The sequence below is a fragment of the Pseudomonas sp. ZL2 genome (assembly GCF_054788455.1).
Genome location: NZ_JBGOGX010000026.1, coordinates 1 through 56,219, shown reverse-complemented (window position 1 = coordinate 56,219; position 56,219 = coordinate 1). Strand labels below are relative to the sequence as shown.

51 protein-coding genes and 1 pseudogene (1 of these 52 running past the window's edge) are annotated in these 56,219 nt (G+C 63.5%); 21 read left to right on the top strand and 31 right to left on the bottom strand.

Features of this window, described 5'->3' with window-relative positions; all coding sequences use genetic code 11:
- The 3 genes from ABM562_RS17685 to ABM562_RS17675 all read left to right on the top strand — a co-directional run.
- Positions 1 to 710, top strand: the 3' portion of a protein-coding gene (locus ABM562_RS17685) for an aldolase (RefSeq protein ID WP_346617184.1). 73 nt of this gene lie to the left of the window's left edge; the window shows 710 of its 783 coding nt (coding positions 74–783); the start codon falls outside the window, past its left edge; it ends in the stop codon at positions 708 to 710.
- A 36-nt stretch (positions 711 to 746) separates the two neighbouring features.
- Positions 747 to 1,631: a dihydrodipicolinate synthase family protein gene (locus ABM562_RS17680; protein WP_115086413.1), complete on the top strand. Its 885-nt coding sequence runs from the start codon at positions 747 to 749 to the stop codon at positions 1,629 to 1,631.
- Positions 1,632 to 1,792: 161 nt separating this feature from the next.
- Positions 1,793 to 3,322, top strand: coding sequence for a catalase (locus ABM562_RS17675; protein ID WP_258579182.1), 1,530 nt, complete (start codon positions 1,793 to 1,795; stop codon positions 3,320 to 3,322).
- Here the strand turns inward: ABM562_RS17675 and ABM562_RS17670 are convergent.
- Positions 3,291 to 4,322 (bottom strand): AraC family transcriptional regulator, encoded by a 1,032-nt coding sequence (locus tag ABM562_RS17670; protein ID WP_134062398.1) that lies wholly within the window; start codon positions 4,320 to 4,322, stop codon positions 3,291 to 3,293. The genes ABM562_RS17675 and ABM562_RS17670 overlap by 32 nt on opposite strands.
- A 170-nt stretch (positions 4,323 to 4,492) precedes the next feature.
- Between ABM562_RS17670 and ABM562_RS17665 the strand changes: the two genes are divergently transcribed.
- From ABM562_RS17665 to ABM562_RS17655, 3 genes are read left to right on the top strand one after another with little or no spacing between them, the layout of a single operon-like run.
- The gene (locus ABM562_RS17665; RefSeq protein ID WP_045198067.1) at positions 4,493 to 5,677 is read left to right on the top strand and encodes an acetyl-CoA C-acyltransferase family protein; all 1,185 of its coding nucleotides are present in this window, start codon (positions 4,493 to 4,495) and stop codon (positions 5,675 to 5,677) included.
- A gap of 14 nt (positions 5,678 to 5,691) precedes the next feature.
- Positions 5,692 to 6,540, top strand: coding sequence for a 3-hydroxybutyryl-CoA dehydrogenase (locus ABM562_RS17660; RefSeq protein WP_115086410.1), 849 nt, complete (start codon positions 5,692 to 5,694; stop codon positions 6,538 to 6,540).
- Positions 6,541 to 6,551: 11 nt separating this feature from the next.
- Positions 6,552 to 7,145, top strand: coding sequence for a TetR/AcrR family transcriptional regulator (locus ABM562_RS17655; protein ID WP_115086409.1), 594 nt, complete (start codon positions 6,552 to 6,554; stop codon positions 7,143 to 7,145).
- Position 7,146: 1 nt separating this feature from the next.
- Here ABM562_RS17655 and ABM562_RS17650 read toward each other — a convergent pair whose 3' ends face one another.
- The 7 genes from ABM562_RS17650 to ABM562_RS17620 form a co-directional block, all read right to left on the bottom strand.
- A complete protein-coding gene (locus ABM562_RS17650; protein WP_460422815.1) occupies positions 7,147 to 7,728 on the bottom strand; it encodes a DUF2931 family protein in 582 nt (193 codons plus the stop codon).
- Between the two features lie 37 nt (positions 7,729 to 7,765).
- Complete coding sequence (locus ABM562_RS17645) at positions 7,766 to 9,535, bottom strand: PAAR domain-containing protein (protein ID WP_460422797.1); 1,770 nt, start codon at positions 9,533 to 9,535, stop codon at positions 7,766 to 7,768.
- 106 nt (positions 9,536 to 9,641) lie between these two features.
- Complete coding sequence (locus ABM562_RS17640) at positions 9,642 to 10,019, bottom strand: response regulator (protein ID WP_115086406.1); 378 nt, start codon at positions 10,017 to 10,019, stop codon at positions 9,642 to 9,644.
- Positions 10,020 to 10,090: 71 nt separating this feature from the next.
- Positions 10,091 to 11,299 (bottom strand): hybrid sensor histidine kinase/response regulator, encoded by a 1,209-nt coding sequence (locus tag ABM562_RS17635; protein ID WP_115086405.1) that lies wholly within the window; start codon positions 11,297 to 11,299, stop codon positions 10,091 to 10,093.
- The gene (locus ABM562_RS17630) at positions 11,293 to 11,868 is read right to left on the bottom strand and encodes a chemotaxis protein CheB (RefSeq protein ID WP_460422795.1); all 576 of its coding nucleotides are present in this window, start codon (positions 11,866 to 11,868) and stop codon (positions 11,293 to 11,295) included. The genes ABM562_RS17635 and ABM562_RS17630 overlap by 7 nt, the downstream gene beginning before the upstream one ends.
- On the bottom strand, positions 11,865 to 12,686 hold the full coding sequence (locus tag ABM562_RS17625; RefSeq protein ID WP_115086403.1) for a CheR family methyltransferase: 822 nt from the start codon (positions 12,684 to 12,686) through the stop codon (positions 11,865 to 11,867). Before ABM562_RS17625 ends, ABM562_RS17630 begins: the two co-directional genes overlap by 4 nt.
- A complete protein-coding gene (locus ABM562_RS17620; RefSeq protein WP_460422793.1) occupies positions 12,683 to 16,171 on the bottom strand; it encodes a response regulator in 3,489 nt (1,162 codons plus the stop codon). The genes ABM562_RS17625 and ABM562_RS17620 overlap by 4 nt, the downstream gene beginning before the upstream one ends.
- Positions 16,172 to 16,467: 296 nt before the next feature.
- Here ABM562_RS17620 and ABM562_RS17615 point away from each other — a divergent pair, with 296 nt between their 5' ends.
- Both ABM562_RS17615 and ABM562_RS17610 read left to right on the top strand, forming a co-directional pair.
- Entirely contained in the window at positions 16,468 to 16,833 is a 366-nt protein-coding gene (locus ABM562_RS17615; RefSeq protein WP_346617179.1) for a response regulator, read from the top strand.
- A 66-nt stretch (positions 16,834 to 16,899) separates the two neighbouring features.
- Positions 16,900 to 18,219, top strand: a complete 1,320-nt coding sequence (locus ABM562_RS17610) for a glycosyltransferase (RefSeq protein ID WP_460422791.1) — start codon at positions 16,900 to 16,902, stop codon at positions 18,217 to 18,219.
- Here ABM562_RS17610 and cobF read toward each other — a convergent pair.
- Complete coding sequence (gene cobF, locus ABM562_RS17605) at positions 18,185 to 18,934, bottom strand: precorrin-6A synthase (deacetylating) (RefSeq protein WP_115086399.1); 750 nt, start codon at positions 18,932 to 18,934, stop codon at positions 18,185 to 18,187. The genes ABM562_RS17610 and cobF overlap by 35 nt on opposite strands.
- 72 nt (positions 18,935 to 19,006) lie before the next feature.
- Complete coding sequence (locus ABM562_RS17600; RefSeq protein WP_460422789.1) at positions 19,007 to 20,296, bottom strand: OprD family porin; 1,290 nt, start codon at positions 20,294 to 20,296, stop codon at positions 19,007 to 19,009.
- A 365-nt stretch (positions 20,297 to 20,661) separates the two neighbouring features.
- Between ABM562_RS17600 and ABM562_RS17595 the strand changes: the two genes are divergently transcribed.
- The gene (locus ABM562_RS17595; protein ID WP_115086397.1) at positions 20,662 to 21,021 is read left to right on the top strand and encodes a histone-like nucleoid-structuring protein, MvaT/MvaU family; all 360 of its coding nucleotides are present in this window, start codon (positions 20,662 to 20,664) and stop codon (positions 21,019 to 21,021) included.
- A 216-nt stretch (positions 21,022 to 21,237) separates the two neighbouring features.
- The gene (gloA, locus tag ABM562_RS17590) at positions 21,238 to 21,759 is read left to right on the top strand and encodes a lactoylglutathione lyase (protein ID WP_115086396.1); all 522 of its coding nucleotides are present in this window, start codon (positions 21,238 to 21,240) and stop codon (positions 21,757 to 21,759) included.
- A gap of 155 nt (positions 21,760 to 21,914) precedes the next feature.
- Here gloA and ABM562_RS17585 read toward each other — a convergent pair whose 3' ends face one another.
- Positions 21,915 to 23,327 carry a purine-cytosine permease family protein gene (locus ABM562_RS17585; RefSeq protein WP_346617176.1) on the bottom strand — a complete coding sequence of 471 codons (1,413 nt, stop codon included), beginning with the start codon at positions 23,325 to 23,327 and terminating at the stop codon, positions 21,915 to 21,917.
- Positions 23,328 to 23,652: 325 nt separating this feature from the next.
- Here ABM562_RS17585 and ABM562_RS17580 point away from each other — a divergent pair, with 325 nt between their 5' ends.
- The 3 genes from ABM562_RS17580 (at position 23,653) to ABM562_RS17570 (ending at position 25,630) form a co-directional block, all read left to right on the top strand.
- Positions 23,653 to 24,138, top strand: coding sequence for a flavin reductase family protein (locus ABM562_RS17580; RefSeq protein ID WP_115086394.1), 486 nt, complete (start codon positions 23,653 to 23,655; stop codon positions 24,136 to 24,138).
- A 94-nt stretch (positions 24,139 to 24,232) separates the two neighbouring features.
- On the top strand, positions 24,233 to 25,276 hold the full coding sequence (locus tag ABM562_RS17575; RefSeq protein WP_115086393.1) for an LLM class flavin-dependent oxidoreductase: 1,044 nt from the start codon (positions 24,233 to 24,235) through the stop codon (positions 25,274 to 25,276).
- A 105-nt stretch (positions 25,277 to 25,381) separates the two neighbouring features.
- Entirely contained in the window at positions 25,382 to 25,630 is a 249-nt protein-coding gene (locus ABM562_RS17570) for a hypothetical protein (RefSeq protein WP_115086392.1), read from the top strand.
- A 16-nt stretch (positions 25,631 to 25,646) separates the two neighbouring features.
- On the opposite strand, the gene ABM562_RS17565 is transcribed toward ABM562_RS17570, so the two are convergent.
- Positions 25,647 to 25,862, bottom strand: a complete 216-nt coding sequence (locus ABM562_RS17565; RefSeq protein ID WP_258579178.1) for a DUF3079 domain-containing protein — start codon at positions 25,860 to 25,862, stop codon at positions 25,647 to 25,649.
- Positions 25,863 to 26,036: 174 nt separating this feature from the next.
- Here ABM562_RS17565 and ABM562_RS17560 point away from each other — a divergent pair, with 174 nt between their 5' ends.
- Genes ABM562_RS17560 through ABM562_RS17545 form a run of 4 tightly spaced genes read left to right on the top strand, consistent with a single transcriptional unit; the run spans position 26,037 to position 29,130 of the window.
- Positions 26,037 to 26,567 carry an iron transporter gene (locus ABM562_RS17560; RefSeq protein ID WP_115086390.1) on the top strand — a complete coding sequence of 177 codons (531 nt, stop codon included), beginning with the start codon at positions 26,037 to 26,039 and terminating at the stop codon, positions 26,565 to 26,567.
- Positions 26,568 to 26,888, top strand: a complete 321-nt coding sequence (locus ABM562_RS17555) for a cupredoxin domain-containing protein (RefSeq protein WP_115086389.1) — start codon at positions 26,568 to 26,570, stop codon at positions 26,886 to 26,888.
- A 20-nt stretch (positions 26,889 to 26,908) separates the two neighbouring features.
- Positions 26,909 to 27,763, top strand: coding sequence for an FTR1 family iron permease (locus ABM562_RS17550; RefSeq protein WP_115086388.1), 855 nt, complete (start codon positions 26,909 to 26,911; stop codon positions 27,761 to 27,763).
- Positions 27,751 to 29,130, top strand: a complete 1,380-nt coding sequence (locus tag ABM562_RS17545; RefSeq protein WP_460422785.1) for a 4Fe-4S binding protein — start codon at positions 27,751 to 27,753, stop codon at positions 29,128 to 29,130. Before ABM562_RS17550 ends, ABM562_RS17545 begins: the two co-directional genes overlap by 13 nt.
- Here ABM562_RS17545 and ABM562_RS17540 read toward each other — a convergent pair.
- The 12 genes from ABM562_RS17540 to ABM562_RS17485 all read right to left on the bottom strand — a co-directional run bounded on the left by ABM562_RS17540 (position 29,127) and on the right by ABM562_RS17485 (position 45,278).
- Positions 29,127 to 30,746, bottom strand: coding sequence for a methyl-accepting chemotaxis protein (locus ABM562_RS17540; RefSeq protein WP_460422783.1), 1,620 nt, complete (start codon positions 30,744 to 30,746; stop codon positions 29,127 to 29,129). The genes ABM562_RS17545 and ABM562_RS17540 overlap by 4 nt on opposite strands.
- 12 nt (positions 30,747 to 30,758) lie before the next feature.
- Entirely contained in the window at positions 30,759 to 31,454 is a 696-nt protein-coding gene (locus ABM562_RS17535) for an anaerobic ribonucleoside-triphosphate reductase activating protein (protein ID WP_346617955.1), read from the bottom strand.
- Positions 31,451 to 31,618 (bottom strand): anaerobic ribonucleoside-triphosphate reductase, encoded by a 168-nt coding sequence (gene nrdD, locus ABM562_RS17530; RefSeq protein ID WP_115086384.1) that lies wholly within the window; start codon positions 31,616 to 31,618, stop codon positions 31,451 to 31,453. Before nrdD ends, ABM562_RS17535 begins: the two co-directional genes overlap by 4 nt.
- Before the next feature lie 34 nt (positions 31,619 to 31,652).
- On the bottom strand, positions 31,653 to 33,665 hold the full coding sequence (locus ABM562_RS17525; RefSeq protein ID WP_134062376.1) for a ribonucleoside triphosphate reductase: 2,013 nt from the start codon (positions 33,663 to 33,665) through the stop codon (positions 31,653 to 31,655).
- A gap of 180 nt (positions 33,666 to 33,845) precedes the next feature.
- A complete protein-coding gene (gene moaA, locus ABM562_RS17520; protein WP_460422781.1) occupies positions 33,846 to 34,838 on the bottom strand; it encodes a GTP 3',8-cyclase MoaA in 993 nt (330 codons plus the stop codon).
- A gap of 10 nt (positions 34,839 to 34,848) precedes the next feature.
- Positions 34,849 to 35,766 carry a peptidylprolyl isomerase gene (locus ABM562_RS17515; RefSeq protein WP_115086381.1) on the bottom strand — a complete coding sequence of 306 codons (918 nt, stop codon included), beginning with the start codon at positions 35,764 to 35,766 and terminating at the stop codon, positions 34,849 to 34,851.
- A gap of 10 nt (positions 35,767 to 35,776) precedes the next feature.
- Positions 35,777 to 36,457: a respiratory nitrate reductase subunit gamma gene (gene narI / locus ABM562_RS17510; protein ID WP_115086380.1), complete on the bottom strand. Its 681-nt coding sequence runs from the start codon at positions 36,455 to 36,457 to the stop codon at positions 35,777 to 35,779.
- On the bottom strand, positions 36,450 to 37,205 hold the full coding sequence (narJ, locus tag ABM562_RS17505) for a nitrate reductase molybdenum cofactor assembly chaperone (protein ID WP_134062372.1): 756 nt from the start codon (positions 37,203 to 37,205) through the stop codon (positions 36,450 to 36,452). Before narJ ends, narI begins: the two co-directional genes overlap by 8 nt.
- 2 nt (positions 37,206 to 37,207) lie before the next feature.
- Positions 37,208 to 38,746 carry a nitrate reductase subunit beta gene (gene narH, locus ABM562_RS17500; protein ID WP_038995541.1) on the bottom strand — a complete coding sequence of 513 codons (1,539 nt, stop codon included), beginning with the start codon at positions 38,744 to 38,746 and terminating at the stop codon, positions 37,208 to 37,210.
- A gap of 11 nt (positions 38,747 to 38,757) precedes the next feature.
- Complete coding sequence (locus ABM562_RS17495) at positions 38,758 to 42,525, bottom strand: nitrate reductase subunit alpha (protein WP_115086378.1); 3,768 nt, start codon at positions 42,523 to 42,525, stop codon at positions 38,758 to 38,760.
- A 73-nt stretch (positions 42,526 to 42,598) separates the two neighbouring features.
- Complete coding sequence (locus ABM562_RS17490; protein WP_115086377.1) at positions 42,599 to 43,996, bottom strand: NarK family nitrate/nitrite MFS transporter; 1,398 nt, start codon at positions 43,994 to 43,996, stop codon at positions 42,599 to 42,601.
- Positions 43,983 to 45,278, bottom strand: coding sequence for an MFS transporter (locus tag ABM562_RS17485; protein ID WP_115086376.1), 1,296 nt, complete (start codon positions 45,276 to 45,278; stop codon positions 43,983 to 43,985). The genes ABM562_RS17490 and ABM562_RS17485 overlap by 14 nt, the downstream gene beginning before the upstream one ends.
- 316 nt (positions 45,279 to 45,594) lie before the next feature.
- Here ABM562_RS17485 and ABM562_RS17480 point away from each other — a divergent pair, with 316 nt between their 5' ends.
- From ABM562_RS17480 to ABM562_RS17470, 3 genes are all read left to right on the top strand, one after another.
- Complete coding sequence (locus ABM562_RS17480; protein WP_115086375.1) at positions 45,595 to 47,397, top strand: HAMP domain-containing protein; 1,803 nt, start codon at positions 45,595 to 45,597, stop codon at positions 47,395 to 47,397.
- Positions 47,394 to 48,041 (top strand): two-component system response regulator NarL, encoded by a 648-nt coding sequence (narL, locus tag ABM562_RS17475; protein WP_115086374.1) that lies wholly within the window; start codon positions 47,394 to 47,396, stop codon positions 48,039 to 48,041. The genes ABM562_RS17480 and narL overlap by 4 nt, the downstream gene beginning before the upstream one ends.
- Before the next feature lie 95 nt (positions 48,042 to 48,136).
- Positions 48,137 to 48,814 carry a Crp/Fnr family transcriptional regulator gene (locus ABM562_RS17470; protein WP_115086373.1) on the top strand — a complete coding sequence of 226 codons (678 nt, stop codon included), beginning with the start codon at positions 48,137 to 48,139 and terminating at the stop codon, positions 48,812 to 48,814.
- A gap of 22 nt (positions 48,815 to 48,836) precedes the next feature.
- Here the strand turns inward: ABM562_RS17470 and ubiT are convergent, their stop codons facing one another.
- The 7 genes from ubiT to norR form a co-directional block, all read right to left on the bottom strand.
- A complete protein-coding gene (ubiT, locus tag ABM562_RS17465) occupies positions 48,837 to 49,307 on the bottom strand; it encodes a ubiquinone anaerobic biosynthesis accessory factor UbiT (RefSeq protein WP_115086372.1) in 471 nt (156 codons plus the stop codon).
- Positions 49,301 to 50,191: a U32 family peptidase gene (locus ABM562_RS17460; RefSeq protein ID WP_115086371.1), complete on the bottom strand. Its 891-nt coding sequence runs from the start codon at positions 50,189 to 50,191 to the stop codon at positions 49,301 to 49,303. The genes ubiT and ABM562_RS17460 overlap by 7 nt, the downstream gene beginning before the upstream one ends.
- 10 nt (positions 50,192 to 50,201) lie before the next feature.
- The gene (gene ubiU, locus ABM562_RS17455) at positions 50,202 to 51,197 is read right to left on the bottom strand and encodes a ubiquinone anaerobic biosynthesis protein UbiU (protein ID WP_115086370.1); all 996 of its coding nucleotides are present in this window, start codon (positions 51,195 to 51,197) and stop codon (positions 50,202 to 50,204) included.
- 133 nt (positions 51,198 to 51,330) lie between these two features.
- A complete protein-coding gene (locus ABM562_RS17450) occupies positions 51,331 to 52,566 on the bottom strand; it encodes a molybdopterin molybdotransferase MoeA (protein WP_460422775.1) in 1,236 nt (411 codons plus the stop codon).
- Positions 52,563 to 53,117 carry a molybdenum cofactor biosynthesis protein B gene (gene moaB / locus ABM562_RS17445; protein WP_115086368.1) on the bottom strand — a complete coding sequence of 185 codons (555 nt, stop codon included), beginning with the start codon at positions 53,115 to 53,117 and terminating at the stop codon, positions 52,563 to 52,565. The genes ABM562_RS17450 and moaB overlap by 4 nt, the downstream gene beginning before the upstream one ends.
- 90 nt (positions 53,118 to 53,207) lie before the next feature.
- Positions 53,208 to 53,855 (bottom strand): pyridoxamine 5'-phosphate oxidase, encoded by a 648-nt coding sequence (gene pdxH, locus ABM562_RS17440; protein ID WP_115086367.1) that lies wholly within the window; start codon positions 53,853 to 53,855, stop codon positions 53,208 to 53,210.
- 81 nt (positions 53,856 to 53,936) lie between these two features.
- Positions 53,937 to 55,457 carry a nitric oxide reductase transcriptional regulator NorR gene (gene norR, locus ABM562_RS17435; RefSeq protein ID WP_460422813.1) on the bottom strand — a complete coding sequence of 507 codons (1,521 nt, stop codon included), beginning with the start codon at positions 55,455 to 55,457 and terminating at the stop codon, positions 53,937 to 53,939.
- Between the two features lie 180 nt (positions 55,458 to 55,637).
- Between norR and ABM562_RS17430 the strand changes: the two are divergent.
- Positions 55,638 to 56,072, top strand: a pseudogene (locus ABM562_RS17430) (hemerythrin domain-containing protein); the annotation flags it as partial.
- Positions 56,073 to 56,219 lie beyond the last annotated feature (147 nt).

Genomic DNA, 56,219 nt, shown 5'->3' with positions numbered 1-56,219 from the left:
CCGATAATACGTGGACTGTGCGCGAAAAGCTGGCATTGACCTGCCGGATTCTGTTCGACAACGGCCACGACTCCGGCCTTGCCGGGCAAATCAGCGCCCGCGGTCCGCAACCGGGCACCTTCTACACCCAGCAACTGGGCCTGGGATTCGACGAAATCACTGCCAGCAACCTGTTGCTGGTCAACGAAGACCTGGAAGTGCTCGAAGGACAGGGCATGCCCAACCCGGCCAACCGCTTCCACAGCTGGGTGTACCGCGCGCGGCCGGATGTGAACTGCATCATCCACACCCACCCGACCCACGTCGCCGCCCTGTCGATGCTCGAAGTGCCGCTTGAGGTGTCGCACATGGACCTCTGCCCGCTGTACGACGATTGCGCGTTTCTCGAAGCCTGGCCCGGCGTGCCGGTGGGCAACGAAGAAGGCGAGATCATCAGTGCAGCCCTGGGCGACAAGCGCGCCATCCTGCTCTCGCACCACGGCCAGTTGTCGACCGGCGCCAGCATCGAGGAAGCCTGCGTGATTGCCCAGTTGATCGAGCGCGCCGCCAAGCTGCAACTGCTGGCCATGGCCGCCGGCAGCATCAAGCCGATTGCCCCTGAGCTGGGCCGTGAAGCCCATGACTGGATCTCCCGGCCCAAACGCCACAGCGCTGCCTTTAACTACTATGCGCGCCAGTGCCTGCGGGTGCATGGCGACTGCCTGAACTGATCCGAGCTTTTTTACTTACCTTGCGGAGTAGATTTCATGTCCAAGACTTTTCACGGCATCATCGGCTACACCATCACCCCGTTCAGTGCCGACGGCGAGCAGCTTGACCTCGACGCCCTCGGCCGCTCGATCGACCGCCTGATCGACGGCGGCGTGCATGCCATCGCCCCCCTCGGCAGCACCGGCGAAGGCGCCTACCTGAGCGACCTGGAATGGCAACAGGTGGCCGCGTTCAGCCTGCGCCACATTGCCGGGCGGGTACCGACCATCGTCAGCGTCTCCGACCTGACCACCGCCGGCGCCATTCGCCGTGCGCGCTTTGCCCAGGAACACGGCGCCGATGCGGTGATGGTGCTGCCGGCGGCCTACTGGAAGCTCACCGAAGCGGAGATTTTCGAGCACTACCGAGCGATTGGCGCCAGCATCAAGCTGCCGATCATGCTCTACAACAACCCGGCCACCAGCGGTACCGACATGTCGGTGGAGCTGATCCTGCGCATCGTGCGCGAGGTCGAGAACGTCACCATGGTCAAGGAGAGCACCGGCGACATCCAGCGCATGCACAAGCTGCAGTTGCTCGGCGAGGGCAAGGTACCGTTCTACAACGGTTGCAACCCGTTGGCCCTGGAGGCATTCGTGGCCGGCGCCAGCGGCTGGTGCACCGCCGCACCGAACCTGATCCCCACGCTGAACCAGCAGCTGTACCAGGCCGTGCAGGCCAACGACCTGAACGCGGCCAAGGCGGTGTTCTACCGTCAACTGCCACTGTTGGAGTTCATCCTCAAGGGTGGCCTGCCGGCAACCATCAAGGCCGGGCTGGGCATGACCGGTTTGCCGGTGGGTGAACCGCGGCGGCCGGTATTCGCCCTCGACACTGCAGGCCAGGCGCGCTTGCAGCAGTTGCTCAAGCAAATGCCGTAGCGGCGCTGCAGCAACCCGGCACTGAGGCAGTGTCGGGTCCCCCCCCATAGTCGCCAGCCAGTTAGGGAGAAGTCTGACGCCGCGTAATGAAAACCCATCTGGGTACACTGTCCCGTCGTTTCTATCATCGGCTGCTCCCCTTCCATGACAGGACAGTCATCATGAGCACCCGCAGTTTTTCAGGCTACACATTGGGCATACTCGCCTCGGCCGTGCTGATTGCCAGCAGCGCCCTCGCCGCTCCGCTGACCCGCGACAACGGCGCCCCGGTAGGCGACAACCAGAACTCGCAGACTGCCGGCGGCACTGGCCCCGCCCTGCTGCAGGATGTGCAGTTGATCCAGAAGCTTCAGCGCTTCGACCGCGAGCGCATACCTGAGCGTGTCGTTCATGCCCGCGGTACCGGTGCCCATGGCGAGTTCATCGCCTCCAGCGACATTTCCGAGCTGACCCGGGCCAAGGTGTTCACCCCGGGGGAGCGAACCCCGGTGTTCGTGCGCTTCTCTTCGGTGGTGCACGGCCTGCATTCACCAGAAACCCTGCGCGACCCGCGCGGTTTTGCCACCCGTTTTTACACCGCCGATGGCAACTGGGACCTGGTCGGCAACAACTTCCCGACCTTCTTCATCCGCGATGCGATCAAGTTCCCCGACATGGTCCACGCCTTCAAGCCCGACCCGCGCACCAACCTGGGCAACGACGCCCGGCGCTTCGACCTGCTCTCGCATATGCCCGAAGCCACCCGCACCCTGACCCTGCTCTACTCCAACGAAGGCACGCCACTGAGCTACCGGCACATGGACGGCAACAGTGTTCACGCCTACAAGTTCGTCAACAGGGATGGCGAAACCACCTACGTGAAGTTCCGCTGGAAAACCTTGCAAGGTCAGAAGAACCTCAACCCCGGCGAAGTGGCCAAGCTGCAGGGCCATGACTTCAGCCACATGACCACCGACCTGGTCAATTCCATCAACCGCGGCGACCATCCGAAGTGGGACCTGTATATCCAGACCCTCAAGCCCGAGCAACTGGCAGGTTTTGACTTCGATCCGCTGGACCCTACCAAGATCTGGCCAGGGGTACCTGAGCGCAAAGTCGGGCAGATGGTGCTCAAGCGCAATGTCGGCAACTACTTCCAGGAAACCGAACAGGTGGCGCTGGCGCCTTCGAACCTGATTCCGGGCATCGAGCCCTCGGAAGACCGCCTGCTACAGGGCCGGCTGTTCTCTTATGCCGACACCCAGATGTACCGGGTTGGCGCCAACGCCGCCGGCTTGCCGATCAACCAGCCCAGGGTCAAGGTCAACAACGGCAACCAGGATGGCGCCCTGAATGCGTCGCGCACGGTCGGCGGGGTCAATTACGAGCCCAGCCGCCTGATGCCGCGCCCGTCGACCGAGTCAGCGCGCTACAGCCCGTTGCCCTTGAGCGGCAGTACCCAGCAACAGGGCATCGAGCGTCAGCAGAACTTCAGGCAGGCTGGCGAGCTGTTCCGTTCTTACGACAGCAAAAACCGCCGCGACCTGATCAACAGCTTCGGCCAGTCGCTGGCCAGCAGCGATGACGAAAGCAAGCACACCATCCTCTCGTACCTGTACAAGGCCGACCCGGAGTATGGCAAGGGGGTGGCCAAGGTTGCCGGTGGCGACCTGGTCAGGGTCAAGCAACTGGCGGCGCAGCTGCAGGACTGAGCATGCGCTGGCGGTAACTGCCGGGGCTCTCGCCGGTCCACTTCTTGAACGCTCGGTGAAACGCACTGGGCTCCTGGAAACCGGTGTGCTCGGCGACTTCGGCAATACTCAGGTGCGTCTGGCGCAGGCATTCGAACGCCATGGCCCGGCGCACCTCGTCCTTGATCTGCTGGTACGAGCGGCCCTCACGCTCCAGTTGGCGGCGAAAGCTGCTGGGGCTCAGGCCCTGGCGTTCGGCCATGGCCAGCAGGGTCGGCCACTGGCCATACTGGCGGGCGCGCAGGTAGCGATACACCTGGGCCACCTGGCCATTCTGGTTGCGGTAGCGAATCACCAGCCATTGCGGGGCGCTGCGCAGGAAGGTCTTAAGCGCCGCCAGGTCCTGGACCACCGGCAAGCGCAGGTAATCGGCAGCAAACTCGATCTCGGTACGGCCACTGCCCAGTTGCACGTTGGCGCCCCACAGCAATGGGTCATCCTCCTGGGCCGGGCGCGTGTCGGCCAGCGCCGTGCGGTCGATCACGATGCGTCGCCCGGCCAGCCAGCACAGCAGGCTGATCACCAGGGCGAGGAAGGTTTCTTCGGCGTACACCCGGGTCAGCGGATCTTCGATGCCGGTGCGCAGGCTGATCACCGCGCGCCCGCCCTTGATCGTCAACTGCCCGCGAATATCGCGCAGGAACAGCGCAAAGTTGTTCAGGCACTGGCGCAGGGCCTTTTCCAGGGTCGGCTCCTGGATCAGCCCCCGGCAGATGAGGGCAAAGCTGCCCTGGGGCATGCCATGGCTGTCGAGGTTGAAGAACTCGTCGTTCAATGCTTCGATCAGCAGCAACCACAGTCGCGCAAACGCCGGCGCCGGTACGCGCGCAACGGACGACTCCAAGACCGCCTGATCGATACCGGCCTCGGCCAGCAACGCGGCCGCCCGCTCAGGCTGGGCGCGCAAAGCATGGAGCATGGTACGAACGAAATAAACGGCGACTGTATCGTTTTCCCGCATGGCGGTTTCCGCAAGGGTGTGGCAAAAAATACCAGTGTCACTGGACAGTTATGGCATAGGCCCGCGCGCAGGCTTTGCCTAGACTCAAAGCCAACCTGAAGGTGGCTGTGGGCAGCATTCTGGCAGACGCCGGCCCTGCCCCGCCACGCTTTCGCACACTGGAGTCGCTCATGAATACCCCGGACATCTATGTAGTCAGCGCCGTACGCTCGGCCATCGGCAGCTTCGGCGGCGCCCTCAAGGACCTGCCCCTGGCGGACCTGGCCAGCAGCGTGACCCGCGCCGCCATCGAACGCGCAGGCGTGGCGCCTGAGCAGATCGGCCATGTGGTCATGGGCAACGTAATCCCTACCGAGGCGCGCGACGCCTACCTGGCGCGGGTCGCGGCAATGAATGCCGGCATCCCCAAGGAGACCCCGGCATTCAACGTCAACCGCCTGTGCGGCTCGGGCCTGCAGGCCATCGTTTCGGCGGCGCAAAGCCTGCTGCTGGGCGACGCTGAAGCAGTCGTCGCCGCGGGCGCCGAATCCATGAGCCGCGGCCCTTACCTGCTGCCGCAAGCCCGCTGGGGCGCGCGCATGGGTGATCTGCAGGGTATCGACTACATGCTCGGCATCCTCCACGACCCCTTCGCCGGCTTCCATATGGGTATCACTGCCGAGAACGTTGCCGAACGCAATGGCATCACCCGGCAGATGCAGGACGAACTGGCCCTGACCAGCCAGCGCCGCGCTGCCCGCGCCATCGCCGAGGGCCGCTTCGCCAGCCAGATCGTGCCGATCGAGATTCCCAGCCGCAAAGGCCCGGTACGCTTCGAAGTCGATGAGCACGTGCGTGGCGAGGTGACTGCCGAGCAGTTGGCCGGCATGAAGGCTGTATTCAAGAAAGACGGCACGGTCACCGCCGGCAACGCCAGCGGCCTGAACGACGGCGCCGGTGCCCTGGTGCTGGCCACCGGTGACTTCGTCAAACGCCATAACCTGCAGCCCTTGGCCCGCCTGGTGGCCTACGCGCACGCTGGCGTCGAGCCGGAGCTGATGGGCCTGGGCCCGGTACCGGCGACCCGCAAGGTACTCGACAAGGCCGGCCTGAGCGTTGCCGACCTCGACGTGATCGAGTCCAACGAAGCCTTCGCCGCGCAAGCCTGCGCCGTCGCCGGTGAACTGGGCTTCGACCCGGAAAAGGTCAACCCCAACGGTTCGGGCATTTCCCTCGGCCACCCGGTCGGCGCCACCGGGGCGATCATCGCCACCAAGGCCATTCATGAACTGCAGCGCATCCAGGGCCGTTACGCCCTGGCAACCATGTGCATCGGCGGTGGCCAGGGTATCGCCATCGTCTTCGAACGCGTCTGAGCAAGGAGTACAAGGTGAGTATTGAGAATATTGCGGTGATCGGCGCTGGCACCATGGGCAACGGCATTGCCCAGGTGTGTGCGGTGGCCGGTTACCAGGTGACCCTGATCGATGTCTCCGACGCCGCCCTCGAGCGTGGTGTAGCCACCCTGCGCAAGAACCTCGAGCGTCAGGTCAGCAAGCAGACCCTGGCCGCTGAAGATGCCGAGGCCGCCGTGGCGCGCATCCGCACCAGCACCGACTACGCGCAACTGCAACAGGCCGAGCTGGTGATCGAGGCTGCCACCGAGAACCTCGACCTGAAGCTGCGCATCCTCAAGCAGATCGCCGCCAGCGTCAGCGACCAGTGCGTGATTGCCACCAACACTTCTTCGCTGTCGATCACCCAGTTGGGCGCGGCGGTCAGCCAGCCTGAGCGCTTCATTGGCGTGCACTTCTTCAACCCGGTGCCGATGATGGCCCTGGTCGAGATCATCCGCGGCCTGCAAACCAATGATGCCACCTACGCCAAGGCCCTGGCCCTGACCGAAAAGGTCGGCAAGACGCCGATCAGCGCCGGCAACCGCCCGGGCTTTGTGGTCAACCGCATTCTGGTGCCGATGATCAACGAAGCGATCTTCGTGCTCCAGGAAGGCCTGGCCAGCGCCGAAGACATCGACACCGGCATGCGCCTGGGCTGCAACCAGCCGATCGGCCCGCTGGCCCTGGCCGACCTGATCGGCCTGGACACCCTGCTGGCGATCATCGAGGCCTTCCACGAAGGCTACAACGACAGCAAATATCGCCCTGCTCCGCTGCTCAAGGAAATGGTTGCCGCCGGCTACCTGGGGCGCAAGAGCGGTCGCGGTTTCTTCACCTACTAGGGAGCCCTGCCATGGACGCCGCTTTGCGCTGTGCGAACTTTGAAGAGCGGCGTGACAAGGCCCTGGAACTGTTCGCCGAGAAGGGTTTCGGCCAGGTCAGCATGCGTGAACTGGCCGCCCACCTGGGGCTGACGGCAGGCTCCTTGTACCACCACTTTCCGAGCAAGCAGCACTTGCTGTTCGATCTGATCGAGGAGTTGTTCGAAGAGCTGCTTGCGACCCTTAACCCGGGGCGGCGCAGCCAGCAGCAGACCCTGGGCGAAGTGATTGCCGCCCACTGGAGCTTGCATGCTGAGCGGCCGTTGCAGTTTCGACTGGCCGAGCGTGACCTGTGTTGTTTGAGTATCGAGCAACAGGCGCGCATCGGCCAACTGCGTCACCAGTATGAAGGCGCCCTGCTGCGTCTGCTGGTGCCCAAGGCAACCCTGCGCGGCAAGGCATTGCAAGCCACCGCCCATGTCATCGCCAACCTGCTCAACAGCCTGCCCGGCTGGCTGCAAACCTCACAACTGCCCCAGGCCCAGGGCCTGGCGCTAATGGAAAGCATGCTCCTGGGCGGGATCGAGCGAACCCTGCGCGGTGAAAGCCTGAACTCGATGGCCTGAGTCACCAGGCGCCGTAGGGGATGCCATGGGTGTCGATGTAGGTTTGGGACTCGGGTTCCAGTGGTAGATAACTGTCGTCCGATGGCACGCTGCGACCGACTGCGCGTGTGATCTGGATGCGGTCCAGACAAACACCCCGTAGCCAGGCCTGGGCGATGCCGCCTGGGGCCAGGCCGATGGTAAGGTAGTTGCGATACTGAGCAACCACCTTGCCGTCCAATCGGCAATAGACCCTATCCGATGTCAACATGGTTTTGCGAGCGGATTCCGGTATCTCGATGATCACGTCGTAGGTTTTCATTTCAGCCAGCGACTGCCATCGAACACGGATCATCTTGGGCAGATTACTGCCGCTCATGTACTTCCCCGAGCCAACACCGGTACGTACAGACCAGCCATCCTCAGGTCTGTGCGAAAAGTCCATCCTGGCTCCCCCGCCCATTACCCTCCAGAATCCCCGATCGCGAACATCCAGAACATCAGCGGCCTCTATCCAGACGGCCATGTGGGTGGGCGCCACAAAACCCAGGTACCAGGCGTCATACGGCAGATGAGATACACCTCGTTTGGCACAACCGGTCATGATCAAGAAAACACAAAGTAGCGCTGTTCGAAGTCTTCTACTCATTGGGGTATACGCTACGTTTGCCGCTGTCATTGGGACGATGGATAAACATCACATCAGCACTATCTCTGATGGGATAGCCCGCTGGATTCCAATGTGCCGACAAGTGGATGTACTTGGTCCGAAGTAACTTCTCTTCCTCCCAAACAAGTTCAGGGCTGTTGGTGTCACCCACGGCATAAGCCATTAACTTGCGTGTTATCCCTTGTAGCTCGTCCGGAAGCACCCATGCCTTCTGCTCTCGAATCTCGTTGAACGGCACCCCTTCACGGATGGCCAACTCGCGCATGACGCGTAGATACGCAAGGGAAAGATCCGCCAGCACCTCCCGCTCACAGCGTAGGAACGCATACACCCGCTTCTGTGGAGAGATGTCACGATTGGGTAAAAACGGTAGGTCGATGGACCAGACAATGATGTCGACCTGTAAATTCAGCCCCTCCCAAACAAGCCGATTACGCAGGTAATCCTCCTGAACGTTCAGGTAAGCCTGGCTTCGCTCATCGGGCACGCCTCGCAACTCGGTACTGCTACGCGGACGCGTCAGCAGAACCTTCTCTCGCATCCGCGGCAAGTAACCTCCGCCCACGTCCGAGTGGGCGCCGGGGACGACAATGTCGTTATCTGTTCGTGTCAGCGGGAAGTTCTTGCGTCGCTCGTCTCGCGCCACCAACTGCACAACCTTTTTCGCACCGCCCGGCGCGAGTCGCATGTTGACACCGGAGTAGCGGGCATTAGCCGGGCTGAAATTCCCTTCAAGTACCGACACGATGGCCGCCACAGAATCAAACAAGCCAATAAAGTTGATGCCAAGGCTTCGGCGTGTGTTCCAATCAAACTGATCGCAAAACACCTCCATATGCCTGGGCCAGATTTGCGCCAGGTGACTTTTGCCACCCTTGGCCAAATCGTTGGCAAAGTGACGGGCTGCGGCCGCGCCTCGACTAAAGCCAAAAAGATCGAACTCCAGGCGAATGATGCGTGCCTGTGAAACGACACTAAGCCATGCTCTTATCTGGTCCAGTACTCTCTGATGGGCCTCTTCAGCACGAGCGACAACACCCCCGGAGTAACGTCCGGTTGCCTGACTTAACGCCGAGTCCTGTTGACCTGCGGTAGTGCCTATACCGTCGATGTAGACCTTGAGTACATCCCGGCGCCTGCCCTGCTGCTCTCCACCCAGCACCCGATCCTGATACAACTCATACAACCGCGCCACATTGGTCATATCATTGCCATAGCTGTTATCCGGCACATTCCCCTGCCCGTCATAGCCATACCTGGCGCAATGGCGACGCACTTCTTCGGCCTCTTCTTCCAGTTCTACATCCCGGGCAAAGCACTGGGCGACGGTGGCGCTGTTGGCCAGGTTGTTGCCCGTGCCATCAAAGAACACGCCGATGCGCAGGGTGACGCCATCGTCTACCTCGACTTCTTCCTCCTCTTCTTCGAGGGCAATTGCCGGCGGCAGCGATCGCCCGGTGGTGGTCAAGCCCATGCGCGCCCGCTGTTGGCTGGCGATCAGCGTGTGGCTGCCATAGGGGCAGGCGCAGCGCACCAGGTGACCTTCGCCGGCCACCGGTTGGCCGCTTACCTTGTAGGCCGGGTTGCCCTGGGCAATTTCGCCGGTACGCTGGCAGCGAGGGCAATAGACCGGGTCGCCCATGCGTGCGATGGGCCGACCGCCAAGCGGATGCTTTGCGCAGCCGCCGCGTACTTCACCACCGGTGCTGGTGGCGTCTCCTTTGCGAACGATAAAGCGCATGCGCCGATTCCCTGTGGCGACTCACAAGGATGTTATCGGACGCTTTTTGCACGGTGGGGAACATCAGCCACCCATGCTCGATGGCGTGGGAAGTGTCAGCAGGCTCCTAGCGCAATTGCTCCTGAATCTGGTCACGCAAGCTGTCCAGATCAAAGGGCTTGGCCAGGATCGGCGCCTTGAAGGCGATCGGGCTGCCTGATTCGCGGATTTCCGCCGGATAGCCGCTGATGAAAATCACCTTAAGGTCCGGGCGCATCTTGACCGCAGGTTCGGCGATCTGCACCCCGGAGATCCCTCCCGGCAAACGAAAATCGGTGACAATCAGGTCCAGGTGCGGCTTGCTTGCCAGAATCTTGAAGGCTTGCTCACCGTTCTCCGCCACCAGCACGTGGTAACCCTCACCCTTGAGGTAGTCCTCGAGAATCATGCGAATCACCGGTTCGTCTTCGACCACCAGTACTACGTCTTGCGCATCTTCACTCATGCCAATGCCTTGTTCTATAAATCGTTTGGTTACATCGCAGTATGACCCCGGCCTCATGCAGAGGTTGCCTGCTACCGGTCATTTTCTCGCAGTGACTGCGGCAACGGCAGACACACGGTAAAAGTCGCACCCTCGCCTTCGACGCTGTGCACGCTGATGCCGCCGCCATGGGCCAGGACGATCTGCTCGGAGATGTACAGGCCAAGGCCAAGGCCTGCACTGCTCTGGCTGGAAGCGACCCGTTCGAACTGCTGGAAGATCCGTTGCTGGTTGTGCTCGCTGATGCCGATGCCGTGGTCACGCACCTCGACACAGGCCATGCCGCCTTGCTCGAAGGTGCGCACCTGCACCGGGCTTTTCGCCCCGTAGCGCAGGGCATTGGTCAGCAGGTTGGCGACCACCTGTTCGATCCGAAACTCGTCCCAGACACCTGCCAGCGGCACGCCCGCCTCGAACTCGATGCGTGACTCGGCAGCCGCCGCCTGGGCTTCGAAGTTCTCGATCAAGCCGCCCACCAGTTGCCCCAGGTCGAACTGACTGGGGCGGATCGACAGCTTGCCGGTGCGGATCCGCGACACGTCGAGCATGTCCTCGATCAGGCGGATCAGGCTGTTGATCTGCCGCTCGTCGCGCTCGACCATGGCGCGCATCTTGTCCAGGGTAAAGGCATCGGCGTTGTCCTTGGCCAGGTGCAGCTTGCGCAGCTGGGTTTCCAGGATCAGGCCGTTCAGGGGCGTACGCACCTCATGGGAGACGATCGACATGAAGTCATCGCGCATGCGCACCGCGTGTTCCAGTTCGCGGCGGGTCACCTGCAACTGCGCCAGCAGCAGTTCCTGTTCTTCGCGGCTGCGTTCGAGAGCTTCCAGTTGCTGGCCGAGGGCCTTGCGCTGGCGAAACAGGTCGACGAACACCGCCACCTTGCTTTTCACCGCCAGGCTGTCCAGCGGCTTGTGCAGGAAGTCCACCGCGCCGCTTTCGTAGCCCTTGAAGGCGTAGTTCATCTCGCGCCCGGCGGCGCTGACAAAGACAATCGGGATATTCTTGGTCTTCTCGGTGCCGCGCATCAGCTCGGCCAGTTCGAAGCCGTTCATGCCGGGCATCTGCACGTCGAGGATAGCCAGGGCGAACTCGTGCTCGAGCAACAGTGCCAGGGCCTGGTCGGCGGACTGAGCCTGGTGCACCTCGCGGTCTTCGCCCTTGATCAACGCGTCCAGGGCCAGCAGGTTCTCCGGCAGGTCGTCGACGATCAGCAGTTTTGCATGGATGTGGCTTAGCATTCAGGGGCTTCCAGGCTGGCGAGCAATTGCCCGATGCCATTCAAAGGGAGTATGTAATCGGGCTGGTGCAGAGCCAGTGCCGCGCGCGGCATGGTCGACACTTGCGCCTCATGGGGGTCCTGGATAATGGTCCGGCCACCTTGGCGCTTGATCGATGCAAGGCCACGAGCACCGTCTTCATTGGCGCCGGTCAGTAGTACACCGAGCAAGCCCGGGCCATAGGCATCAGCCGCCGACTCGAACAGAACGTCGATCGAGGGCCGGGAAAAATGCACGCGCTCCTCCTGGCTCAGGGACAGGCTATGGTCGCGCTCCACTGACAGGTGGTAGCCGGGGCCCGCCACATAAATGGAGCCGGGCGCGATGTCTTCCTTGTCACGGGCTTCACGCACCGGACGCTTGAGCCTGCGGGCAAAGACCTCGGCCAGGTGGCTGTGGCGATCATCCGGCAGATGCAGCACGCACACCAGCGGAATGCGAAACGCCGGCGGCAAGGCCTGGAACACCGCAAGCAAGGCGCTGACGCCCCCCGCCGAGGCACCAAGGGTAATCGCCTGGACCCCCTTCATGATTTACGGTAGATCCGTTCGGGCTTGACCAGCGCCTCGAACTGGTCGGCATAGGCCGAGAAATCCAGGGTTTCCTTGCTGCCCAGGACCAGAAAACCGCGATGGCACAGCGACTCGTGGAACAGGCCGAAGGCACGGTCCTGCAGGGCCTTGTTGAAGTAGATCAGCACATTGCGGCAGGAGATCAACTGGGTTTCGGAGAATACGCTGTCGGTGGCCAGGCTGTGGTCGGCGAAGGTCACGTTGTCGCGCAGGCTGCTGTCGACGATGGCATTGCCATAGGCCGAGGTGTAGTAGTCGCTGAGCTCGCCGCGGCCCCCGGCCTTGCGGTAGTTCTCGGCATACAGGCGCATGTTCTGCATGCTGTAGATGCCCTGCTTGGCCTTCTCCAGGGAGCTGGGATTGATGTCGGTGGCGTAGATGATGGTGCGTTCCAGCAAGCCTTCTTCGCGCAGCAGGATGGCCATCGAATAGACCTCTTCGCCGGTACTGCAACCGGCGATCCAGATCTTGATCGAAGGCCAGGTGCGCAGCAGCGGCACCACTTCCTGGCGCACCGCGAGAAAGTGCTCGGGGTCGCGGAACATCTCGCTGACCGGGATGGTCAGGAACTGCAGCAACTGCATGAACATGCCCGGATCGTGCAACACCCGCTCCTGCAGGGCCGACACCGTCTTGCAGTCGAACTGGCGCAGTGCGTGCTGGATCCGGCGCTTGATCGAGGCGCCGGAGTAATCGCGAAAGTCATAGCTGTACTTGAGGTAGATCGCCTCGATCAGCAGCCGGATTTCAATGTCGGTGTTGCGTTCGATACTCAAATTCGCTCCAGTTGCGGCAGCCAGACACGGATCAGCGAGAACAGACGGTCAAGGTCGATGGGCTTGGCGAGATAGTCGTTGGCCCCGGCTTGCAGGCAACGCTCCTGGTCATCCTTCATCGCCTTGGCGGTGACGGCGATGATCGGCAGCTTGCGCCAGCGCGGGTCCTTGCGGATCAAACGGGTGGCCTCATAGCCGTCCATCTCCGGCATCATCACGTCCATCAGCACCAGGTCGATGTCCTCGTGCTGTTCCAGGCGCTCGATGGCTTCGCGGCCATTGCGCCCGATCTCGACGATCGCGCCCTTGTGTTCCAGGGCGCTGGTCAGGGCAAAGATGTTACGCACGTCGTCATCCACCAGCAGCAACTTGCGCCCCTCGAAGACCTTGTCGCGGCTGCGCGCGGTCTTGAGCATGCGCTGCCTTTCATGGGACAGCTTGGATTCGACTTTGTGCAGAAAAAGCGTGACTTCATCGAGCAGGCGCTCGGGTGAGCGCGCGCCCTTGATGATGATCGAGCGCGAGTACTTGAGCAGGTCGGCTTCTTCTTCGCGGGTCAGGTTGCGCCCGGTGTAGACGATCACCGGCGGGAACGCGCGGATGTCGTCGTCGGACATGCGCTTGAGCAGCTCGTTGCCAAGCATGTCCGGCAGTTTGAGGTCAATGATCATGCAGTCATAGATGTTCTCGCGCAGCAGGTCCAAGGCCTGCTGGGCCATGCCTACGGCGGTGATCTCGATGTCTTCGTCGCCGATCAGGCGGGCGATGCTTTCGCGCTGCAGGTCGTCATCCTCGACCAGCAGGATGTGCTTGAGCTTCTGGGTCAGCTTGGCCTCCAGGCGGGCGAACACCTGCTTGAGTTCCTCGCGGGTCGCCGGCTTGACCGCATAGCCGATGGCGCCCATGTGCAACGCCGCCTCGACCCGGTCCTCGACCGAGATCACATGCACCGGAATGTGCCGGGTGCTGGCCTGCTCCTTGAGCCGTTGCAGCACGGTCAGGCCGGAATGGTCCGGCAGGCGCATGTCCAGCAGCACCGCATCGGGAATGAAGCTTGCCGCCAGTTCGAAGCCTTCGTCGGCGGCCTGCGCGACGAGGCAGCTGTAGCCCAGCTCATGGGCCAGGTCGTAGAGGATGCGGGCGAAATTCGGCTCGTCCTCGATCACCAGGATGCAGCGGTTGCTGAAGGGTGCCTTGTCGCGGTCGTCGGCGAAGCTTGGCGTCTGGCGTGGCGCCGGTGCTGGCACCACTTCCGGCACGGGTGCTGCGACCACCAGCGCCGGCTGATGAACGATCGCCGCCGGGCGTTGCTCGACAATCGGCTCGTAGCGCTCCGGCAGGACCAGGCTGAACACGCTGCCCTTGCCCAGGCTGCTGTCGACGCTGATCTGGCCACCGAGCAACTGCGCCAGGTCGCGCGAGATCGACAAGCCCAGGCCAGTACCGCCATAACGACGGTTGGTGGTGCCATCGGCCTGATGGAAGGCCTCGAAGATGCTCTGCTGCTGGTCGGCAGCAATGCCGATGCCGCTGTCGCGCACCGAGAAGACGATACCGCTGCCCGCCTGCCAGCCAACGCTCAGGCTGACTTCGCCGCGCTCGGTGAACTTGACCGCATTGGACAGCAGGTTCTTGAGGATCTGTTCCAGGCGTTGGCGATCGGTATACAGGGTTGGCGGCACCTGCGCCTCGACCGAGACCTTGAAGCTCAGGTGCTTTTCGTCGGCCAGTGGTTCGAACAGGTTACGCAGGCCTTCGGCAAGACGCGCCACGTGGGTGGTTTCCGGGCGCACCTCGAGTTTGCCGGCCTCGACCTTGGCGATGTCGAGAATATCGTTGATCAGGTTGAGCAGGTCATTGCCCGCCGAATAGATCGACTCGGCAAACTTGACCTGCTCGCCGGTGAGGTTTTCTTCGGCGTTCTCGGCCAGCAGCTTGGCCAGGATCAGCGAACTGTTGAGCGGCGTGCGCAGCTCGTGGGACATGTTGGCAAGGAACTCGGACTTGTACTTGCTCGAGCGTTGCAAGTCTTCGGCGCGCTCCTGCAGCTCGACCTGGGCCTGGTTCAACTCGCTGTTCTTGCGGTCCAGGGCATCGCGCTGTTCGGCCAGGGCTTCGGTGCGCTCGGCCAGTTGCTCGTTGGTCTGCTCGAGTTCGGCCTGTTGGGTTTCCAGGTTGGCCTGGGACTCCTTGAGCACCCGCGACTGTTCTTCAAGCTCTTCGTTGGCGGTTTTCAGCTCTTCCTGCTGCACCTGCAACTCTTCGTTGAGCTGCTGGGTTTCGGCCAATACCTCCTGCAGGCGCTGACGGTAGCGGGCGCTTTCGATCGACGTCCCCATGTTGGCGGCCACCAGTTCCAGGAACTCGATATCGCGCTCATCCAGGGTGCGCAGGAACCCCAGCTCGACCACGCCGTTGATCTGCCCATCGTTGCTGGTCGGCATCACCAGCACGCTGCGAGGCAAGCCCTCGCCCAAGCCGCTGCTGACCTTGAAATAGTCGCCCGGCAGATCGTCCAGGCGCAGCAGGCGCTCCTGCATGACGGCCTGGGCCAGAATACCTTCCTGGCTGCCGACCACCCGGTCCAGCGCGGCCTGCTCGGCCGACAGCCCATAGGTGGCGACCCGGCGCAAGCCGCCGTGTTCGTCGCGGGCGTACAGGGCGCCCACGGCGCTGCCCAGGTAGACGGCAAAAAAGCGCAGGATATTGTTGCCGAGCATCGGCAGGGTCAACTGCCCCAACACCTGGCCGGCCAGTTCGGTCTGCCCGGTGCGCAGCCAGGCCTGGCGCTCCAGGCGCTGGTTGGCACGTTGCTGGGACTCAAGGCCGCTGGCATAGCTGCTGGACAACGCCAGCAGGTCGCGGCGGCCCAGGTAGGCCAGCAGGCCGCTGAGCAGGATGACAAACACCAGGTAGACGGAAATCGACACCACGGTGGTGGTATTCACCGTTTCGTTGCGCGCGACCCATAGCTGGTGCTCCATGGCAATGAAGGCGTCGAACTCCTTGCGGATCTCGTCGGTCAGGCGCTTGCCCCTTCCCGAGCCAATGGCCTCGCGAAAGTTGCCGTTGTCGCGGCGCAGGCTGATCATGGTGCTGGCAAAGGTGTTCCACTCTTCCTGCAGACCGAGCAGGCGCTCCAGGCGGTCAACCTGCTGCGGGTTGTCCGCCACCATCTGCTCCAGGCCCTTGATACCGGCAACCACCTGCGGCTTGGCCACCTCGTAGGGATCGAGAAAGCGTTCTTCGCCGGTGAGCAGGAAGCCGCGCATGCCGGTTTCCATGTCGATCGACAGCTTGACCGTCTCGTTGGCGTTGTTGATCACCCGATCGGTGTGCTCGACCCACTGGATGGCCGCCAGCAGGTAGCTGATGATGGTGACGAACACCACCGCACTGAGCAGTCCGACCCCCAGGGGCAGGCCGATGTTGCGGGTCAGCAGCTTGCGAAAGCTGCGCTGATCGATTGAGGCTGGTTGAATCATCTCAAGACGCCCGAGCAAAGGTAGCAAACGAAGGAGTGTGGCGGATTTTTCGAGTAATCGTTCTATTTTCCGTGGGAACGGCCATTCTGCCAGCCTTCCCTACTCCGAGTCTAAACGCCTTTGGCCATTCTGGCAGGGCATTTAGCCAGCATTTGAGAGGTGTCTTGCGCAAACGTTCCCTGCTTTTTCAATGACCGCTATGCTGTTCATTCGGGGGGCTTTTTTCAGCACAGAGGGAACTTCGGAGCGCACCCGGCTTACAGATAATGAACAGACTTTTGTACAGGAATCCCCCAATGTCCCAGACACCCCAGCCCCTGCTCGTCGTCGAAGATGACGCTATCGTGCGCATGCTGATGGTCGAGGTGCTTGAAGAGCTGGGCTATCAGGTGCTGCAGGCTGCCGATGCAGAAGCGGCGCTGAAGGTTTTGAAAGACACGCAACAATCCCTGGCCTTGCTGCTGACCGACGTCGGCCTGCCGGACATGAACGGCAAGGACCTGGCAGTAAAAGCCCGGGAGCTGCGTCCGGCGCTGCCGGTGCTGTTTGCCAGTGGCTATGGCGACAACCTCGATGTACCGGCCGACCTGCACCAGATCGCCAAGCCGTTCAGCATCGACCAGTTGCGTGACAAGGTGCAGGGTATTCTCCAGGCCTTTTAGGGATGAGTGGGGGTGGGAGCGCAGAATCTGCTTTAATACGCGCTTTTGCCAAGGTCCCCGATACCCATGTCCGCCCCTGCCCTCAACGTCCTGGTCATTGGCTACGTCTGGCCCGAGCCGCGCTCTTCGGCCGCCGGTTCGCACATGATGCAGATCCTTGAAAGCTTCGTGCAGTGCGGCTGGCGCATCACCTTCAGCAGCCCTGCAGCCATTGGCGAGCACAAGGCCGACCTGGCAAGCCTGGGTATCGCCGAGCAGGCCATCACCCTCAACGACAGCAGCTTCGACCGCTTTGTCGGCGAACTGGCCCCGGACGTCGTGCTGTTCGACCGTTTCATGATGGAAGAGCAGTTCGGCTGGCGTGTGGAAAAACACTGCCCCAACGCCCTGCGCGTGCTGGAAACCTCCGACCTGCAAAGCCTGCGCGATGCTCGCCAGCAACTGCTGCGCCGGCGCCTGATCGAGGGCCTGGACCCGAATGATTTTCGCGCGCTGTTCAACACCTCCGGCCCCGACCTCTATCGGCAGATGGCCAGCGCCGACCTGACCCTGCGCGAACTCGCCGCCATCTACCGCAGCGACCTGAGCCTGATGATCTCCGACGTCGAGATCGACCTGCTGCTCAACGGCTTCGGCGTGCCCGAGCACCTGCTGCACTGGTGCCCGCTGATGCTCGACGCGCCCAGCGAGCCGTTCAAACCGTTCGCCGAGCGCGCGCACTTCCTCAGCATCGGCAACTTCCGCCATGCGCCGAACTGGGACGCGGTGCTGTGGATGAAGAACAGCCTGTGGCCGATGATCCGTCGGCGCCTGCCGCAGGCGCAGTTGCACATCTACGGTGCCTACACCCCGCCCAAGGCCACGGCGCTGCACAAACCGGCCGAGGGCTTTCACATCATGAACTGGGCTGAAGATGCCCTGGAAGTGATGAGCAATGCGCGCATCTGCCTGGCCCCCCTGCGCTTTGGCGCCGGGATCAAGGGCAAGCTCACCGACGCCATGCAATGCGGCACGCCCAGCGTGACCACGCCGATCGGCGCCGAAGCCATGCACGGCGCCCTGCCCTGGCCCGGTGCGATCGCCGAGACCGCCGAAGGCCTGGCCGAAGCCGCGGCGACGCTATACAGCGACGAAGCGCGCTGGAACCAGGCGCAGCAGGACGCGCGCCGGCTGTTGAGCGCTCGCTACGACCGTCGCCAGCACGCCAACGCCTTGGTCGAACGCATCGAATACGCCCTGGCCGACCTCGACCAGCACCGCCTGTTCAACTTCACCGGCGCCATGCTCCGCCACCACCAGCACAAAAGCACCCAGTACATGGCCCAGTGGATCGAGGCCAAGAATCGCCTGGCTACAGCGGCCGACGCAGCAGATAAGTGTCCATGATCCAGCCCTTGCGCGCCCGTGCCTGTTCACGGGCGGCGAGGATCTGCGCCTTGACCTCGAGCAGCGGCCCGGCAATCAGGATCTGGTCCGCCGTGCCCAGGTAAGCGCCCCAATAGATGTGCAACTGCGGATCATCCAGCGCCGCGAAGGCGCACTGGCCATCGAGCATGACCACCAGGTTGTCGATGCGCGGCTGTTCGGCCAGACGCCGCCCGGGCAACACGGTCAGGGGCTCGCCAATACGGTTCAAGGCAATGCGGTGGCCGGCGGCCAGGGCCTGCACGCTGCTGATGCCGGGGATCACTTCAAGCGCCAGTGACACGCCTCGGGCCTGCACCAGATCGAGAATACGCAGGGTACTGTCGTACAGGGTCGGCTCGCCCCACAGCAGGAAAGCGCCACATTCACCGTCCGCCAGTTCGTTTTCGATCAGGCTGGCGTACAGCGCCGCACGCTGCTGGTGCCAGTCCTGCACTGCACCGACATAGTCGCTGGCCGCGCCATCGCGCAGCGGGTCATCGACCTGCACCAGGCGATACCCGGGTTGATCGATGTAACGTTCGAGAATGTTCTTGCGCAGTTGCAGCAACTCATCCTTGACCGCGCCCTTGTCGAGCACGAAGAACACCTGGGCACGGTTCAGCCCGTCGATGGCTTCAAGGGTGATCTGGCGCGGATTGCCCGGCCCGATACCAATCAACAGCAGTTGTTTCATTGCAAGTCGCTTCCATGGCCCGGCCAGCCCCTATAGTCGGCTGGCCGAAGCACAATGGCAACGTACTGTTGTTTAGAAGATCGAGAAGTTGTAGCTGACGATCACCCGGGTTTCGTCCATGTCGCGGGCATACTTCTCGTAGTTGCTGCGGTAGGTGGAGTTACGCAAGCGCACGCTGACATCCTTGAAGGTGCCGCCCTGGATCTGGTACTTGAGCTCGCTGTCGCGTTCCCACTCCTTGCCCTCGGCCAGGCTGCCCGGGACCTTGATATGGTCACCGTTGATGTAGCGGGTAAAGAAACTCAAGCCCGGTACACCCATGGCCTTGAAGTCGTAGTCGTAGCGCAGTTGCCAGGAGCGCTCCTGGGCTGCAGCGAAGTCGTTGACCTGGGCGTAGTTGACCAGGTACGGGTTGCTGCCATCCAGGTACGGCATGGCGTTCTCGCCATACATGCGCTGCCAGCCGGCGCTGACCTTGTGCCCACCCAGGCTATAACCGAGCATGCCGCTCAAGGCGCGGTGATCGATATCGCCGGCGCGCGCACGGCCGATGTCGTCGCTCTTGATCAGGCGCAGGTCGGCCGACAGGCTGCCGACGCTCAACGGCTGGCTGGCCATCAGGCCCAGGAAGTGCTGGCGGTAGATGTTCTCAAGTTTGGCCACCTGGTACTGCGCACTCAGGCGGTCATTGAACTTGTAGTCGACCCCGGCCATGTCGAAATGGTCGGCAGTGGTATTGCAGGCGTAGCGTTTGTTCTTGCAATGAACGCGGATGTCCTGACGGTCGGTTGAATCCCGCGCGGTGTACTTGTCCAGGCGGGCAACGGTGAACTTCAGGCCCTTGATTTCTTCGGAGGTCAGCAGCGTGCCCTGAAACATCGTCGGCAACAAACGCCCGTCGTTGTACTTGAGCAGCGGCATGTCCGGCATCATCGAGCCGACCTTGAGCACCGTCTGCGAATAACGCATCTTGCCGGCCACGCCCATCTTCGCGTACTGGTCTACCGAACCGCGCGGGTCATGTCCGCTGGACGGCAACAGACCACTGTTGCTGTCGGCCGGGCTGGAGTCGAGTTTGAAGCCGAGCATGCCCAGTGCATCAACACCAAATCCTACAGTGCCTTCGGTGTAGCCGGACTGCACATTGAGAATAAAGCCCTGGGCCCACTCTTCGCGTTTCGAGGCTCCCTGACTGGAACTGGTATGACCATCACGGAAGTCACGGTTGAAGTAGACGTTGCGTGCTTCGACTTTGGCGCTGCTGTCTTCAAGAAAACCAGCGGCTTGAGTCGATACAGCAGCAAACATCGCGAGCAGGCCGATAAGGCTGCGCCCGGGCGCGAGAGGGTATGGGGCAAACATGAGAAGCGAAATCCGAAAGAAAGGCAAAAAACAACCGGCGCCGGTCCCGGCGCCGACAATGCTCCCAGCGCCGATGGCAGTCGACGGTGACCGCCTATCATCTCGCAACCGCTCTAGACCGGCCCATTGGACCATGGTCTAAGGCGCCAGGCACAGTGTCGACTAGTTCTTTGGCCACGGTGTGGGGTTAATTAAGAAAGTTCCATAAGCGGTAATATAAAAGTTTAATGTTTACCCGCCTCGTACAGACTACTACACTCTTTATTAGTGCGATGTTGTACCCAACCCGGTGGCGGCTGCGTTATACAGAATGTTGCTGATCTTCACGCATGCCGGGCCACTGCAGACTTAAAGGAGTGATGACAGTGTCCAGACTTGCAGAGTTCCGCGCTGCCGAAAAGGCCCTTCAGGAACAAATGGCGCAATTGGAGGCGCTTAAAAAGGATGCCGGCCTGAAGCGCGAAATCGAGTTCGAAAAGAAACTTGTCGACCTGATGAAACACTACGACAAGGGCCTGCGCGATATTATCGCCATCCTCGATCCAAAAGCGTCCCACAAAGGCCCGGTCAGCGCGCCGAAACAGCGCCGCGCGCGGGTCGTAAAGGTCTATGAAAACCCGCACACCGGCGAGCTGATCGAGACCAAGGGCGGCAACCACCGGGGCCTGAAAGCCTGGAAGGAACAGTACGGCGCCAAGACAGTCGACAGCTGGTTGCGTAAGTGAAAAACACCTTCACACTTTTTTCACATCGACTGGCTCAGGATGAAGGCTGCTAACGGACTAGCGCCCCATACGCCCGCTTCGGCGGGCTTCTAATTCTTGCGCCCCGCCCTGTAAAGGCGGGGCGCAAATCGTTTGCGCAATCGCTTCAGTTCCGTATCATGACGCCCTGACTGTTTTGCTGGCAGCACTGTTGCCAGCCTCAAATGCGGAGAGCCCATGAGCCTGAACCATCTCGACACCCTCCCTGGTGTCACCGCGCAACCGGATGCCGCGACCCACAACTTCGTTTTCAACCACACCATGCTGCGGGTCAAGGACGTTGCCAAGTCCCTGGACTTCTACACCCGTGTGCTGGGCTTCAGCCTGGTAGAAAAACGCGACTTCCCGGAAGCCGAGTTCAGCCTGTACTTCCTCGCCCTGGTCGACAAGGCGCAAATCCCGGCTGACGCCGCCAAGCGCACCGAGTGGATGAAGTCGATCCCTGGCATCCTCGAACTGACCCACAACCACGGTACCGAGAACGACGCCGACTTTGCCTACCACAACGGCAACACCGACCCGCGTGGTTTCGGCCATATCTGCATCTCGGTGCCGGATATCCGTGCAGCCTGCGAGCGTTTCGAGCAACTGGGCGTCACCTTCCAGAAACGCCTGAGCGACGGCCGCATGAAGCACCTGGCGTTCATCAAGGACCCGGATGATTACTGGGTCGAGATCATTCAGCCGACCGCGTTCTGATCAAGGCCTTTCGATACTGTACTGGCCTCATCGCTGGCAAGCCAGCTCCCACAATGGATCTGTGTACGCCGGACTTGTGGGAGCTGGCCTTGCCGGCGATCGAGCGCGCAGAGGTCGCAATCCAGACAACACTTGATGTGCTGGCTGTACCGGCCTCATCGCGGGTCTAGCCCGCTCCTGCATTGGATCTGTACCAACTGACCCCGCCCCCGCGTCGCCAGGCAGTAATACAACGGGCACGTCACCAACAGCCCCACCAGCCACGACAAGTCCGCACCCTCCACCAGATTGGCATACGGCCCGACATACAGCGACGTATTGGCAAACGGCAGTTGCACCAGGATCCCACAGGCATAAGCGACGATCGCATGGGCATTGAAGCGCCCGTAGACGCCGCCATCGGCACGAAAGATCGAGGCAATGTCGTAGCTACCGCGCTTGATCAGGTAGAAGTCGATCAGGTTGATCGACGCCCAGGGCACCAGTACCAGCAACAGCGCCAGGATCAGGCCGATGAAATGACCAATGAAGTCCGCCGAGGCGCTCAACGCCACCAGGCAGCAGCCCAACAGAATCACACTGGCCAGCACCACACGCACCTTGATGCTCGGGGTCCAGCGGCTGGCAAAGGTCTGGATCGAGGTGACGATCGATAACACCGCGCCATACAGGTTAAGGGCGTTGTGGCTGATGATGTTGAGCAGGAACAGCACCATCAGGATCGGCCCCAACCAGCCGGTGGCCTGCTCCACCGCCGCCATCGCCTCGGTCCCCTCCGGCACCGCCAGTACGGCAACGACGCCAAAGCTGAACGACAGAATAGTGCCCAAGGTAGCGCCGAAATAGGTTGCCCAGAACGGCCGCGCAATACCCACTTCACGCGGCAGGTAGCGTGAATAGTCGGACACGTAGGGTGAAAAGCTGATCTGCCAGATCACCCCCAGCGACAAGGTCGCAACCCAGCCCGACAGGTTGAAGCCGCCACGGCTGAAGAAATCGGCCGGCAACTCCTGGGCGAAGATCATTGCAAAGCCCGCCAGCAACGCCGTACCCATCACCCAGGTACCGATGCGGTTGAGGCTATGGATGAATCGGTAGCCGATCACGCCAATGGCGGTGGCGCTGAGGGCGCCGATGATGATCGCCGCCGGCATCGGCACGCTCGGCGCAATGCCGTGGATCGACTTGCCGGCCAGGACGATGTTGGAAATAAAGAAGCCGACATAGATGATGGCGGCAAAGAACACGATCAGCAGCGCGCCATAACGGCCGAACTGACCACGGCTCTGGACCATCTGCGGAATGCCCATCTGCGGCCCTTGGGCCGAGGCCAGGGCAATGACAATACCTCCGAGCATATGGCCTAGGACAATGGCCAGCATTCCCCAGAACAAATTGAGATGGAACACCTGAACCACCATGGCCCCGGTGACAATCGGCAGCGGCGCAATGTTGGTGCTGAACCACAAGGTGAACAGATCGCGCGCCTGACCATGGCGCTCGGCGGGCGGTACGTAATCGACCGTATGGTTTTCGATCAACTGCTGTTGCGAAGACGGCTGGGACATGGGCAATAAGCTCGAAAGGTTCTGTTTTTATCTTTGTAGGAAACCGCTTGCGGAGCGCTCGAAACGAGCAACTTAGCTGCGCACCATATTATGGTATTCCATCTTTTTCACAAGACTGATCCGGCCGTTTTGCCTGCAACTGATCTGATTTTTTGCTCGCCCTCTTCCTTCCATATTCGCTCAAACCCCCGTATTTGCGGGCGCTTAAGGCAATGCTGGGCCGTTCGTCCCGACTGAAAATTCCACTTGCAAATTAGGTATTACGGTATACCATCAGACACATCAAACAAAAACGCGGACCACCGCTGCTTCCGAGGACCACGCCATGATCGACGCAACCGTCTACAAGAACGTCCTGGGCTCCTTCCCGTCCGGCGTTACGGTGATTACCACCCTGGACGACGACGGCCAGGTCGTCGGCCTGACCGCCAGCGCGTTCAGTTCGCTGTCCATGGACCCGCCGCTGGTACTGTTCTGCCCCAACTACAGCTCCGATTCCTACCCGGTGCTGATCCGCAACAAGCGCTTCGCCATCCACTTGCTGTCCGGCGCACAACAGGCCGAAGCCTATGCCTTTGCGCGCAAGGGCAAGGACAAGGCCCAGGGCATCGACTGGACCCTGAGCGCACTGGGCAATCCGTTGCTGGCCAACGCCACGGCAATCATCGAATGCGAGCTGTGGCGCGAATATGAAGGCGGCGACCACGCGATCATGGTCGGCGCAGTGAAAAACCTCATCGTCCCCGAGCAGGCCCCCAGCCCGCTGGTGTACTGCCGCGGCAAGATGGCCGAACTGCCAGCCTTGGCCTGAGCCCCGCTATTCTTACGACAGGCGCCAGGCGCAGGTCGAGAGTCATGCCGCCTGACTCGACAGGCGACCTACAACAAGATCCGAGGAATGCGTCATGAAATTTTCGTTGTTCGTACACATGGAACGTTGGGATGAACAGGTCAGCCACCGCCAGCTGTTCGAAGACCTCACCGAACTGACCCTGATGGCCGAAGACGGCGGTTTCAGCACCGTGTGGATCGGCGAACACCACGCCATGGAATACACCATCTCGCCCAGCCCGATGCCGCTGCTGGCCTACCTCGCGGCGCGCACCACGACCATCCACCTCGGTGCCGGGACCATCATTGCGCCGTTCTGGCACCCGCTACGGGTGGCCGGTGAATGCGCCCTGCTCGATGTGATCAGCAACGGCCGCATGGAAGTCGGCCTGGCCCGCGGCGCCTACCAGTTCGAGTTCGACCGCATGGCTGGGGGCATGCCCGCCTCCGAGGGCGGTCAGGCCCTGCGTGAGATGGTCCCGGTGATCCGTGCCTTGTGGCAAGGCGACTACGCCCACGACGGCGAGATCTGGAAGTTCCCCACCTCGACCTGCGTGCCCAAGCCGCTGCACAAGCCCATGCCGCCGATGTGGATCGCCGCGCGCGACCCGGACTCGCACAACTTCGCGGTCAAGAACGGCTGCAACGTGATGGTCACGCCGCTGATGAAAGGCGATGAAGAAGTCCTCGACCTTAAAAACAAGTTCGATGCGGCCCTGGCCAACAACCCCGAGGTACCGCGTCCGCAACTGATGGTGCTACGCCACACCCACGTGCATGCCGCGGATGACGCCGACGGCTGGAAAGTCGGCGCCCAGGCCATCTCGCGCTTCTACCGGACCTTCGATGCCTGGTTCGGCAACAAGCAGGTGCCGGAGAACGGCTTTTTGGCCCCCAGCCCGGAAGAGAAATTCAAGGAACGCCCGGAGTTCGAACTGGACAACATCCGCAAGAACACCATGATCGGCACCCCGGCAGAAATCATCGCGCGCATTCGTTACTACCAGCAACTGGGGGTCGACGAGTTCAGCTTCTGGTGCGACAACAGCCTGTCCCACGCCGAGAAGAAAAAGTCGCTGGCGCTGTTTATCAACGAAGTGGTGCCGGCGTTCCGCTGACCGTCACGTTCGTCGGCCCGGATCCAACCGGGCCGACGCTGTGGTATACCCGAAAAAGCAACCTGACTGATGCGCTTTCGATACCACAGCAGCGAGGTAAGGATGATGAAAACCCTTCAATGCGTGCATCGCAACCACACCATCACCGCAAGCGTCGAAACCCACCCGGGCATTCCCACGCCCTTCAACGCCGGATGCCTGATTACCGATCCCGAGGGCCACACCAGCCGGCGCTTGTCGCTGCCGGTGAAGATGGCCTACCTGGCCGACCTTGATAACGCCCAGCATGCATCACTGGCGCACGGCAAATGGCTGGTCGACCAGCAACTGGATAAGCGTCAACAGCTGTTTTGACTGAACAACCGTGCACCTATGTGGCCCCCTGATCCTGAGCGGGGCCCTGCTGCTCCGGCAACGCCAGCCCGTAATCACTTTGCTCGTTCCAGTCCTCACCGAACACTTCCGCCGGGTGCATGGTGCGGTCGGCGCCGTTACCGCAGGCCAGGGCGTTGGCCGCGCAGTAGCGGTCACAACCCCAGCAGATGCGCTCGGGGTGCTTGGGGCTGATGGGAAAAGGCTTGGCCATGAGATGCCTCGGACGGGCAATGGGCGAGCTTCCACGCTACTGCGCAGCTAAAGTCCTGCCCTTGATGCAGATCAAGGGTGCGGCCGGATCGCCGGTAAAATTGATAATAATCATTATTATTCGCGCAAAGGCTTCCTAGACTCGGGCTCCCACTGCCCAGCCCCGGAAGCCATCATGCGTACGCCCCTCTCGTTGTCACTCGCCTTGCTCCTGATCACCCCGCAGGCGTTCGCCAAGGAATACCCCATCGGCGAGCCGCAACTGTGCCCGGGCCTGGAAGTCGGCGCGGTGTACCTGCAGCCGATCGAAATGGCCCCGGCCGGGATGATGCGCGCGACCGTCGACTCCGATATCCACCTGGAAGCCGACGTGCGCGCCACTGAAAACAACCGCCAGGGCTTTCAGGAAGGCAGTTTCGTGCCCTACCTGAATGTCGCCTTCAGCCTGCAGAAACAGGGCAGCGACACACCCATCAGCGGTAACTTCCACGCCATGGTCGCCAACGACGGGCCGCACTATGGCGATAACGTCAAGCTGCAGGGGCCAGGCAAATACCAGTTGACCTTCACCCTGCTGCCGCCGGCCGGCCACGGCTCGCTCGGACGCCATACCGACAAGGAAACCGGCGTCGAACCCTGGTTCGAGCGCTGCGAACTGCACTACGAATTCGTTTATGCCGGGATCGGCAAGAAAGGCGGTTATTGAATGAAGGCCATGGCCCTGTTGCTCGCTTGTGCGGCCTTGCCGCTGAGCGCCGCGCCGCTGCCGAGTTTCGAGCTGATCCTGCGCGACGGCCACTTCACCCCTGCGCTGCTCGAGGTGCCGGCCGGTCAGCGTTTCAAGATCGTCCTGAAAAACCTCGGCGAGGGCCCGGCGGAATTCGAAAGCACGCCGCTGCGGGTGGAGAAAGTGCTGTCGCCCGGGGTGACCAGCTTTGTCGTCATTCACCCATTGCGCCCCGGCCACTATCCGTTCTTCGACGAATTCAATCCGCAGTTGCCCGAGGGCGGCATCCTCGCCAAATAACGCTGCTGCAGGGAGTTTCCATGAATCAAGCCTTGTTCATCGTCTGGCGCGAAAGCGTCGAGGCGCTGCTGGTGATCGGCATTCTCCAGGCCTGGGCCGACCAGCAACAACGCGCTCAGCGCCTGCTGGGGTTTCTGTGGGCTGGCGTGGCCCTGGGCCTGCTGCTGTCGGCGCTGCTGGCGCTGCTGATCCTGTTTGCCGGCGAGGCCATGAGTGGCGCCGGCAACGAATGGTTCCAGGCCGGCATGGCGCTGGTCGCCAGTCTGCTGATGGTGCAGATGGTCGGCTGGATGCATCGCCACGCCCGCTCACTCAAGGATGACTTGCGCCGCCATGCTGATCGGCAACTGGCGCGCCAGGGCGGCATCGGCCTGTTGCTTCTGGCGATGCTGGCAGTCAGCCGGGAAGGCAGCGAAACCGTGGTCTTTCTGTATGGGGCCGGCGCACGCCTGCACGGCACGCAACTGGGCCTGTTTGCCATCGGCGGGGTTGCCGGGCTGGTGTTGTCGGGCTTGTCCATCGCCCTGCTGCACAGCAGCCGGCGATTTGTTTCCTGGCGGCGTTTCTTTGCCATCAGCGAAGCGCTGTTGCTGCTGCTGGCTGCCGGGCTGCTGGTCAGTGCGAGCGAACGCATCGGCGGCCAGTTGCTGGCTTGGGACCTGCCGGAGATGGCTTACAGCCTGGTCGGCGACGCCCTTTGGGACAGCAGCGCCTGGCTCAGCGACAGTCACGGCCCGGGCAGTTTTCTCGCAGGTTTCGCCGGCTACCGGGCGAGCCCCAGCGCGCTCACCCTGCTGGTGCTCTGCGGCTACTGGCTGAGTGTCGGCTGCTGGTTGCTGCAGCGCAGGACAGGCGCCCAAGCATGTCCAGCCTGAGCTTGCACAATCGCTGGCTACAACGCCTGGGCGACGGCATGCGGCGCAACGCCGGGGTGATCAGGGTACTTCAATGGGCGGTTGTGCTGTTCTACGCCCTGCTGCTAGTGCTGCCGGCATTTCTACCTTTACCGAACAGCCAGGCACGCATGCTGGATAACCTGACCCTGCTCGCCCAGTTCCTGTTCTGGGGTATCTGGTGGCCATTCGTGCTGCTGTCGATCGTGCTGTTCGGCAGGCTCTGGTGCGGCGTGCTCTGCCCCGAAGGCGCGCTGAGCGAGTGGGCCAGCCAGTATGGCCGGGGCATGGGCGTGCCACGCTGGCTGCGCTGGGGTGGCTGGCCGACCCTGGCGTTCTGCCTGACCACCCTCTACGGCCAATTGATCAGCGTCTATGACTACGCCCAGGCGGCGCTGCTGATTCTCGGCGGCTCGACCCTGGCGGCGGTGCTGGTCGGTGTGCTGTTCGTGCGTGGCAAGCGCATCTGGTGCCGCTACCTGTGCCCGGTCAGCGGGGTCTTCGCCCTGCTCGCCCGGCTGGCGCCGGTGCACTTTCAGGTCGATGAACAGCGCTGGCAAGCCAACGCCGGGCCACGCCTGCCACCGCCCAACTGCGCCCCGCTGCTGGACATCCGGCGGATGCGCGGCGCCCGTGATTGCCATGCCTGTGGCCGCTGCAGCGGGCAACGCGGCGCGGTGCAACTGATCGCCCGCTCCAGCAACCAGGAGATCCTTGAATCGGCCACCCACACCCCCTCGCCCTGGGACACCCGCTTGCTGCTGTTCGGGGTGATCGGCCTGGCCATGGGCGCCTTCCAATGGACAGTCAGCCCCTGGTTCATCGCCCTCAAGCAATGGCTGGCCAACTGGCTGGTGGAGCATGAGCTGCTCTGGCCGCTACAGGACAACGCGCCCTGGTGGCTGCTGACCCATTACCCGCAACTCAACGACAGTTTCAGCTGGCTCGACGGCTTCAGTATCGTCACGTACCTGTGTGGCAGTGCCCTGCTGCTCGGCGGCGGGCTGCTGATCCTGCTGCGCCTGGCCGCGCGGCTGGCGGGCAATCCTGCCCTGTATTGGCCCCTGAGCCTGTGCCTGACGCCCCTGGGTGGTGCAGGGCTGTTCCTTGGCTTGTCGGCCACCACGGTGAAGTTGCTGCGCTTTGAGGGCTTGCTGCTGGACTGGGTACAGCCGGCCAGGGCCACGTTGTTGATCGCGGCCTTGGGCTGGAGCCTGCTGTTGGCGAGCAAGCTGCTGGCAGCGCAACATATCCGTGGCTGGCGCCGTTGCGGCGCCAGCGCTTGCCTGTTGCTGGCCGTCGCCGCAGTGGGCTATGGCGGGTGGTTGCAGTTCTGGGGCTGGAGCTAGACCTTGAAGCGCGCCACGGTCTGGCTCAGGCTGCCGGCCATCTGCGCCAGGTCCTGGCCGGCGGTGTCGGTGTGTTGCGCACCGAGCAGCACCTGATCGGACAGGTTGCGGATGCCCACCAGGTTGCGGTCCACTTCGCGGGCCACCAGGGCCTGCTCTTCGGTGGCGCTGGCGATCATCATGTTGCGCTCGTTGATCTGCGAGATCGACTGGGTGATCGCCTCCAGCGCTTCACCGGCACGCTGCGCCACCTCCAGGGTGGTGTGTACCCGCTCGCTGCTGCTGAGCATGGCGGTCACCGCCTGGCCGGTGTCCTGGCGGATATTGCCGATCATCTGCTCGATCTCCTGGGTCGAGACCTGGGTGCGATGGGCCAAGGCCCGCACCTCATCGGCAACCACGGCAAAGCCGCGCCCGGCATCACCGGCCCGGGCCGCTTCGATCGCAGCGTTGAGCGCCAGCAGGTTGGTCTGTTCGGCAATGCTGCGGATCACATCCAGCACGGTGCTGATGTCCTGCACGCGCCCGGCCAGTTGCTGGATGCGCCCGGAGGTATCGTTGACGTCATCGGCCAGGGCGGTGATCGAGGCTACCGTCTCGCGCACCTGTTCACGACCACGCTGGGCGGTTTGCTCGGAGACCTTCGAGGCTTCGCTGGTGCTCACCGCGTTGCGCGCCACCTCGTCCACCGCAGCAGTCATCTCGTTGACCGCTGCCGCTGCCTGCTCGATTTCCAGGCCCTGCAACTGCAGGCTGCTGCTGGTCTGGCTACTGACCGCACTGAGCTCCTCGGAGGAGCTGGCAACGCGCTCCACCGAGGCGGCGATGTGCTTGACCATGCCATTGAGGCTCTGCTGCATTTCATGCATGTTGAGCATCACGCTGCCGTCGGCGCTGGCGTGGGTCGGTACCTCGATGGTCAGGTCGCCCTGGGCGATCTGGCTCAGCACCCGTGCGGCGGTATCCGGCTCGCCACCCAGCGGCCGGGTCACACTGCGGGTCACCACCAGCGCGGCGGCGAGCACCGCCACCAGGCACAACGCGAACAGCCCGAGCATGTTCAGCCGGGCATCGTTGTAGAGCGCCTGCGCAGCTTGTTCGCGCTCGACGAAAATCTGCCCCTGCAGGGCCATCAGGGTTTCCAGGTTCTTGTAGACCTCGCGCTCGGCGGGCACCACCTGCTGCTTGAGCTGGGCCATCGCCGCTTGCCCATCGCCCTGGCGAATCAGGGTCTGCACCTGGGTGAAGGCAGCGACATACGCTTCGCGGCTGGCTTTCAGCGCGGCATAGGCGGCCTTGCCTTCGGGCAGGTAGAACAACGGCTCGAGCGTCGCCAGGGCCTGGCTGATGCGCTGCTTGGTGGTGTCGATGGCCTGCTGCACCTGCAGGTTGTCCTTGTCGATCAGCAGGTCGCGGGTGTTGCGCGCGTTGTCGCGCACGCCGGTGGCAATGACCATGATCGGCTCGATCTTCGGCCAGTCCTGTTTGACGATCACCACCGCCTGCTCCTTGAGCGTGGCCAGATCGTGCAGTGCATAGAAAGCCAGGCCAAGGAGCGCCAGGGGCGCGATGGCAAAGCCGATGAGGATACGTTGTGCTGTGGTCAATCTGGTCATTTCAAAGCCTTACTAGTCGCGTACTTCAAACACGGGAAACAGCGCGTGGAGGGTGCCCCACAGCTCGGGCAGCAAGCTTTGTGCCGAAGCACTGGGCAATTGCGCATCGAGCATGCGTGCCGTGCGCACCAACTGCACGACGAAGCGTTTGACCCCGAGCGCGTTCAAGCGCCGGGCCAGGGTGATGAGTCGGAGGGGATCGATCAGGTGCCAGTGCACCGTGGTGCGGCATTCATAGTCGACGCCGCTGGCCAGCAGGTAGTCGAGGCTGCGCCAGTTGGCCTGGCCGCTGCCGCGCACGCCGGTGACCGCCTGGCCGTCCTCGGCCAGCGCCTTGACGTCAAAGCCCACCCAATCGGTGCCGGGCAATACCCGGGCAAAGACCTCGGGCTTGATCCCGGCACTGTGCAGGCCGATGGCAAAGCCCATGGCCCGCACCTGGGCCATGGCCTCTGCCAGGCTGTCCTGCAAGGTCGGTTCGCCGCCGCTGAACACCACGGCGTCGAGCAGGCCCCGACGCCGCTGCAAAAACTCCAGCACCTGCGCCCAGGGCAGTTCATCACTACCCCGGGGCGGGATCAGTTGCGGGTTGTGGCAATAACGGCAACGCCAGGCGCAGCCCTGGCAGAACAGCACACAGGCCAGCCTGCCGGGGTAATCGAGGGTGGTCAGGGGCACCATGCCCCCGACCCGCAGCACTCGATTCATCGGTGCCCGGCCGTTGCCGCGCCCTCATTGAAATGCAGCCGTTCCTGGTGCTCGGACTGTTTGCCGGGGTTGAACGCCGACACCGGGCGGTGATAGCCCATGACCCGGGTCCAGACTTCGCACCGTTGGCGTTGCGCCACGGGCAGGGATTGCTGTGCAGTCATGTTGAAGCTCCTTGCAGTTGGGGGTAAAGCGGGGTCAATGCACGCTGCCCTGCTGCTGAGCCAGCAACAGCGCCTCGTCGCACTTGGGGCAGAACTCATGTTCGCCATCCAGGTAGCCGTGTACCGGGCAGATGGAAAACGTCGGGGTGATCGTCAGGTACGGCAGGCGGAAGCGCTCCAGGGCCCTGCGCACCAGTTGCTTGCAGGCCTGGGCCGAGGAGATCCGCTCGGCCATGTACAGGTGCAGCACGGTGCCGCCGGTGTACTTGCATTGCAGCTCGTCCTGCAGCTCCAGAGCCTCGAACGGATCGTCGGTGTAGCCCACCGGCAGCTGCGATGAGTTGGTGTAGTACGGAGCCTGGCTGCACCCGGCCTGGAGGATGTCGGGGAAGCGCTTGAGGTCTTCCTTGGCGAAGCGGTAGGTGGTGCCTTCGGCCGGGGTCGCTTCGAGGTTGTACAGGTGGCCGGTTTCTTCCTGGAAGCGCACCAGGGTGGCACGCACGTGGTCCAGCAGGTTGAGGGCGAAGCGCCGGCCCTGGGCGCTGTGCAGGCCCATCTGGTCGTCGCTGAAGTTGCGCAGCATCTCGTGCAGGCCGTTGACGCCAATGGTCGAGAAGTGATTGCGCAAGGTACCCAGGTAGCGTTTGGTGTACGGGTACAAACCGGCATCCATGTGATGCTGGATCACCTTGCGCTTGACCTCCAGGCTCTCCATGGCCAGTTCCATCAGGGCATCCAGGCGCTGCAGCAGGCCGCTGACATCACCTTTGAACAGGTAGCCCAGACGCGCGCAGTTGATCGTTACCACGCCCAGCGAGCCGGTCTGCTCGGCCGAGCCGAACAGGCCGCCTCCGCGCTTGAGCAGCTCGCGCACATCCAGTTGCAGGCGACAGCACATCGAGCGCACCTGGTTGGGCTGCATGTCCGAGTTGAGGAAGTTCTGGAAGTACGGCAGGCCGTAGCGGGCGGTCATTTCGAACAGGCGCTCGGCGTTGTCGCTGTCCCAGGGAAAATCATGGGTGATGTTGTAGGTCGGGATCGGGAAGGTGAACACCCGGCCCTTGGCGTCGCCGGCCTGCATCACCTCGATGTAGGCCCGGTTGAGCAGGTCCATTTCGGCCTGCAGCTCGCCATAGGCAAAGGGCATCTCCTCGCCGCCGATCACCGGGATCTGTTCGCGCAGGTCCTGCGGGCAGACCCAGTCAAAGGTCAGGTTGGTAAAGGGCGTTTGCGTGCCCCAGCGCGACGGCACGTTGAGGTTGTAGATGAACTCCTGGATGGCCTGGCGCACCTCTTCAAAGCTCAGCTGGTCCTTGCGCACGTAAGGCGCGAGGTAAGTGTCGAACGAACTGAACGCCTGGGCCCCGGCCCATTCGTTCTGCAGGGTGCCGAGAAAGTTGACCATCTGCCCCAGGGCGCTGCTCAAGTGCTTGGGCGGCCCGGCCTCGACCCGCCCGGGCACGCCATTGAGGCCCTCGTGCAGCAAGCTGCGCAGCGACCAGCCGGCGCAGTAGCCGGCGAGCATGTCGAGGTCATGGATGTGCAGGTCGGCCTCGCGGTGGGCGCGGCCGATGGCTTCGCTGTAGACCTCGTCGAGCCAATAGTTGGCAGTGACCTTGCCGGAGACGTTGAGCACCAGCCCGCCGAGGGAATAACCCTGGTTGGCGTTGGCCTGCACCCGCCAGTCTTCGCGGTTGAGGTATTCGTTCATCGAGGTCGCGACTTCGACCAGGGTCTTGCGGTCACGGCGCAAGCGCCCATGCTGTTCGCGGTAGACGATATAGGCGCGTAGCGAAAGGAAGTGGCCGGCGTCCATCAGCACCCGCTCGACCCGGTCCTGGATCTGCTCGACGTGCAGCTTGGAGTAGCCCTCAAGGTGGGCAAGGACTGCTTCAAGCAAACCGTCTGCCTCAGCTTCGGCATACTCGCCAGTGGCCTTGCCGGCGGCGATCAACGCCTGGCGGATCTTGTCCGCGTCGAAGGCCACCAGGCTGCCGTCGCGCTTGTGCAACCGGTTATGCCCTACCCTGATCAGCGTGCTGTGCATTTGCCCTCCGGACACTACATATAGATGTTTATTGATCTAGAAACACAATATGCAGTGAAGGCTACGGGTAAAGCGGGTGGAAGAAATTGATCGATATCAAGGTTGCCAGGTTGTGCAATCAACCCGGGCTGCTGCGCAGCCATCGCTGGCAAGCCAGCGATGAGGCCAGAACCGCCACCCTCACCCGCCGCTCATGTTCATGAACCGCAAGATCTGCACCTCCCCCTGCGCACTGAAATCATGGCGCAACGGCTTGCGCCGCAACGCCTGTTGCAACGCGTTGATGATCGGCTGGTCATCGAGCGGATAGCGCCTCAACAAGCCACGCAAATCCAGCGAATCCTCCTGCCCCAGGCACAGCAACAAGCGCCCTTCCACGGTCATCCGTACCCGGTTGCAGCTGGCGCAGAAGTTGTGACTGTTGGGCGAGATAAAGCCGATACGCGTATCGGGATGCCGGGCCAGACGCATGTAGCGCGCCGGCCCACCGCTGTTTTCGGCGCTGTCGAGCAGGGCATGCCGGCTGGCAATCAGCGCCCGCACCTCGTCGCTGGCGCAGAACGACTCGCCGCGCGAACGGCCGACTTCGCCCAAGGGCATCTCTTCGATGAAGGTGATGTCGATGCGCTGGTCGATGGCGTACTGCACCAGAGGCAATACTTCATCGAAGTTGCGCCCTTTCATCACCACGCAGTTGAGCTTGACGCCCTCGAAGCCGGCATCACCCGCCGCCTCGATGCCGCGCAGGACCTGATCGAGATCGCCATTGCGGGTAATCGCCCGGAAGCGTTCGCCGTCCAGGCTGTCGAGGCTGATGTTCATGCGCTTGACCCCGGCGTCTACCAGCGGCCGGGCCAGGCGCTGCAACTGCGAGCCATTGCTGGTCATCACCAGTTCACGCAGGCCCGGCAAGGCGGCAATGTGACGGCACAGTTCGACGATGCCCGGACGAATCAACGGTTCGCCGCCGGTCAGGCGGATCTTGCGCACGCCCTGGCCAACGAACAGCGTGGCCAGGCGTTGCAATTCCTCCAGGGTCAGCACCTGCTGGCGTGGCAGGAAGGTCATGTGCTTGGCCATGCAGTACACACAGCGAAAATCACAGCGATCGGTCACCGACATGCGCAAGTAATCGATCTGCCGCCCGAAGCCGTCCTGCATCACAGTGCTCATCACCTTCCCCTTATTGCACCAGCGGTGAATCGGCGCCCTGCAAGCGGATGCCGCGAATATCGGCGGCACCGATCAGGGTTTGCAGGTACTGCACCAGGGCCTTTTGCCACACGCCCTGCTGCAACTGGGTGCGAATCGCCGTGGCCACCGCCTCATAAGGCAAAGCCTGGCCTTCGATACGCAGGTCGACACTGACCAGGTGCCAGCCGTAGCGGCTTTCCAGCGGCTTGCCGGCCAGCCCCGGGGCCAGGGTGAACAGCTGGCGCTCCAGCTCCGGCACGGTCTGGCCCTTGCTGATCTGCCCCAGCTCACCGCCCTGGGCCTTCGACGGGCAGGCCGAATACTTCTGCGCAAGCTCGGCGAACTGCTCGGGAAACTGCATCAGGCGCTCATGGAGGATCTCGGCCTGTGCCAGCGCCAGGCTGCGCGCTTCGGCATCATCCGGCGCACACTCCAGCAGGATGTGCCGCACCGCCAGCAGCGGCGCGCTGTGAAAGCGCGCGCGGTTGCTGTGGTAGTAGCGTTGGCAGGTGGCCTCGTCACACACCGGTACCTGCACTTCGCGCTCCAGCAGCAAGCGGGTGGCCGCCTCCTCCTGGTTCTCGCCGGCGCCGACCTGCAATTGCAGCCCCAGCTCGGCAATCCGCTGCTGCATCAGCTCGCGGATTACCAACGCGCGGGCGGCCATGTACACCGCCTCTTCGCGATCCGCTGCCGGGTGGTACTGCAGCTCCTGGGCCAACGCCTCGGGGCTGAGGGATACACCGTTGACGCTGATGATCGGCCATTCCTGTTCACTGCTGGCGATCAGTTGCGCCGGCGGCTCGAGCTCCACCGCCAGGGCACTTGGCGCGGTTTCAAGGACCGTCGAAGACGCGCAACCACCGCCACCGCCGTTACCGCCACCACATCCACATCCGCTAGTCATGGCAACCTCCTCAGGCTTTCTGCCGAACGATTTGATAGCGCCGCCCCAGGTACCACACCGGCGCGCTGACGATGTGCACCAGGCGGGTGAAGGGGAACAGCACGAACAGAGTCAGGCCCAGCAGCACGTGCAGCTTGTACACCAGGCTGACCGGGGCAATCGCTGCCGCCGCTTCAACCGGGCGCAGCAGCACGGTGTTCTGCGCCCAGTCGGCGAGCATCACCATCACCGAGCCGTCCATATGGCCGGTGGAGGCGACGATGGTCAGCAAGCCGAGCACCAGTTGCGCCAGCAATACCAGCAAAATCAGGATGTCCGAGGTGCTGGAGGTGGCGCGTACCCGCGGCTCGGTCAGGCGCCGGTGCAGCAGCATGATCAGGCCGATCAGGCACAGCAGGCCGAAGAAGCCCCCGGAGACCATTGCCAGCAGCTGCTTGTGCTCGGTGCTGATCACGTGGTGATAGACCGACGCCGGGGTCAGCAGGCCGACAAAATGCCCGGCCAGGACGAACAGCACGCCGATGTGAAAGAAGTTGCTCGCCACGCGCATGCCGCGCTTGTCGAGCATCTGGCTGGAGCCGGCCTTCCAGCTGTACTGCGACAGGTCGAATCGCGCCCAGCTGCCAAGCAAGCAAATCGCCAGCGCCACATAGGGATACACCCCGAACAACAACAGGTTCCACTTAGACATTGCTCACCTCCCCGGCCGGCGCGCTGGCCTGGCCCTGATGCTGAAAATCGACCCAGTGCAGCGGTACCGCGCTCTCTTCCCGGGCCTTGCCCGGCGCGCTTGGCATTGAGCTGCAGCGCTCCTGCTGCTCAGCCTTGAGAAAGTCCACCGCCTCCTCTTCCCAGATCTTGTCCAGGGCTTCGAGGGAGTCATCGCGTTGCTCGGCGGCCACCTGTTCGCGCAGGTCGGCCACCGCCTGGTGCGGCTCGGCACCGGCAATCTGCAGCAGCGCACGGAAGCAACTGGCGTAGGCGCTCTCGCGCTCCTCCAGGCGTGCGGCAAGCAGCGCCAGCAGGTGCGCGACATCGGCGAGGCCCTCGCGGGCCTCGAGGTCTTCGCGGGTCGAGAGGTATTCCAGGTACAGCGGGATGTAGTCCGGCAGCTCCTTGACGCCGATGGCAAAGCCCGCGTCTTCGTACTGGGCGAGCATGTCGACCATGGCCTGGCCGCGGTCGCGGGACTCGCCATGCACATGCTCGAACAGCAACAGCGACAACGAACGGCCACGGCCGAACAGCGCGCCGTAGTGTTCCTGGCCATCCATCAGGTCGTTGTTGCAGATCAGCTCCAGCAGCTCGAACAGGGCGCCGCGCTGGCGCGGGCTGATTTCCCGCGCCTGGATGATCGCCTGCTCCAGCTCGTCGCGGCCGGCAACCAGGGTTTCGCTCGGGTAATCGAGCAGCAGCGAAATCACTTTAAGGATGCGCATGCTCATTCCTCCCACAGCTGTACGGTTTTGAGGATGTCGCGGCGGTTGGCCTTCTTCGCCCCGAACATGTTGGTGTCGGAGCTGCCACTGCAGCCGCTGCCGAAGCTGAAGCCACACCCGGAGCGCTCGGCGAAGGCGTCGCTCATGGCCTCTTCGCGGTGGGCACTCGGTACCACGTAACGGTCTTCGTAGTTGGCGATGGCCAGGTAGCGGTACATCTCCTCGACCTGGTTCACGCTCAAGCCGACGTCGCTGAGCACCTTGAGGTCCTGGACGCCTTCGACCTGCTCGGCACGCTTGTAGGCGCGCATGGCCAGCAGGCGCTTGAGGGCGCGCTTCACCGGTTTTTCGTCGCCGGCGGTCAGCAGGTTGGCCAGGTAGCGCAGCGGAATGCGCAGGCTGTCGACATCCGGGATCACCCCGTTCATGCCCACGGTGCCAGCGGCCGCAGCGTTCTGGATCGGCGACAGCGGCGGCACGTACCAGACCATCGGCAAGGTGCGGTATTCCGGGTGCAGCGGCAGTGCCAGCTTCCAGTCGACGGCCATCTTGTACACCGGCGAGCGTTGCGCGGCGTCGATCACCGACTGCGGTACGCCGTCCTCCAGGGCCTGGCGGATCACCGCCGGGTCGTTGGGGTCGAGGAAGATCTCCAGCTGCTTCTCGTACAAGTCGTGCTCGTTGGCGGTGCTCGCCACTTCCGCGATGCGGTCGGCGTCATACAGCAGCACACCGAGGTAGCGGATACGGCCCACGCAGGTTTCGGCACACACAGTGGGCATGCCGGCCTCGATGCGCGGGTAGCAGAAGATGCACTTCTCGGACTTGCCGCTCTTCCAGTTGAAGTAGATCTTCTTGTACGGGCAGCCACTGATGCACATGCGCCAGCCGCGGCATTTTTCCTGGTCGATGAGGACGATACCGTCCTCTTCGCGCTTGTAGATCGCCCCGCTCGGGCAGGACGCCGCGCACGCCGGGTTCAGGCAGTGCTCGCACAGGCGCGGCAGGTACATCATGAAGGTGTTTTCGTACTCACCGTAAATGTCGGCCTGGATCTGGTCGAAGTTCTTGTCCTTGCGCCGCTTGGCGAACTCGGTGCCGAGGATCTCTTCCCAGTTCGGGCCCCACTCGATCTTCTCCATGCGCTTGCCGGACACCACCGAGCGCGGCCGCGCCGTCGGCTGGTGCTCGCCCAGGGGCGCGGTGTGCAGGTGCTGGTAGTCGAAGTCGAACGGCTCGTAATAGTCATCCAGGCTCGGCAGGTCGGGGTTGGCGAAGATGTTCGCCAGCACCCGGAACTTGCCGCCGATGCGCGGGTTGATCGAGCCGTTGGCGTTGCGCACCCAGCCGCCCTTCCACTTGTCCTGGTTTTCCCACTCTTTCGGGTAGCCGACCCCGGGCTTGGATTCAACGTTGTTGAACCAGGCGTACTCCATGCCTTCACGGCTGGTCCAGACGTTCTTGCAGGTGATCGAACAAGTGTGGCAACCGATGCATTTGTCCAGGTTCAGGACCATGCCAATTTGTGAACGGATCTTCATGACAGCACTCCTTATTCCATCTCGGTCGGCAGCGGACCTGGCAGCTCATCGCCGCGCGAACCGTCGAGCCAGTCGACCTTGGCCATCTTGCGCACCACGACGAATTCGTCGCGGTTGCAGCCGACCGTGCCGTAATAGTTGAAGCCATAGGCCTGTTGGGCATAACCGCCGATCATGTGGGTCGGCTTGAGCACCACGCGGGTGACCGAGTTGTGGTGGCCGCCGCGGGTCTTGGTGGTCTCGGCGCCCGGCACGTTCACGATCCGTTCCTGAGCGTGGTACATCATCACCATGCCCTCCTTGACCCGCTGGCTGACCACCGCCCGCGCGGTCAGCGCGCCGTTGGCGTTGAAGCACTCGATCCAGTCGTTGTCCTCGATGCCGGCCTTCTTCGCGTCGATTTCCGAGAGCCAGACGATCGGCCCGCCACGGCTGAGGGTGAGCATCAGCAGGTTGTCGCTGTAGGTGCTGTGGATGCCCCACTTCTGGTGCGGGGTGATCCAGTTGAGAACGATCTCGGTCTCGCCGTTGCTGCGCTTGCCTTTCACCCCGGCGATGGTGCGGGTGTTGACCGGTGGCCGGTAGCTCATCAACTGCTCGCCGAACGCCTGCATCCACGGGTGATCCTGGTAGAACTGCTGGCGGCCGGTGATGGTCCGCCACGGGATGTTCTCGTGAACGTTGGTGTAGCCGGCGTTGTAGCTGACGTGATCGTCTTCGAGCCCCGACCAGGTCGGGCTGGAGATGATCTTGCGCGGCTGCGCCTGGATATCGCGAAAGCGGATCGCTTCGTGGGCCTTGGACAGCGCCAGGTGGCTGTGGTCGATGCCGGTGAACTGCGACAGTGCCGCCCAGGCCTTGACTGCGACATGGCCGTTGGTTTCCGGCGCCAGCGAGAGGATCACCTCGGCGGCGTCGATGGCGGTGTCGATTTTCGGCCGGCCCTGGCTGATGCCCGCCTCGACTTCGCGGTAGTTCAGCTCACCGAGGAATTTCACTTCCTCATCGGTGTTCCAGTTGATGCCCTTGCCGCCGTTGCCGAGTTTTTCCAGCAGCGGGCCCAGCGAGGTGAACTGCTTGTAGATGTTCGGGTAATCACGCTCGACCACCTGCAGGTTCGGCGCGTTCTTGCCCGGCTGCGGGGCGACACCGGCGGTTTTCCAGTCGGTGCCGCCAAACGGCTGGGCCAGTTCGCCGACGCTGTCATGCATCAGCGGCACGGTGACCAGGTCCTGCTCAATGCCCAGGTGCCCTTCGGCCATGGCCGAGAAGGCCTTGGCGATGCCCTTGTAGATCTCCCAGTCCGAACGCGATTCCCAGGCCGGATCAATGGCTGCCGACAGCGGGTGGATGAACGGGTGCATGTCCGAAGTGTTCATGTCGTCCTTCTCGTACCAGGTTGCGGTCGGCAGGACGATGTCGGAGTACACGCAGGTCGAAGACATGCGGAAATCCAGGGTGGTGACCAGGTCGAGCTTGCCGATAGCGCCCTCGTCGACCCATTCGGCCTCTTGCGGCTTGCAGTCGCCGACCTGGCCGATGTCTTCGTTCATCACGCCGTTGCGGGTGCCCAGCAGGTACTTGAGCATGTACTCGTGGCCCTTGCCCGACGAGCCCAGCAGGTTGGAACGCCAGATGAACATGTTGCGCGGGAAGTTGACCGGGTTGTCCGGCTGCTCGCAGGCAAAGCGCAGGCTGCCTTCGTGCAGGCCCTTGACCACGTAGTCCTTGGGCGCCATGCCGGCAGCGGCGGCGTCGCGGCAGATGTGCAGCGGGTTGGTGTTGAGCTGCGGCGCGCTGGGCAGCCAGCCGGCGCGTTCGGCGCGGATGTTGTAGTCCAGGGCGTGTTCGGGGAACTCGCGCTTGTCGGCCAGCGGCGAGAGCACGTCGTGCATGCTCATCTTCTCGTGGCGCCATTGCGAGCTGTGGGCGTAGAAGAAGCTGGTGCCGTTCATCTGCCGTGGCGGCCGGCTCCAGTCCAGGCCGAAGGCCAGGGGCAGCCAGCCGCACTGCGGGCGCAGTTTCTCCTGGCCGACGTAGTGGGCCCAGCCGCCACCGGTCTGGCCGACACAACCGCAGAGCATGAGCATGTTGATCAGCCCGCGGTAGTTCATGTCCATGTGGTACCAGTGGTTCATCGCCGCGCCGACGATGATCATCGAGCGGCCACGGGTCTTGTCGGCGTTGTCGGCGAACTCGCGGGCGATCTGGATGGCTTTCTCGCGGCTGACGCCGGTGATCTGCTCCTGCCAGGCCGGCGTGCCGGGCACGCTGGCGTCATCGTAGTCGCGGGCCACGTTGGCGCCGCCCAGGCCACGGTCGATGGCCAGGTTGGCCGCCGACAGGTCGAACACCGTGGCCACCTTGGCCTGGCTGCCGTCGGCCAGGGTCAGGCTGCGCACCGGTACGCGGCGGTACTGCACGGCGTCACCGGCGACATGCTGGAAGTGCTCGTGGCTTTCGCCGGCAAAGTACGGGAAGGCCACTTCGGCAACATCGCCACCCATCAGGCTCAGGGTCAGGTCGATCTCGCGGCCTTCGCCACCCTCACGGGCCAGGATGTTCCACTTGCCCTGCTCGCCCCAGCGGTAGCCGATCGAGCCCTGGGGCGAGACCAGCTCGCCGTCGGCATTGACGGCGATGGTTTTCCATTCCGGGTTGTTGTCCTGGCCAAGGTTGTCGGCCAGGTCAGAGGCACGCAGGAAGCGGTCCGGCTGATAACCGTTGCCCGGCGCGGTACCGAGCATCGGCTTGAGCAGCACCAGTACCGGCAGGTCGGTGTAGCGCTTGGCGTAATCGGTGAAATAGGCGCTTGGCTGGTCCAGGTGAAACTCTTTGAAGATCACATGGTTGAAGGCCTGGGCCAGGGCGGCGTCGGTGCCCTGCTTGGGGTTGAGCCAGAGGTCGGTGAGCTTGGCCACTTCCGAATAGTCGGGGGTGATGGCCACGGTCTTGGTGCCCTTGTAGCGCACCTCGGTGAAAAAATGCGCGTCGGGGGTACGGGTCTGCGGAACGTTCGAGCCCCAGGCGATGATGTAGTTGGAGTTGTACCAGTCGGCCGACTCCGGCACGTCGGTCTGCTCGCCCCAGACCATTGGCGAGGCCGGCGGCAGGTCGCAGTACCAGTCGTAGAAGCTCAGGCAGGTGCCGCCCAGCAGCGACAGGTAACGGGCACCGGCGGCGTAGCTGACCATCGACATCGCCGGGATCGGCGAGAAGCCCACCACCCGGTCGGGGCCGTACTGCTTGATGGTGTAGACGTTGGCGGCAGCGATGATCTCGGTGACTTCATCCCAGCTGGAGCGAATGAAGCCGCCCATGCCGCGCTTGCTCTTGTAGCTGTCGGCCTTGGCCTTGTTCTCGACAATGCTCGCCCAGGCTTCGACCGGCGCCAGGCTCTGGCGCGCCTCGCGCCACAGCTTGAGCAGCGGCTTGCGGATCTTCGGGTACTTCAGGCGGTTGGCGCTGTAGATGTACCAGCTGTAGCTGGCACCCCGCGGGCAGCCGCGCGGCTCGTGGTTGGGCAGGTCGTTGCGGGTACGCGGGTAGTCGGTCTGCTGGGTTTCCCAGGTAATCAGGCCGTTCTTCACGTAGATCTTCCACGAGCAGGAGCCGGTGCAGTTGACCCCGTGGGTGGAGCGCACGATCTTGTCGTACTGCCAGCGCGAACGGTAGACGTTCTCCCAGTCGCGCGACTCTTTGCGGGTCTCGCCATGACCGTCGGCAAACTCGCCTTGCTTGCGATTGAAGAACCGCAGTTGATCCAGTAGATGACTCATGGTGCTTTCCTCTCAGGCTTGCTGCTGCGGGGTTCTGTGCCCCGCCCGGGCAAGGTGTGAATTCGGGGTTCTGTCAGCAGGGCGTCGCGGCGCCTTTGCGCGCGTACCACCACCAGGTCACGACGATGCAGCTCAGGTAAAAACCGACGAACATGTAGAAGGCCATCTGCGGGCTACCGGTCAGGGCCATGGAAGTGCCGAAGGTCTTGGGAATGAAGAACGCGCCGAAGGCACCCATGGCCGAACTGAAGCCGAGTACCGCGGCCGATTCCTTGCCGGCGTTTTTCAGCGCCTGTTCGCGGGCGGCGGCGCCTTTGCCGCTGGCAGCCTGTTCGTGCAGGGTGCGGAAGATCACCGGGATCATGCGGAAGGTCGAACCGTTGCCGATGCCGGTGGTGATGAACAGCAGCATGAACATGCCGAGGAAGCCGTAGAAGTTGCCGCTCTCGCCCTGCTGGGGGATGAACGCCAGCACGCCGAAGACCATGACGATCATCAGCACGAAGTTCCACAGGGTCACCCGTGCGCCGCCGAGCTTGTCCGCCAGCCAGCCACCCAGCGGCCGTACCAGGGCGCCGACCAGCGGGCCGAGGAAGGCGAACGTCAGGGCGTTGACCTGCGGGAAGGCGGTCTTGATCAGCAGCGGAAAGGCGGCCGAGAAGCCGATGAACGAGCCGAAGGTGGCCAGGTACAACCAGCACATCAGCCAGTTGTGCTTGCGCTTGAAGATCACCGCCTGCTCGCTGAACGAGGCCTTGGCGCTGGACAGGTCATTCATGCCGAACCAGGCCAGCAAGGTGACGATGATGATGAACGGCACCCAGATGAAACCGGCGTTCTGCAGCCACAGCTGACCGCCATCGGCCAGCACCTGCGGCTGGCCACCGAGCACGCCGAACAGGCCGAAGGTGATCACCAGCGGTACGCAGAACTGCATCACCGAGACGCCAAGGTTACCCAGGCCGGCATTCAGGCCCAGGGCCGTGCCCTGCTGCGACTTGGGGTAGAAGAAACTGATGTTGGACATGCTCGAGGCGAAGTTGCCGCCGCCAAAGCCGCACAGCAGCGCAATCATCACGAACACGCTGTAGGGCGTGCTCGGGTCTTGCACGGCAAAGCCCATCCACAGCGATGGCGCCAGCAGCGAGGCGGTGCTCAGGGCGGTCCAGCGCCGGCCGCCGAAGATCGGCACCATGAACGAATAGAACACCCGGAAGGTCGCCCCCGAGAGCCCCGGCAAGGCCGCCAGCCAGAACAGCTGGTCGGTGCTGAAAGTAAAGCCGATGGCGTTCAGGCGCACGATCACCGTGCTCCACACCATCCACACGGCAAAGGCCAGCAGCAGTGCGGGAATCGAGATCCACAGGTTGCGGGTGGCGGTCTTCTTGCCGCTACGGCCCCAGAACGCGGGATCTTCCGGGCGCCAGTCGTGAATCACCGGGCCTTTGTCAGGCGTGTTAAGAACCGACATGGTCTTCTCCTTGGGCAATGCTGGAAAACGGGGAGGCGGCCGCTGGAGGCTGTTTGCCCAGCAGCGGGCGCTTGCGGATTTCGCTGAAGTACATCCAGGTGAGCGACACCCAGACCACGCCGTACATCAACATGAAGCAGGAGGAACGCACGCCGGTGAGGTCGACCAGCGCGCCGAACAGGATCGGCAGGATGAAGCCGCCCAGGCCACCGGCCAGGCCGACGATGCCGGACACTGCGCCCATGTTCTGCGGGTAGTCGTTGGCGATGTACTTGAACACCGAGGCCTTGCCGAAGGCGAAGGCGATGCCCATGACGAACAGCAGCACGGTAAACAGCGCCGGGTTCAGGCCAATGTGAAAGTCCAGCGGGCCGTTGATGGTCTGCACCTGCAGCTGGGTTTGCGGGTACGACAGCAGGAACAGGCAGATCCAGCTCACCCACAGCACCCACCAGGTCACGCTCTGCGCGCCCCAGCGGTCCGACATCCAGCCGCCGACCGCGCGCAGCACGCCGCCCGGCAACGAGAAGCAGGCGGCCAGCAGCGCTGCGCTTTGCAGGCTGAAGCCATATTCCTGGACGTAGTACTTGGTCATCCACAGCGCCAGGGCCACGTAGCCGCCGAAGACGATCGAGTAGTACTGGCAGTAGCGCCACACCGCAGGTTCGGCCAGGGCCTTGAGCTGTTCGCTCAGGCTCGCGCCGCTGGCACTGCGATGGGCCTTGTTTTCGGCGCTGAGAAACCAGAACAGCACGGCGGTGATGAACAGGATGGCGCTGAACACTTTCGGTACCAGCTGCCAGCTGCCGGCGGCAATCAGCGCCGGGGCGAGGAACTTGGTCACCGCCGCCCCGGCGTTGCCGGCGCCGAAGATGCCCATGGCCAGGCCCTGGTTGTCTTGTTCGAACCACTTGGCAACGTAGGCAATGCCCACCGAGAACGAGCCGCCGGCAAGGCCGACGAACAAGCCCAGCACCAGGAACTGCCAGTAAGCCGTGGCGTGGCTGATCAGGTACAGCGGCAGCACGCAGGCCAGCATCAGCAAGAAGAACACGCTGCGCCCGCCGAAGCGGTCGGTGAGCATGCCCAGCGGCAGGCGCACCAGCGAGCCGGTCAGCACCGGGGTGGCGGCCAGCAGGCCGAACTGGGTTTCGTTGAGCTGGAGCAGGTCCTTGATCGGTACGCCTAGCACGGCAAACATCATCCAGACCATGAAGCAGACGGTGAAGGCCAGCGTACTCATGCCCAGCACCAGGCCTTGGCGTATTCGCGGTTGAGTCATCTCGGGTCTCCAGTCAGGTAGCCATGGCCCGCAGACTAGAGAGGCAAACCCCGATAAAACTTGACGCCGATCAAAGAAGCCCTGGCGCTCATAGGCCTATGCTTGCACTGCCTACCTCCAACGAGGTAGAGCCGAAAAACCTCTAAACCCTTTGTTTATCAGGGTGTTGTCAGTTTTCCACCTGGTTTGGCGGTAAAACTGGCAGTTGCAAACTCTTTAGAGGTAGAGCGCCAGGGACAGGCTGCGAAACGATCAGCTGCAACACCTTGGAGTGCTCCATGTGCCGTTTTCCCCTTCTTGCCCCCGGCTGCCGTCCATGATCGGCTGGCTGCGCAGTTCGCTGCCCGCGCGCGCGGGCCTGGCGGTGATCCTGATCGCCGTGCTGGCCCTGGCCAGTTCGCTCAGCGCCGGATTGATCGCCTGGTTCAGCCAGGGCGATGCGGCGGCGATCAACACCGCCGGTTCCGTGCGCATGGAGACCTACCACCTGAGCTGGAAGCTGGCCGCCGGGGCCGAACCCGTCGAGCTCGAGCGCATCCGCGACAGCCTGCAGCAGCGGCTCAACAGCCCGGCACTGGAAGCGGTGCTCGAAGACGGCAAGAACCTCGAGCTGCAGGCCAGTTACCAGCAATTGCAGGACTACTGGCAGCAAACCTTGCTGCCCGCCTTGCAGCGTGGCGACGCCGCCGGCTTTCAGGCCAGCACCCTGCCCTTCGTCAACCAGCTCAACCAGTTCGTCAGCCTGCTGCAACGCCAGAGCGAACATAAACAGGGCTGGCAGCAAGTGATCCAGGGTGCGGCGCTGTTCACCACCATGATCGTCCTGCTGTTCGGCCTGTATGAATTGCAATACAACGTGATCACGCCGTTGAAGGAACTGGTGGATGCCACCCAGCGCTTTCGCCGCGGCGAGTTCCAGGCACGGGTCAATCACCAGTCCGAAGACGAGCTCGGCGAGCTGGCCACCAGCTTCAACGCCATGGCCGAAACCATCGAACAATCCCACCGCACCCTGGAAACCCAGGTGCAGCATAAAACCCTCAACCTGCAGCAGGCCAACGCCGCCCTGGAGCTGCTGTACCAAAGCAGCCGCAGCCTGGCCACGCGGCTGGCCAACGCCGAGGGCCTCGATGAGCTGATCCGCCGCTTCCAGCAGCGCTTGCCGGGCCTGCGCCTGTCGCTGTGCCTGCAAGGCCAGTTGCAGGCCCCGGCCCAGCAACTGCTGGCCCTGCATGGCGCCGACAGCCGCAAGATCTGCGCCAGCAGCGATTGCGCCAGTTGCCAACGGCACCAGCGCACCAACCGCCACACCTTCAGCATCAGCAACCAGGGCAGCACCCTAGGCGAGCTGAAGGCGCACTTTATCGACGGCCACGAGCCGCAAGCCTGGGAGACCGAACTGATCCAGGCCCTGGCCAACCTGATCGGCACCTCGCTGTCGCTCAAACGCCAGCGCGAACAGGACCACCGCCTGGTGCTGCTCGAAGAGCGCGCAATCATCGCCCGCGAGCTGCACGACTCCCTGGCCCAGGCGCTGTCGTACATGAAGCTGCAAGTCAGCCGCATGCAAACGCTGATGCGCCGTGGCGAGCCGGTGGCGACCCTGGAGAACGTCACCGCCGAGCTGCGCGAAGGCTTGAACAACGCTTACCGCCAGTTGCGCGAACTGCTCACCACCTTTCGCCTGCAGATCCACGATGCCGGGCTGGTGCAGGAGCTCAAGGACACCGCCGAGGAGTTCTCCCGCCGGGGCGAATTCCAGGTGCACCTGCATGTCGACAGCCTGGCCTTCGAACTGTCGGCCAGCGAGCAGATCCACATCCTGCAGATCACCCGCGAGGCGCTGTCCAACTGCCTGCGCCACGCCCACGCGCAGAACGCCTGGCTGCAGTTGCGCCAGCATGGCGAGAACGTCTGCCTGTCGATCGAGGACGATGGCCGCGGCTTCAGCGGTACCCACGACCTGCGCGAACACCACGGCCTGAACATCATGGACGAACGCGCCCGCAGCCTGCGCGGCCAGTTGCAGATTGTTGGCCGGGAGCCGCAAGGCACCCGGGTCCAGATGGAATTTCGCCCGGAGTTTCTCGGGCACCTGACAGAAGGTAACCCTGTATGACCCCCTCCCCGCGCTACCGGATATTACTGGTCGACGACCACCCGATGATGCGCCGCGGCATTCGCCAGATGCTCGAACTGGAAGACGACTTCGAAATCGTCGGCGAAGCCAGCCACGGCGAAGAAGCCCTGGCCTTGATCCCGACACTGCAACCGGACCTGGTCCTGCTCGATAACAACATGCCGCAGATGAACGGCATCGAAACCCTGCGCCACCTGCGCAGCCAGGGCTTTGCCGGCAAGGTACTGCTGTTCACCGTGTCCGATGCCGAAGACGACATTCGCGATGCCTTGCGCCTGGACGCCGACGGCTACCTGCTCAAGGACATGGAACCGGAACTGCTGATCCAGTACATCCGCGACGCCATGAACGGCGCCCTGGTGATCAGCCCCGGCCTGACCCGGGTCATGGCCCAGGCCCTGCGCTCACCACCGCGCCAGCCGGAAGTAGAACTGACCGAACGCGAGCGCCAGGTACTGAAAACCATCGCCAGCGGCTACAGCAACAAGGTCATCGGGCACAAGCTGGGCATCACCGAAGGTACGGTCAAGGTGCATGTGAAGAACCTGCTGCACAAGCTCGGCCTGCGCTCGCGGGTGGAAGCGGCGGTGTGGGCCATGGAGCACCTGCGCCAAAGCGCCTGAGCCCCTTTTGCCGACTGCCCCTTTGGAGGTAGACCGGCAGAGGCATAGGCCGCCGGCGCCGCGGGTTTTACCATAGGCGCCAGCGGAGGTACGCCATGCTGACCCACCCTTCTACCGTTCTGGTTTTACGTCGCCACCACCTGTTCAGCCAACTGCCGGACAAAGTCTTCGAAGCTGTCTGCGGCCTGGCCATGCTCCGGCGCCTGAGCTGTCATGACACGCTCATGCACCAGGGCGATCCGGCCAAGCGTTTTTTCCTGCTGGTCAGTGGCCAGATCAAGCTGTACCGGCTCAGTGCCGAGGGCCAGGAGCACCTGGTGGAGATCATCCAGCCGGGCCAGACCTTTGCCGAAGCGCTGCTGTTCAGCCAGGCGCGCAGCTACCCGGTGACGGCCACGGCGCTCAAGGACTGCGTGCTGATCAGCATCGACGGCGGCCATTACCGTAATGCCCTGGAAGACCAGCCGCAGGTGTGCCTGGCCATTCTGGCGAGCATGAGCATCCACCTGCACCAGCGCCTCAAGGACATCGACACGCTGACCTCGGCCAGTGCCAGCCGGCGGGTGATCAACTTCCTGCTGCAGGAATGCGACCCGGACAGTGGCCGGGTCGAGCTGCAGGTGTCCAAGCGCCTGGTGGCCTCCAAACTGGGCATCCAGCCGGAGACCTTTTCGCGCACCCTGCATCGCCTGGTGGAGCGCGGCCTGATCGCCATGGAGCGGCGCAGCATCCATATCCTCGCCGCCGATGAGCTGGCCGACTACTCGGGATAGCCCGGGGTAGCCGGCCCTGCCCTCAACAGGCCGCCAGGCCCTTGCCGGCCCGCTCCAGGTTGCGCCACAACCACACCGGCAACACCTCGGGGTCGAGGCTGTCGATCAGGTTCTTCAGGGTCAGGCCCAGCTCGGTGTCGCCCTCGATCACCAGGCGGCGGCGGAAGAACAGCGTGTCCGGGTCTTCCTGACGGCTGGCCAGCAAGAGGAACTCGCGCCAGTTGCCGCGAATGGTCACGTCGGCCTTGGCCCGCTCGGCGATCTGCAGGCCATCGCGGTTGCGGGTCAGGTACCAGGCCAGGTCCAGGTCGGGGATGCGCAGGCACAACCAGCGCCCACGCAGCAGGTCGAACTCGCCGTCGCGCAAAGGCTCGGCCAGGCAGCGGTTAAGCGCCTGCTGCAGGGCCACCCGCTGGATCACGAACGGCACCCGGCGGATCAGCGGCAGCACCCGGTCGGCACCTTTCAACAGCCATTGCGTGCGGTTCAGCACAGGCCCACCTCCTCGACCCGCAACATGCCCGCCTGGCCGTGCCAGTAGCCGTTGCAACCCTCGACAAACAACGGCGGCGCCTCGCCCTGGCGCACCCGGGCAAAAGCCTCAACCACCTCGACCATGCCCTGGGCCCGCGGGCTCAGGCGCAACAGATCGGCGCCGCAGGCTTCAAGGCCCGGATAGTCGGCCAGCAGGTTGGTGACCTCGGCCGACATGGTCTGGATGCCGTTCAGGGTGAACAGCGCCTGGCCTTCCTGGCTGCTCAGGGCCAGGCCGTCGGGGTAATTGATGCAGCAGAACTGGCAATCGTCCTTGGGCCGGTTTTCTGCCCGCGCGGTAAAGCAGCGCGCTGAGTAAGCCAGCGGCAGATGCCCATAGGCAAAGACTTCAACCTGCGGCAGTTCACAGCCCAGCTCGGCGGCCTGGTCGAGCACCGCGCGGATCAGCGCCGCCGAACACTCCACCGGCGGCACCCAGCGGATCATCCCGCACTCGAGCAGCTTGGCCAGGGCGTGGCCGTTGTACAGGTTGAGCGCCGGCCCGGCCACAAATGGCAGCTTGCGCTCGGCCAGGTACTGCACCGCGCCCATGTCGTTGGCTTCCACCAGCAGTTCGCCGTTGTCGCACAAACGGCGCAGGCTGGAGAGCTCGGACGCGGCCTCGATCAAGGTCAGGCCCGACAGCACGATCTGCGCCGGGCTACAGGCCTGCAGCTCGCGGCCCAGGCCAAGCCAGTGGTCGAGGTTCATCGCCCGGCGCTTCGAACACACGGTTTCACCCAGATAAATCACATCCAGGGGCAAGGCCGACATTTCGCTGTAGAAACGCCCCAATTGTTCCTTGTCCCAGTAATACAGGACGGGTCCCAGGCTGAGCTTCATGTCCAGTCCCTCATTGCCATGATCGATGGTAAGCACCCAGGGTGGTCTGGCTGCCTTCGGACAAACCGGCCAGCACCTGGCGCCACTGGTCCTTGACCGTGAAGCGTTGCGGCGCCAGGCGATGGGCGTCGAGCGCGGCGCGCCAGACCTGGGTGACCTGTTCGACATAGGCCGGGCTGCGCTGGCGGCCCTCGATCTTCACCGCCTCGACGCCCATGGCGGCGAGCTCCGGCAGCAGGTCGAGGGTGTCGAGGCTGGTGGGCTCTTCCAGGGCGTGGAAGCGCTTGCCATCGACCATAAAACGGCCCTTGCACAGGGTCGGGTAACCGGCGGGTTCATCTGCTTGATAGCGGTCGATCAGCACTTCGCTCAGGCGCGCACTCAAACCCTCGGCGTCTTCGCTCCAGCGCACGGCCTTGGCCGGCGAGCAGACGCCGCACAGGTTCGGCGACTCGCCGGTGATGTACGACGACAAATGGCAACGCCCTTCGGCCATGATGCACAGGCTGCCGAAGGCGAAGACCTCGATGGGCACCGTGCTGTTGGCCGCCACCTGGCGCACCTGGGCCAGCGACAGCACCCGCGGCAACACGGCGCGGCGGATGTTGTAGTGCTGGACGTAGAACGCCAGGGCGCTGGCATTGGTGGCCGAGCCTTGCACCGAGAGGTGCAGGCTCAACTGCGGGTGGCGCTGGGCCGCGTAGCCAAGCACGCCGGGGTCAGCGGCGATCAACGCGTCGACGCCATGGTCGGCGGCGCGGTCCACCGCCCGCTGCCAACGCTCCCAGCCCTGGGGTTGCGGATAGGTATTGACCGCGACATAGAGCTTGCGTTGGTGTTGGCGGATATGGGCAACAGCCGCGTCGAACTGCTTGTCGTCCATGTTCAGGCCGGCGAAATGCCGGGCGTTGGTGTCATCGCGAAAGCCGACGTAGACCGCATCGGCGCCTTGGCGCACCGCGGCTTTGAGCGCAGGCAGGTTGCCTGCCGGGCAGACCAGTTGCATGGGTTTTCCTCATCAAAGAAACCTATCTCCACTGGCCTGCGCGGTAAACATTCGCGCAGGCCCGGAGCACTGGAAAAAGCGCTGCCAGTCTAGCCAGCGCACCCAGTAGAGCCTTGACGGCAATCAAGGTCGCTCACTGAATCAGCTCGGCAAATGACAGGAACTGCACGCTGTCGTGCTTGTGCAGCTGTTGCTCGCACTCCACCACCGCCAGGCCATCGGCCCAGCAGGCGGCGCTGAGCATCGCCGAGCTTTGCTGCGGGTGCAGTTGCACGCTGGACTGGCCGTTGGCCTCGGGCAGCAAGCGCGCCCGCAGGTACTGGCGGCGCTTGTTGCGTTGCAGCCAGTCGAAGCCCGCCGGCAGCGTCACGGGCCGTGGCAGCACATCGCGCACGCCCTGGGCGCGCAGCAGGAATGGCCGTACCACCACCAGCGCAGTGATCAGTGCCGCTGCCGGGTTGCCCGGCATGCCGATCCACGGCCGGCCCGCCACCTCGCCAAAGGCCAGGGGCTTGCCCGGCTGGATCGCCAGGCGCCAGAAGTCGACACTGCCCAGGTCCTGGATGGCCTGCTTGAGGTGGTCTTCCTCACCCACCGAAACACCACCGGAGGTCAGCAGCAAGTCGCACTCGGCCGCAGCCAGGTTCAGCGCGTGCTTGCTGGCCGCCAGTTCGTCGGCCATCACCCCGTAGTCATGCACCTCCACGCCCCAGCCGTGCAACAAGGCCGTCAGGCAATAGCGGTTGCTGTTGTAGATCTGCCCCGGGGCCAGGGGTTGGCCGGGTTCGCGCAGCTCGTCGCCGCTGCTCAGCAGGCCGATGCGCAAGGGCCGATGAACCTCGACCCAGGCGACGCCCGAGGCCGCCAGCAGGCCCAGTTCCTGGGCGCGCAGGCGCTTGCCGGCCTGCAGCAACAGATGGCCCTCGCGCACCTCCTCGCCGGCCTTGCGCACGTGATCGCCAAGGCTCGCGGCCGGCAGCCAGACCTGCTCGCCCTCCACCCGGCACAGCTCCTGGGGGGCGACAGTGTCGGCGCCAGGCGGCAAGGGTGCACCGGTGAAGATCCGCACCGCCTGCCCCGCCTGCAACGCGGTGCTGGCCTGCTGGCCGGCGGCGATGCGCCCGGCCAGGTTCAGGCAGCCGCCAGCAGCTGGCAGGTCGGCCGCCCTGAAGGCAAAACCGTCCATGGCGCTGTTGTCCCAGCCCGGCAGGCTGCGCGGGGCATGGATATCAACCGCCAGCACCCGGCCCAGGGCGTTGTCCAGCAACACCATCTGTGCGGCGGGCGGCGGTGGCGCCTGTTCGAGCAAATGGCGGATGGCCTGGTCGACCGGGATCAGCTTGCCGCTGTCGCATACCCGGCCGCTCATGGCCGCGCTCCACAGGCCTCGATGACCTGCTCGGCCTGGGCCTTGAGGTGTGGGGCGAAATTGCACGGGCCGGTGCGGCTGTCGAGCTGGCTATGCAGGATCTGCGTCCAGGCGGTGCGGCAGGCGCCGGGCGACCCCGGCACGCAGCACACCAGCACGCCATTGCTCATGCCCGCCAACGCACGGGACTGCAGGCTGGACATGCCGATTTCGGCCAGCGAGACCTGGCGGAACAACTCGCCAAAGCCTTCGACGTGTTTGTCGAGCAATGGCAGTACCGCTTGCGGGGTGTTGTCGCGGGCGGTAAAGCCGGTGCCGCCGGTGGTCAGCACCACCTGCACTTTAGGGTCGGCGATCCAGCGCGAAAGCGTGGCGCGGATCTGGTAGATATCGTCCTTGACCAGGTCGCGCTCGACCAGCACATGCCCAGCCGCCTGCAGCAGATCGATGAGGGTCTGCCCGGAGCTGTCGGTGTCGAAGGTGCGCGTGTCGCTGATGGTCAGCACGGCGATGTTCAGAGGTTCAAACGTGCGTTGCGCCAGATGGGCCATGGCCTGGGCTTCCCGTGAAATGTGGATGGGCCCAAGCCTGAACCTAAAGGCTGGGCGAACCTATTCCTCCTTGGAGGTATCTCTTCGGGATCAGGGTGCCAGGCGCTGGCGCGCCCATTGCCCGCCCCGGCTGCGGTAGTCGAGACGGTCATGCAGGCGGTCGGCACGGCCCTGCCAGAACTCCATGCGTTCAGGCGTCAGGCAATAGCCGCCCCAGTGTTCGGGGCGCTGCAGCGGTTGCTCGACGAAGCGGCGGATGGTCTGCGCCAGCAAGGCCTGCAGTTCGCCACGGTCGGCCAGCGGCCGGCTTTGCGGCGAAGCCCAGGCACCCAGGCGGCTGGCTTCGGGGCGCGAATCGAAGTAGGCATCGCTGAGCTGCGGATCAAGCCGCGTCACCGGCCCTTCAATGCGTACCTGGCGCTCCAGCCCTGGCCAGAAGAAGGTCATCGCCGCATAGGGGTTGGCTGCCAGCTCCTGGCCCTTGGCACTTTGGTAATTGCCAAAAAAGGTAAAGCCCCCCTCGTCAAAGCCTTTGAGCAACAGCACCCGACAGTGCGGCCGGCCCTCGCGGTCGACGGTGGCCAGGTGCATGCTGTTGGCCTCCACCGGCTCGCGCTCGGTTTCGCGCGCCTGCTGCAACCACTGCGCGAACAGGGCCAGCGGGTCGAGCGGCGCTTCAGCTTCCTGCAGGCCACCGAGGGTGTAGTTGCGACGCATCTGGGCAAGGGACAGCGGCATGGCGGTGATCTCCTGTGAAGTTGTGCGCAGTCTGTAAGCACCACCGTGCCCGCACCTTGATCACCATCAACGCTAACGGCGTTACTTGAGGCGCAAACGCCTGGCCAGTTTGTGCAGGTTGCTCGGGTCGACCGCCAGCAAGCGCGCGGCGCTGGCCCAGTTGTCGCCGCTCAGGCGCAGGGCCTGGACAATGGCCTGGCGCTGGCAGGCGTCGACGGCATCGTTCAGGGATGCGAACGGCAGACCGGGTTCTGCCTGTGGGTCCGGCTGCGGCGTCACTGTCGGCGCGCTGTCCAGGTCAAGCACCTGCGGTTCCAGGGTGATGATCAGGTTGCGGCTGCCCTCGCGGCTCAGTTGCTTGAGCGCGGCGCGACTGATCACATGCTCGAGTTCGCGCACATTACCCGGCCAGTGGTAGGCCAGCAGCGCCCGCTCGGCCGCTGCCGACAGGCGTAAACCACGCAAGCCCAGGCGGGTACGGTTGAGCTCGAGAAACTGCCCGGCAATCATCAGCACATCGTTGCCACGCTCGCGTAGCGGCGGGATCGGCAACGGGTACACCGACAGGCGATGGTACAGGTCGGCACGAAACAGGCCGTCGCGAATGCTGTCCGGCAAGTGCCGGTTGGTGGCGGCGATGATGCGCACATCCACGTGCAGCGGCTTGTCGGCGCCCAGGCGCTGGATCTCGCCGTTCTGCAGGGTGCGCAACAGCTTGGCCTGAACGCTCAGCGGCAGCTCGCCGACTTCATCGAGAAACAGCGTGCCGCCATTGGCTGCATCGAAGCGCCCGGCGCGGTCGCTGCTGGCGCCGGAGAATGCGCCTTTGACATGGCCGAACAACTCGCTCTCGGCCAGGGACTCGGGCAAGGCCGCGCAGTTGACCTGGATCAGCGGCTTGTGGCTGCGCCGCGACAAGCGATGCAGACGACGGGCGAACAGCTCCTTGCCGACCCCGGTCTCGCCCAGCAGCAATACCGGCAACTCGGCGTCGGCCAGTACTTCAATCTCGCTGAGCAACTGCTGCAGCACGGCGCTGTGGCCTAGGATCTCACCCTCTTCAACGGGCCTGCGCAGGTCCTGGGGTTCGCTGCGCGACAGGCGCAGGCTGCGGTTTTCCTGCTCCAGACGCGTGACCCGCAGGGCGGCTTCGATCTGCAGGGTGCAGCGCTTGAGCTCATCGCGGGCATCGCTGTCGAAGGTTCCGGGCTGCAGCGCATCGAGGGTGATCGCGCCCCAGACCTGCCCCTCCACATAGAGGCTGACGCCCATGCAGTCGTGGACTGCCAGGGGTTCGTGCAGTGCCGTGTCGAGCAGGCCATCGTAGGGGTCCGGCAGGCGGCTGTCGGGCTCGAACCAGGTCGGCTCGCGCGAGGCCATGATGGCTGCCAGGCGCGGATGCTGGGCGATCACGAAGCACCTGCCGAGGGCTTCGTGGACCAGGCCGACGCAGGCCTGCGGGCGCAGGCTGTCGCCCTCCAGACGCAACAGGCCGACGGCGCCGCAGTTGAAGTATTCGCGCAGCGTCTGTACCAGACGTTGCAAGCGCACAGCATTGGGCAGCTCGACGATCAGGTCGGCGGCCAGGCTTTCACGCAGCATGGTAGTCATCACCCTCTGTGGTTATCGCTACCCTGAGGTATTCGGGTACATTTCACCACAACTGCAGTAATGGCCCTTGATTTCGGGCAATTAAAGCTGGCATGGGCGATGCAATCACCCTGGGGATCCTTTGCAACCAGAGCAGGAACCCTGATGAACCCGACACTGTCCCCGAGCGAACTGATCGCCCACATCCTCTCGCGCTACCACGACCGCCACCGCCAGCAACTGCCGGAACTGATCCGCCTGGCCCGGCGTGTGGAGCAGGTCCACGGCGGCCACGACCAGTGCCCCAACGGCCTGGCCGACCACCTGCAGGACATGCAGCAGGAACTTGAAGGGCACATGCTCAAGGAAGAACAGGTGCTGTTCCCTTTACTGCAACGAGGCATGGGTCGCCAGGCTTCGGCGCCGATCCAGGTGATGCGCCTGGAGCATGACCAGCATGGCGAGGCGCTGGAGCGTTTGAGCTTGCTGACCGACGACATCAGCGCGCCGGAAGGTGCCTGCAACACATGGCGTACCCTGTACCGTGGGCTGGCGGAATTTCGCGAGGATTTGCTGCAGCATATTCATCTGGAGAACGAAGTGCTGTTCGTCAACGCACTGGCTTGATGGCTGGCCTTTGTGGGAGCTGGCCTTTAATCCAGACGCCACCTGATGTGCTGGCTGTACCGGCCTCATCGCGGGTCTAGCCCGCTCCTACAATGGATCTGTGTACGCCGGACTTGTGGGAGCTGGCCTTGCCAGCGATCGAGCGCG

What these genes read in the sequence shown, in the direction of transcription:
- ABM562_RS17565 (WP_258579178.1), bottom strand. Translation starts at nt 25,862, where the DNA reads ATGGCCAAGCCTTTTCCCATCAGCCCCAAGCACCCCGAGCGCATCTGC.
- ABM562_RS17495 (WP_115086378.1), bottom strand. Translation starts at nt 42,525, where the DNA reads ATGAGTCATCTACTGGATCAACTGCGGTTCTTCAATCGCAAGCAAGGC.
- moaA (WP_460422781.1), bottom strand. Translation starts at nt 34,838, where the DNA reads ATGAGCACTGTGATGCAGGACGGCTTCGGGCGGCAGATCGATTACTTG.
- ABM562_RS17645 (WP_460422797.1), bottom strand. Translation starts at nt 9,535, where the DNA reads ATGCGCTTTATCGTTCGCAAAGGAGACGCCACCAGCACCGGTGGTGAA.
- ABM562_RS17545 (WP_460422785.1), top strand. Translation starts at nt 27,751, where the DNA reads ATGTCCAGCCTGAGCTTGCACAATCGCTGGCTACAACGCCTGGGCGAC.
- ABM562_RS17485 (WP_115086376.1), bottom strand. Translation starts at nt 45,278, where the DNA reads ATGACTCAACCGCGAATACGCCAAGGCCTGGTGCTGGGCATGAGTACG.
- ABM562_RS17570 (WP_115086392.1), top strand. Translation starts at nt 25,382, where the DNA reads ATGAAAACCCTTCAATGCGTGCATCGCAACCACACCATCACCGCAAGC.
- ABM562_RS17540 (WP_460422783.1), bottom strand. Translation starts at nt 30,746, where the DNA reads ATGACCAGATTGACCACAGCACAACGTATCCTCATCGGCTTTGCCATC.
- pdxH (WP_115086367.1), bottom strand. Translation starts at nt 53,855, where the DNA reads ATGCCGCTGTCCCTTGCCCAGATGCGTCGCAACTACACCCTCGGTGGC.
- gloA (WP_115086396.1), top strand. Translation starts at nt 21,238, where the DNA reads ATGAGCCTGAACCATCTCGACACCCTCCCTGGTGTCACCGCGCAACCG.
- ABM562_RS17600 (WP_460422789.1), bottom strand. Translation starts at nt 20,296, where the DNA reads ATGTTTGCCCCATACCCTCTCGCGCCCGGGCGCAGCCTTATCGGCCTG.
- narH (WP_038995541.1), bottom strand. Translation starts at nt 38,746, where the DNA reads ATGAAGATCCGTTCACAAATTGGCATGGTCCTGAACCTGGACAAATGC.
- ABM562_RS17515 (WP_115086381.1), bottom strand. Translation starts at nt 35,766, where the DNA reads ATGACTAGCGGATGTGGATGTGGTGGCGGTAACGGCGGTGGCGGTGGT.
- ABM562_RS17615 (WP_346617179.1), top strand. Translation starts at nt 16,468, where the DNA reads ATGTCCCAGACACCCCAGCCCCTGCTCGTCGTCGAAGATGACGCTATC.
- ABM562_RS17640 (WP_115086406.1), bottom strand. Translation starts at nt 10,019, where the DNA reads ATGAGTGAAGATGCGCAAGACGTAGTACTGGTGGTCGAAGACGAACCG.
- ABM562_RS17670 (WP_134062398.1), bottom strand. Translation starts at nt 4,322, where the DNA reads ATGCGGGAAAACGATACAGTCGCCGTTTATTTCGTTCGTACCATGCTC.
- narJ (WP_134062372.1), bottom strand. Translation starts at nt 37,205, where the DNA reads ATGCGCATCCTTAAAGTGATTTCGCTGCTGCTCGATTACCCGAGCGAA.
- ABM562_RS17680 (WP_115086413.1), top strand. Translation starts at nt 747, where the DNA reads ATGTCCAAGACTTTTCACGGCATCATCGGCTACACCATCACCCCGTTC.
- narL (WP_115086374.1), top strand. Translation starts at nt 47,394, where the DNA reads ATGACCCCCTCCCCGCGCTACCGGATATTACTGGTCGACGACCACCCG.
- ABM562_RS17560 (WP_115086390.1), top strand. Translation starts at nt 26,037, where the DNA reads ATGCGTACGCCCCTCTCGTTGTCACTCGCCTTGCTCCTGATCACCCCG.
- ABM562_RS17580 (WP_115086394.1), top strand. Translation starts at nt 23,653, where the DNA reads ATGATCGACGCAACCGTCTACAAGAACGTCCTGGGCTCCTTCCCGTCC.
- ABM562_RS17620 (WP_460422793.1), bottom strand. Translation starts at nt 16,171, where the DNA reads ATGATTCAACCAGCCTCAATCGATCAGCGCAGCTTTCGCAAGCTGCTG.
- cobF (WP_115086399.1), bottom strand. Translation starts at nt 18,934, where the DNA reads ATGAAACAACTGCTGTTGATTGGTATCGGGCCGGGCAATCCGCGCCAG.
- ABM562_RS17535 (WP_346617955.1), bottom strand. Translation starts at nt 31,454, where the DNA reads ATGAATCGAGTGCTGCGGGTCGGGGGCATGGTGCCCCTGACCACCCTC.
- ABM562_RS17585 (WP_346617176.1), bottom strand. Translation starts at nt 23,327, where the DNA reads ATGTCCCAGCCGTCTTCGCAACAGCAGTTGATCGAAAACCATACGGTC.
- norR (WP_460422813.1), bottom strand. Translation starts at nt 55,457, where the DNA reads ATGCTGCGTGAAAGCCTGGCCGCCGACCTGATCGTCGAGCTGCCCAAT.
- narI (WP_115086380.1), bottom strand. Translation starts at nt 36,457, where the DNA reads ATGTCTAAGTGGAACCTGTTGTTGTTCGGGGTGTATCCCTATGTGGCG.
- ABM562_RS17480 (WP_115086375.1), top strand. Translation starts at nt 45,595, where the DNA reads ATGATCGGCTGGCTGCGCAGTTCGCTGCCCGCGCGCGCGGGCCTGGCG.
- ABM562_RS17650 (WP_460422815.1), bottom strand. Translation starts at nt 7,728, where the DNA reads ATGACCGGTTGTGCCAAACGAGGTGTATCTCATCTGCCGTATGACGCC.
- ABM562_RS17675 (WP_258579182.1), top strand. Translation starts at nt 1,793, where the DNA reads ATGAGCACCCGCAGTTTTTCAGGCTACACATTGGGCATACTCGCCTCG.
- ABM562_RS17460 (WP_115086371.1), bottom strand. Translation starts at nt 50,191, where the DNA reads ATGAAGCTCAGCCTGGGACCCGTCCTGTATTACTGGGACAAGGAACAA.
- ABM562_RS17630 (WP_460422795.1), bottom strand. Translation starts at nt 11,868, where the DNA reads ATGAAGGGGGTCCAGGCGATTACCCTTGGTGCCTCGGCGGGGGGCGTC.
- ABM562_RS17525 (WP_134062376.1), bottom strand. Translation starts at nt 33,665, where the DNA reads ATGCACAGCACGCTGATCAGGGTAGGGCATAACCGGTTGCACAAGCGC.
- ABM562_RS17575 (WP_115086393.1), top strand. Translation starts at nt 24,233, where the DNA reads ATGAAATTTTCGTTGTTCGTACACATGGAACGTTGGGATGAACAGGTC.
- moaB (WP_115086368.1), bottom strand. Translation starts at nt 53,117, where the DNA reads ATGGCCCATCTGGCGCAACGCACGTTTGAACCTCTGAACATCGCCGTG.
- ABM562_RS17490 (WP_115086377.1), bottom strand. Translation starts at nt 43,996, where the DNA reads ATGTCGGTTCTTAACACGCCTGACAAAGGCCCGGTGATTCACGACTGG.
- ABM562_RS17470 (WP_115086373.1), top strand. Translation starts at nt 48,137, where the DNA reads ATGCTGACCCACCCTTCTACCGTTCTGGTTTTACGTCGCCACCACCTG.
- ABM562_RS17655 (WP_115086409.1), top strand. Translation starts at nt 6,552, where the DNA reads ATGGACGCCGCTTTGCGCTGTGCGAACTTTGAAGAGCGGCGTGACAAG.
- nrdD (WP_115086384.1), bottom strand. Translation starts at nt 31,618, where the DNA reads ATGACTGCACAGCAATCCCTGCCCGTGGCGCAACGCCAACGGTGCGAA.
- ubiU (WP_115086370.1), bottom strand. Translation starts at nt 51,197, where the DNA reads ATGCAACTGGTCTGCCCGGCAGGCAACCTGCCTGCGCTCAAAGCCGCG.
- ABM562_RS17665 (WP_045198067.1), top strand. Translation starts at nt 4,493, where the DNA reads ATGAATACCCCGGACATCTATGTAGTCAGCGCCGTACGCTCGGCCATC.
- ABM562_RS17450 (WP_460422775.1), bottom strand. Translation starts at nt 52,566, where the DNA reads ATGAGCGGCCGGGTATGCGACAGCGGCAAGCTGATCCCGGTCGACCAG.
- ABM562_RS17610 (WP_460422791.1), top strand. Translation starts at nt 16,900, where the DNA reads ATGTCCGCCCCTGCCCTCAACGTCCTGGTCATTGGCTACGTCTGGCCC.
- ABM562_RS17635 (WP_115086405.1), bottom strand. Translation starts at nt 11,299, where the DNA reads ATGCTAAGCCACATCCATGCAAAACTGCTGATCGTCGACGACCTGCCG.
- ABM562_RS17550 (WP_115086388.1), top strand. Translation starts at nt 26,909, where the DNA reads ATGAATCAAGCCTTGTTCATCGTCTGGCGCGAAAGCGTCGAGGCGCTG.
- ABM562_RS17555 (WP_115086389.1), top strand. Translation starts at nt 26,568, where the DNA reads ATGAAGGCCATGGCCCTGTTGCTCGCTTGTGCGGCCTTGCCGCTGAGC.